This window comes from Rhizobium sp. BK312, assembly GCF_014193605.1.
Classification (GTDB): Bacteria; Pseudomonadota; Alphaproteobacteria; order Rhizobiales; family Rhizobiaceae; genus Rhizobium.
Genome location: NZ_JACHZP010000001.1, coordinates 623,818 through 680,673, shown reverse-complemented (window position 1 = coordinate 680,673; position 56,856 = coordinate 623,818). Strand labels below are relative to the sequence as shown.

General features: G+C 59.8%; 53 protein-coding genes (2 of these 53 cut by a window edge). 26 read left to right on the top strand and 27 right to left on the bottom strand.

All coding sequences use genetic code 11. From position 1 onward, the window contains the following. Positions 1–890, top strand: partial view of a DUF2333 family protein gene (locus FHT85_RS03280; RefSeq protein WP_112411584.1) — the 3' portion only. The gene continues 250 nt to the left of window position 1, outside the view; only the last 890 of its 1,140 coding nucleotides appear in the window; its start codon lies beyond the left edge, outside the window; the stop codon is at positions 888–890. Between the two features lie 136 nt (positions 891–1,026). Here FHT85_RS03280 and FHT85_RS03275 read toward each other — a convergent pair whose 3' ends face one another. Continuing rightward, positions 1,027–1,758, bottom strand: coding sequence for a helix-turn-helix transcriptional regulator (locus FHT85_RS03275; RefSeq protein WP_112411585.1), 732 nt, complete (start codon positions 1,756–1,758; stop codon positions 1,027–1,029). 565 nt (positions 1,759–2,323) lie between these two features. Here FHT85_RS03275 and FHT85_RS03270 point away from each other — a divergent pair. Then, a complete protein-coding gene (locus FHT85_RS03270; RefSeq protein WP_112411586.1) occupies positions 2,324–3,289 on the top strand; it encodes a hypothetical protein in 966 nt (321 codons plus the stop codon). Positions 3,290–3,303: 14 nt separating this feature from the next. Here the strand turns inward: FHT85_RS03270 and FHT85_RS03265 are convergent, their stop codons facing one another. Next, positions 3,304–3,819 carry a TIGR00645 family protein gene (locus FHT85_RS03265; protein WP_015340669.1) on the bottom strand — a complete coding sequence of 172 codons (516 nt, stop codon included), beginning with the start codon at positions 3,817–3,819 and terminating at the stop codon, positions 3,304–3,306. A gap of 168 nt (positions 3,820–3,987) precedes the next feature. Between FHT85_RS03265 and FHT85_RS03260 the strand changes: the two genes are divergently transcribed. After that, positions 3,988–5,670: a formate--tetrahydrofolate ligase gene (locus FHT85_RS03260; protein ID WP_112411587.1), complete on the top strand. Its 1,683-nt coding sequence runs from the start codon at positions 3,988–3,990 to the stop codon at positions 5,668–5,670. Between the two features lie 160 nt (positions 5,671–5,830). Continuing rightward, the gene (locus FHT85_RS03255; RefSeq protein WP_112411588.1) at positions 5,831–6,670 is read left to right on the top strand and encodes a methyltransferase domain-containing protein; all 840 of its coding nucleotides are present in this window, start codon (positions 5,831–5,833) and stop codon (positions 6,668–6,670) included. A gap of 51 nt (positions 6,671–6,721) precedes the next feature. On the opposite strand, the gene FHT85_RS03250 is transcribed toward FHT85_RS03255, so the two are convergent. After that, positions 6,722–7,522: an extensin family protein gene (locus tag FHT85_RS03250; protein WP_112411741.1), complete on the bottom strand. Its 801-nt coding sequence runs from the start codon at positions 7,520–7,522 to the stop codon at positions 6,722–6,724. 319 nt (positions 7,523–7,841) lie between these two features. Here FHT85_RS03250 and FHT85_RS03245 point away from each other — a divergent pair, with 319 nt between their 5' ends. Together FHT85_RS03245 and FHT85_RS03240 are read left to right on the top strand one after the other, a co-directional pair. Further along, complete coding sequence (locus tag FHT85_RS03245; RefSeq protein WP_112411589.1) at positions 7,842–10,097, top strand: TonB-dependent hemoglobin/transferrin/lactoferrin family receptor; 2,256 nt, start codon at positions 7,842–7,844, stop codon at positions 10,095–10,097. A gap of 420 nt (positions 10,098–10,517) precedes the next feature. Then, positions 10,518–12,041, top strand: a complete 1,524-nt coding sequence (locus tag FHT85_RS03240) for an ABC-F family ATP-binding cassette domain-containing protein (RefSeq protein ID WP_112411590.1) — start codon at positions 10,518–10,520, stop codon at positions 12,039–12,041. Between the two features lie 15 nt (positions 12,042–12,056). On the opposite strand, the gene FHT85_RS03235 is transcribed toward FHT85_RS03240, so the two are convergent. Beyond that, complete coding sequence (locus FHT85_RS03235) at positions 12,057–12,956, bottom strand: LysR family transcriptional regulator (protein ID WP_112411591.1); 900 nt, start codon at positions 12,954–12,956, stop codon at positions 12,057–12,059. Positions 12,957–13,079: 123 nt separating this feature from the next. Here FHT85_RS03235 and FHT85_RS03230 point away from each other — a divergent pair, with 123 nt between their 5' ends. From FHT85_RS03230 to FHT85_RS03215, 4 genes are all read left to right on the top strand, one after another. Further along, on the top strand, positions 13,080–13,445 hold the full coding sequence (locus FHT85_RS03230; protein ID WP_112411592.1) for an antibiotic biosynthesis monooxygenase: 366 nt from the start codon (positions 13,080–13,082) through the stop codon (positions 13,443–13,445). A 265-nt stretch (positions 13,446–13,710) separates the two neighbouring features. Then, entirely contained in the window at positions 13,711–15,900 is a 2,190-nt protein-coding gene (locus FHT85_RS03225; protein ID WP_112399112.1) for an anthranilate synthase, read from the top strand. Between the two features lie 127 nt (positions 15,901–16,027). Beyond that, the gene (locus FHT85_RS03220; protein WP_312861321.1) at positions 16,028–16,738 is read left to right on the top strand and encodes a TIGR02117 family protein; all 711 of its coding nucleotides are present in this window, start codon (positions 16,028–16,030) and stop codon (positions 16,736–16,738) included. 118 nt (positions 16,739–16,856) lie between these two features. Next, the gene (locus tag FHT85_RS03215) at positions 16,857–17,492 is read left to right on the top strand and encodes a VOC family protein (protein WP_112411593.1); all 636 of its coding nucleotides are present in this window, start codon (positions 16,857–16,859) and stop codon (positions 17,490–17,492) included. Positions 17,493–17,531: 39 nt separating this feature from the next. On the opposite strand, the gene bluB is transcribed toward FHT85_RS03215, so the two are convergent. Continuing rightward, complete coding sequence (bluB, locus tag FHT85_RS03210) at positions 17,532–18,272, bottom strand: 5,6-dimethylbenzimidazole synthase (RefSeq protein ID WP_246712036.1); 741 nt, start codon at positions 18,270–18,272, stop codon at positions 17,532–17,534. Positions 18,273–18,676: 404 nt separating this feature from the next. Between bluB and FHT85_RS03205 the strand changes: the two genes are divergently transcribed. After that, complete coding sequence (locus FHT85_RS03205) at positions 18,677–19,591, top strand: cation diffusion facilitator family transporter (RefSeq protein WP_112334282.1); 915 nt, start codon at positions 18,677–18,679, stop codon at positions 19,589–19,591. A gap of 1 nt (position 19,592) precedes the next feature. Continuing rightward, the gene (queF, locus tag FHT85_RS03200; RefSeq protein WP_112411594.1) at positions 19,593–20,057 is read left to right on the top strand and encodes a preQ(1) synthase; all 465 of its coding nucleotides are present in this window, start codon (positions 19,593–19,595) and stop codon (positions 20,055–20,057) included. A 59-nt stretch (positions 20,058–20,116) separates the two neighbouring features. On the opposite strand, the gene FHT85_RS03195 is transcribed toward queF, so the two are convergent. Beyond that, on the bottom strand, positions 20,117–20,923 hold the full coding sequence (locus tag FHT85_RS03195) for a DUF2076 domain-containing protein (protein WP_112334284.1): 807 nt from the start codon (positions 20,921–20,923) through the stop codon (positions 20,117–20,119). 231 nt (positions 20,924–21,154) lie between these two features. Between FHT85_RS03195 and FHT85_RS03190 the strand changes: the two genes are divergently transcribed. Continuing rightward, positions 21,155–21,742, top strand: coding sequence for an ATP-dependent Clp protease proteolytic subunit (locus FHT85_RS03190; protein ID WP_112334285.1), 588 nt, complete (start codon positions 21,155–21,157; stop codon positions 21,740–21,742). A gap of 199 nt (positions 21,743–21,941) precedes the next feature. On the opposite strand, the gene FHT85_RS03185 is transcribed toward FHT85_RS03190, so the two are convergent. From FHT85_RS03185 to FHT85_RS03175, 3 genes are read right to left on the bottom strand one after another with little or no spacing between them, the layout of a single operon-like run. Next, complete coding sequence (locus FHT85_RS03185; protein ID WP_112411595.1) at positions 21,942–22,325, bottom strand: VOC family protein; 384 nt, start codon at positions 22,323–22,325, stop codon at positions 21,942–21,944. After that, positions 22,291–23,481, bottom strand: coding sequence for an MFS transporter (locus FHT85_RS03180; protein ID WP_112411743.1), 1,191 nt, complete (start codon positions 23,479–23,481; stop codon positions 22,291–22,293). The genes FHT85_RS03185 and FHT85_RS03180 overlap by 35 nt, the downstream gene beginning before the upstream one ends. 22 nt (positions 23,482–23,503) lie before the next feature. Next, a complete protein-coding gene (locus tag FHT85_RS03175) occupies positions 23,504–24,289 on the bottom strand; it encodes a DeoR/GlpR family DNA-binding transcription regulator (protein ID WP_112411744.1) in 786 nt (261 codons plus the stop codon). Positions 24,290–24,479: 190 nt separating this feature from the next. Here FHT85_RS03175 and FHT85_RS03170 point away from each other — a divergent pair, with 190 nt between their 5' ends. Next, positions 24,480–25,664 carry a benzoate/H(+) symporter BenE family transporter gene (locus FHT85_RS03170; RefSeq protein ID WP_112334287.1) on the top strand — a complete coding sequence of 395 codons (1,185 nt, stop codon included), beginning with the start codon at positions 24,480–24,482 and terminating at the stop codon, positions 25,662–25,664. Between the two features lie 328 nt (positions 25,665–25,992). Next, positions 25,993–27,699 carry a 2-isopropylmalate synthase gene (gene leuA / locus FHT85_RS03165; protein ID WP_112399106.1) on the top strand — a complete coding sequence of 569 codons (1,707 nt, stop codon included), beginning with the start codon at positions 25,993–25,995 and terminating at the stop codon, positions 27,697–27,699. A 68-nt stretch (positions 27,700–27,767) separates the two neighbouring features. On the opposite strand, the gene FHT85_RS03160 is transcribed toward leuA, so the two are convergent. The 5 genes from FHT85_RS03160 to FHT85_RS03140 form a co-directional block, all read right to left on the bottom strand. Beyond that, positions 27,768–29,612 (bottom strand): ABC transporter ATP-binding protein, encoded by a 1,845-nt coding sequence (locus FHT85_RS03160; protein ID WP_112411596.1) that lies wholly within the window; start codon positions 29,610–29,612, stop codon positions 27,768–27,770. 272 nt (positions 29,613–29,884) lie between these two features. Beyond that, the gene (locus FHT85_RS03155) at positions 29,885–30,088 is read right to left on the bottom strand and encodes a hypothetical protein (RefSeq protein ID WP_015340649.1); all 204 of its coding nucleotides are present in this window, start codon (positions 30,086–30,088) and stop codon (positions 29,885–29,887) included. Positions 30,089–30,189: 101 nt separating this feature from the next. Then, positions 30,190–31,029 carry an anti-sigma factor gene (locus FHT85_RS03150; protein ID WP_181476083.1) on the bottom strand — a complete coding sequence of 280 codons (840 nt, stop codon included), beginning with the start codon at positions 31,027–31,029 and terminating at the stop codon, positions 30,190–30,192. Between the two features lie 3 nt (positions 31,030–31,032). Next, positions 31,033–31,545 carry an RNA polymerase sigma factor gene (locus FHT85_RS03145; RefSeq protein ID WP_112334292.1) on the bottom strand — a complete coding sequence of 171 codons (513 nt, stop codon included), beginning with the start codon at positions 31,543–31,545 and terminating at the stop codon, positions 31,033–31,035. Positions 31,546–31,932: 387 nt separating this feature from the next. Beyond that, on the bottom strand, positions 31,933–32,871 hold the full coding sequence (locus FHT85_RS03140; protein WP_112411745.1) for a metallophosphoesterase family protein: 939 nt from the start codon (positions 32,869–32,871) through the stop codon (positions 31,933–31,935). Between the two features lie 50 nt (positions 32,872–32,921). On the opposite strand from FHT85_RS03140, the gene FHT85_RS03135 reads away from it, so the two are divergent. Next, a complete protein-coding gene (locus FHT85_RS03135) occupies positions 32,922–33,413 on the top strand; it encodes an NUDIX domain-containing protein (RefSeq protein WP_112399104.1) in 492 nt (163 codons plus the stop codon). 15 nt (positions 33,414–33,428) lie between these two features. Here FHT85_RS03135 and FHT85_RS03130 read toward each other — a convergent pair whose 3' ends face one another. Further along, positions 33,429–34,418, bottom strand: coding sequence for a glutathione S-transferase family protein (locus FHT85_RS03130; RefSeq protein ID WP_112411597.1), 990 nt, complete (start codon positions 34,416–34,418; stop codon positions 33,429–33,431). A 323-nt stretch (positions 34,419–34,741) separates the two neighbouring features. On the opposite strand from FHT85_RS03130, the gene FHT85_RS03125 reads away from it, so the two are divergent. Next, positions 34,742–35,314, top strand: a complete 573-nt coding sequence (locus tag FHT85_RS03125) for a GNAT family N-acetyltransferase (RefSeq protein ID WP_112334295.1) — start codon at positions 34,742–34,744, stop codon at positions 35,312–35,314. Positions 35,315–35,348: 34 nt separating this feature from the next. Here the strand turns inward: FHT85_RS03125 and FHT85_RS03120 are convergent, their stop codons facing one another. Genes FHT85_RS03120 through FHT85_RS03100 form a run of 5 tightly spaced genes read right to left on the bottom strand, consistent with a single transcriptional unit; the run spans position 35,349 to position 42,627 of the window. Continuing rightward, positions 35,349–35,771, bottom strand: a complete 423-nt coding sequence (locus FHT85_RS03120) for a GNAT family N-acetyltransferase (RefSeq protein ID WP_112334296.1) — start codon at positions 35,769–35,771, stop codon at positions 35,349–35,351. A gap of 2 nt (positions 35,772–35,773) precedes the next feature. Beyond that, positions 35,774–37,846 (bottom strand): hypothetical protein, encoded by a 2,073-nt coding sequence (locus FHT85_RS03115; protein ID WP_112399101.1) that lies wholly within the window; start codon positions 37,844–37,846, stop codon positions 35,774–35,776. A gap of 1 nt (position 37,847) precedes the next feature. Continuing rightward, positions 37,848–40,670, bottom strand: a complete 2,823-nt coding sequence (locus tag FHT85_RS03110) for a DUF4159 domain-containing protein (RefSeq protein WP_112411598.1) — start codon at positions 40,668–40,670, stop codon at positions 37,848–37,850. Then, positions 40,667–41,587, bottom strand: coding sequence for a DUF58 domain-containing protein (locus FHT85_RS03105; protein WP_112411599.1), 921 nt, complete (start codon positions 41,585–41,587; stop codon positions 40,667–40,669). The genes FHT85_RS03110 and FHT85_RS03105 overlap by 4 nt, the downstream gene beginning before the upstream one ends. Positions 41,588–41,613: 26 nt before the next feature. Then, positions 41,614–42,627: an AAA family ATPase gene (locus tag FHT85_RS03100; protein ID WP_112334300.1), complete on the bottom strand. Its 1,014-nt coding sequence runs from the start codon at positions 42,625–42,627 to the stop codon at positions 41,614–41,616. 167 nt (positions 42,628–42,794) lie between these two features. On the opposite strand from FHT85_RS03100, the gene FHT85_RS03095 reads away from it, so the two are divergent. The 3 genes from FHT85_RS03095 to FHT85_RS03085 are packed head-to-tail and all read left to right on the top strand — an operon-like array spanning position 42,795 to position 45,303. Beyond that, positions 42,795–43,418, top strand: coding sequence for a DUF1285 domain-containing protein (locus FHT85_RS03095; protein ID WP_112334301.1), 624 nt, complete (start codon positions 42,795–42,797; stop codon positions 43,416–43,418). Then, positions 43,415–44,050 carry a CoA pyrophosphatase gene (locus FHT85_RS03090; protein ID WP_112334302.1) on the top strand — a complete coding sequence of 212 codons (636 nt, stop codon included), beginning with the start codon at positions 43,415–43,417 and terminating at the stop codon, positions 44,048–44,050. Before FHT85_RS03095 ends, FHT85_RS03090 begins: the two co-directional genes overlap by 4 nt. Further along, complete coding sequence (locus FHT85_RS03085; RefSeq protein WP_112334303.1) at positions 44,047–45,303, top strand: CCA tRNA nucleotidyltransferase; 1,257 nt, start codon at positions 44,047–44,049, stop codon at positions 45,301–45,303. The genes FHT85_RS03090 and FHT85_RS03085 overlap by 4 nt, the downstream gene beginning before the upstream one ends. 32 nt (positions 45,304–45,335) lie before the next feature. Here the strand turns inward: FHT85_RS03085 and FHT85_RS03080 are convergent, their stop codons facing one another. The 3 genes from FHT85_RS03080 to hemF all read right to left on the bottom strand — a co-directional run bounded on the left by FHT85_RS03080 (position 45,336) and on the right by hemF (position 47,022). Continuing rightward, complete coding sequence (locus FHT85_RS03080) at positions 45,336–45,521, bottom strand: DUF1059 domain-containing protein (protein ID WP_075851104.1); 186 nt, start codon at positions 45,519–45,521, stop codon at positions 45,336–45,338. A gap of 126 nt (positions 45,522–45,647) precedes the next feature. Next, positions 45,648–45,926, bottom strand: coding sequence for a hypothetical protein (locus FHT85_RS03075; RefSeq protein WP_015340633.1), 279 nt, complete (start codon positions 45,924–45,926; stop codon positions 45,648–45,650). 184 nt (positions 45,927–46,110) lie between these two features. Next, a complete protein-coding gene (hemF, locus tag FHT85_RS03070) occupies positions 46,111–47,022 on the bottom strand; it encodes an oxygen-dependent coproporphyrinogen oxidase (protein WP_112334304.1) in 912 nt (303 codons plus the stop codon). Positions 47,023–47,193: 171 nt separating this feature from the next. On the opposite strand from hemF, the gene FHT85_RS03065 reads away from it, so the two are divergent. Beyond that, a complete protein-coding gene (locus tag FHT85_RS03065) occupies positions 47,194–47,454 on the top strand; it encodes a hypothetical protein (RefSeq protein WP_041677939.1) in 261 nt (86 codons plus the stop codon). 90 nt (positions 47,455–47,544) lie between these two features. On the opposite strand, the gene FHT85_RS03060 is transcribed toward FHT85_RS03065, so the two are convergent. Together FHT85_RS03060 and FHT85_RS03055 are read right to left on the bottom strand one after the other, a co-directional pair. After that, the gene (locus FHT85_RS03060) at positions 47,545–48,699 is read right to left on the bottom strand and encodes a hypothetical protein (RefSeq protein ID WP_112334305.1); all 1,155 of its coding nucleotides are present in this window, start codon (positions 48,697–48,699) and stop codon (positions 47,545–47,547) included. Positions 48,700–48,776: 77 nt separating this feature from the next. After that, positions 48,777–49,274: a tRNA (cytidine(34)-2'-O)-methyltransferase gene (locus FHT85_RS03055; protein WP_112334306.1), complete on the bottom strand. Its 498-nt coding sequence runs from the start codon at positions 49,272–49,274 to the stop codon at positions 48,777–48,779. A gap of 393 nt (positions 49,275–49,667) precedes the next feature. On the opposite strand from FHT85_RS03055, the gene FHT85_RS03050 reads away from it, so the two are divergent. Beyond that, entirely contained in the window at positions 49,668–51,521 is a 1,854-nt protein-coding gene (locus FHT85_RS03050; RefSeq protein ID WP_112411600.1) for an ABC transporter ATP-binding protein, read from the top strand. 106 nt (positions 51,522–51,627) lie between these two features. Here the strand turns inward: FHT85_RS03050 and FHT85_RS03045 are convergent, their stop codons facing one another. Then, entirely contained in the window at positions 51,628–52,239 is a 612-nt protein-coding gene (locus FHT85_RS03045) for a LysE family translocator (RefSeq protein WP_112334308.1), read from the bottom strand. Between the two features lie 705 nt (positions 52,240–52,944). On the opposite strand from FHT85_RS03045, the gene petA reads away from it, so the two are divergent. From petA to FHT85_RS03025, 4 genes are all read left to right on the top strand, one after another. Beyond that, positions 52,945–53,523, top strand: a complete 579-nt coding sequence (gene petA / locus FHT85_RS03040) for a ubiquinol-cytochrome c reductase iron-sulfur subunit (protein WP_112334309.1) — start codon at positions 52,945–52,947, stop codon at positions 53,521–53,523. A gap of 14 nt (positions 53,524–53,537) precedes the next feature. Then, complete coding sequence (locus tag FHT85_RS03035; RefSeq protein ID WP_112334310.1) at positions 53,538–54,812, top strand: cytochrome b; 1,275 nt, start codon at positions 53,538–53,540, stop codon at positions 54,810–54,812. 22 nt (positions 54,813–54,834) lie between these two features. Then, entirely contained in the window at positions 54,835–55,701 is an 867-nt protein-coding gene (locus tag FHT85_RS03030) for a cytochrome c1 (protein ID WP_112334311.1), read from the top strand. A gap of 116 nt (positions 55,702–55,817) precedes the next feature. Next, the gene (locus FHT85_RS03025) at positions 55,818–56,360 is read left to right on the top strand and encodes an adenine phosphoribosyltransferase (protein ID WP_112334312.1); all 543 of its coding nucleotides are present in this window, start codon (positions 55,818–55,820) and stop codon (positions 56,358–56,360) included. Between the two features lie 47 nt (positions 56,361–56,407). Here FHT85_RS03025 and FHT85_RS03020 read toward each other — a convergent pair whose 3' ends face one another. Beyond that, positions 56,408–56,856, bottom strand: partial view of a MaoC family dehydratase gene (locus tag FHT85_RS03020; RefSeq protein ID WP_112334313.1) — the 3' portion only. Its footprint extends 19 nt past the window's final position; only the last 449 of its 468 coding nucleotides appear in the window; its start codon lies off the right edge, out of view; the stop codon is at positions 56,408–56,410.

Genomic DNA, 56,856 nt, shown 5'->3' with positions numbered 1-56,856 from the left:
CCGAGCGCAAATATTCCGCCGGACAGGAGCTGCCTGCGACGGATGGTCAGCAGGCGGCTGCCACAGCACCTAAAACCTGCCAAACCTCGGCTGTCGTCGACGTTGCCACCGATCTGACCGATTTCAACGTCAACCAGAATGCCTGGATTTCCTCGATGCTGCTCTACAAGCTCGGTTTCTTCGGCATTTCATGGGATGACACGCCCTTCCTCGACAACAAGGCTTCCTTCCAGCGGGGCATCAATTCGGTCGTTCGCCGCACCTCGGCGGAGTTGGTCGATACGCTCGGCCGCGTGCGCGGAACATCCGGCATCAACAGCGATCTGCAGAAGGCGCGCGGCAACCTGCAGTTCGACGAGTCGAGCTGGTATTTCGGCCTGCATCCCTTCGGACCGAAGACGCCGAGCCCAAGCTATTACCGCGCTGCAATGAGCAATCTGCGCAGCTTCAATAGCGACCTCGGGAATTGCAAGGCGATTTTCGACGGACGTGCCGATAACCTCCTGCAGTTCGTCGACCATATTGCCAACGATCTCGGCAGCACGGCGGATATATTGGCCCGGAGGGCGGGGGATCACAGCTATGGCTGGCTGGATATGCGGGCTGACGATCGTTTCTGGTTTGCCTATGGGCAGCTGTATGCGAGCTACGGTATCCTGATGGCGGCCCGCTCGGATTTCCAGCAGGTGATTGCCGAACGCAATGTCGCCACGCTCTGGGCCGATGTCACGACGCAGCTGCAGACGGCTTTGCGCATTCAACCTTTCATCATTTCCAATGGGCCTGAAGACAGCTCCTTCATGCCGAGCCATCTTGCGACCATGGGCTTCCATATTCTGCGGGTGCGTTCGAGCCTCGTGGAAATCCGCACGGTCCTGGGCGGTCGCTAAACGAAGCCCAGCGGGCGGAGACCCAGTAGGCGGACCCCGACGCTGAGCCCGGCTGCCGAGCTCAGTTTTGCGTCCGGAACTGCGTAAGAACGAGAAGATAAAGCGTTTTCGCGATTCGAAGAAAAGCGGAAAAGCTCTAGCTTATCAGCTTCAGGCGGATGGCTTTTGCGACGAGCTGGGTACGGTTGACGCAATCGAGCTTCTTGATCGCGTTCATCATATACGCGTTGACCGTATGGTCGGAGAGCGAAAGAATCTGGCCGATCTCGACCGAGGTCTTGCCTTGGGCCGTCCAGCGGACCACTTCCAGCTCGCGCGCGGAAAGCGAATGCGGCGCGGCACCACCGTTGCGCTTGAGGCAATTATAGGAATCGAGCGCCTGCAGCATGATCAAGGTGAGTTCGTTGATTTCACTCTGGCCGAGGCTGTTGCGATTGCCCATGAACCAGAAAACGAGGCGCTGGCCATCCGGAGCATTAACCGGGATTATGACGCTCATCGGACAATTGTAGCTAATCAGGAGTGCTCGAAGCTCGCTCGGCACATCGGCGTCAGGTTCGGCATCTTTTTCCAGCAGATGCCATGCGCGCGGCATCACTGAATCACGCGTGCGCAGCAGCATAGGACAGCGGCGAACCAGATGATGCCGATCGAACTCACGCACGAACTGTGCGGGCACCGTCCCCTCGATAAGCAGCGGCGTCATCATCGTATCATCGGGAACCGGGGCGTTCATCAGAGCCACATGACTGAAGCCAAAAGCCGATCCCGTCCGTTCCAGGCCCATTGCAAACGCCGCCTGCGTCCGAGCGGCAGCCAACTCGGCAGAAAGCAGCAATTGTCTCTCGGCGGTAATGATATAGGACATATGAGTTAAGGTGTCCGCGGCGTGGTATCGATATCAAATACTCGATTTATGAGTGAATGCTAGACGCAAAAATACCACACGGCCAGAAATAATTTTCATTTTCATATATTTTAATATTTAAACATACAATTCTCCCAGGCTTCGCCCAAAATGGGCGATAAGCGCCCGCGACCACTCTTTTGTTGGCCGGATCTCGACACGATCATACATTTGCCGTCATCGCCAGGCCGATCGAAGGGGTCTGACGACGCTTCCCCACTATGTCAAAATTAAGCCTAAGACCGACGTTTTGAACTGGGTTCTGCACTTTGGGCGGCGCTTCAGGAATGCCTGTTTTGTACCGTTCGCAGTTTATCGCCCACGGCATAAGCTGGCATGAGATCTCACGCTTTTGAGTTCGCCGGCAGCCAATATTTGGAAACGTACTTCTTTGCACGCGGGACTTTCCGTGAAGGTGGCCGTGAGTTTTAATCAAATGATGCATCGCCGTGTTGGTGCGCCTTGCAGAGGCCCAAAGCGGTTGCTATCGGTCTTGCCAAAGTAATCGCTTGCAGGCGTATAGCTTATGAATTTTCGCTTCTTTCCGCAGCTTGGGGCGCGCTGTTATCAAACGCTGTTGTGGTTCGTCACCGGCGTTTCGCTTTTTCTGGTTTCGCCTGCGCTGGCTGAAGCTGCCGGCGCGGTCGGTGGCGCGCCGATGCAGTTTTTGCTCGTTCACGGTGAGATGGGCCAATGCCGAGCCGATAGCACTTGCCCGGACTGGATCTCCGCCGAAGGGCAGATCATGGCGGATACGCCGCGGAAGCTGCAGAAAATCCTGAAGCAGGTTGGCAACCGTAAACTGCCCGTCGTCGTCAGTTCGCCGGGGGGCGATGTCAAGGCAGCGATGGAGATGGCTCGCATCATTCGCAAGCAAAAGCTTTCGATCGCAGTCGGCCGCACCCGCTCGCGGGCGTGCCCCTATGCCGAGCCAATCTGCTCGGCTGCTTTTGCCAAGGACGGCTCGATCACAGGTCAGCCATTTTCCGACGGCGCAATCTGCTTTTCGGCCTGCCCGCTGTTTTTTGCAGGCGGCGTTCAGCGCGTTTCCAGCCCCTTCGCGCTGCTGGGCGTTCATCAGATCACCACCACCTACAGCGAGGTGCGCGTCCAGTACCGCACCGAATATGAGATGGTGGACGGCAGGCGCAAGATCATCTCCAAGAAGGAAATCGGCCGCAAATTCGTCGGTAAATACGATACGACGAAGCTCGACAAGGCGCAGAGGACGAGGCTGGTGAGCTTCCTCGACAAAATGGGTGTGGACCGGGGACTTGTCGATCTGATGCTTGGAACCGACCCGAACGGCATTCATCTGCTTTCGCAGATGGACGCGTTGAGGCTGAAGCTGACGACAGAGCTTGCCGATGCCGACGCTCTAGTCTCGGCGCGCAACTGCAAGGAAAATCAGTCGATTTCCGATTGTGTCGCGCCGGCACCGTCGACGACCGCCGCGCCGATGACCAGCGCATCGGCAATGGCCGGCAAGTAGCCGCTGACCCGGTCTCAGCTATCCTTGGCTTTTGCTTTCGCCATGATCTTTTCCAGGAAGCCCAACAATAGCGCCGAGACGACGAAGGCCAGGTGGATGATTGTGAACCACATCAGCTTGGCGTTGTCGTATTGAGTGGCGTTCAGGAAGATCTGTAGCAGGTGGATCGAGGAAATGGCGACGATCGAAGAGGCGACCTTGATCTTGAGGCTGCCTGAATCGAGCTTGCCGATGAAGGAAACCTCGCCTCCATTTTCGGCCTCGTCGAAGCGGCTGACGAAATTCTCGTAGCCCGAAATCATTACCATAACGATCAGACTTGCCACCAGGGCGGCGTCGATAAGGCCGAGAATGGCGAGGATCATGTCGGCTTCGTCATAGGCGAAGACGTTGATCGCCACCTTGTAGAACTTATAGGCGAACGAAACGGCGTAGACGGCGAGCGAAGCGGCAAGGCCGAGATAGAAGATCACCAGGAGCCAGCGACTGGAGAGGATGATGCGCTCGACCAGCAATTCCAGGGACTTCATATCTTTATCTTTCCTTCTCGGTTTGCATTGGACGCCGAAAATAGGCACGCCTGCGTCCTTAGACAAGGCGGTGCGTTTCGACGAACGGAGTGCTTTGCCACTATTCACACCCGATAGATATTGGTTTATCCCGACAGGGAAATGACCGTACGTTCGGGGGCGAGACTTATGGCGACGACCGTGGCATCCGATATCGAGATTGCGCGCGCAGCAAAGAAGCTGCCAATTATGGAAATCGGCGCAAAGCTCGGGATTCCGGCGGAAGATCTCGCACCTTACGGCTACGACAAGGCAAAGATCGGTGCCGGGTTCATCGCATCGCAGGCCGGCAAGAAAGATGGCAAGCTGATCCTCGTCACGGCGATCAATCCGACGCCGGCGGGCGAGGGCAAGACCACGACGACGGTCGGCCTCGGCGACGGCCTGAACCGCATCGGCAAGAAGGCGGTAGTCTGCGTGCGTGAGGCCTCGCTTGGTCCGTGTTTCGGCGTGAAGGGCGGGGCCGCCGGCGGCGGTTACGCGCAGGTCATCCCGATGGAGGACATCAACCTCCATTTCACCGGCGATTTCCACGCGATCACGTCGGCCCATAATCTGCTCGCCGCGCTGATCGACAATCACATCTACTGGGGCAACGAGCAGAATATCGACCTCAGGCGCATCACGTGGCGGCGCGCCATGGACATGAACGATCGGGCGCTGCGCGATATCGTATCGTCGCTTGGCGGTGTTGCGAACGGCTTTCCGCGCGAAGGCGGTTTCGACATCACCGTTGCCTCCGAGGTGATGGCGATCCTCTGTCTGGCATCCGACCTCAAGGATCTGGAAAAGCGGCTCGGCAACATTATCATCGGCTATCGCCGCGACCGCACGCCGGTTTATGCCCGCGATCTGAAGGCCGATGGCGCCATGGCCGTGCTCCTGAAGGACGCCATGCAGCCGAACCTCGTGCAGACGCTGGAGAACAATCCGGCGCTGGTGCATGGCGGACCCTTCGCCAATATCGCCCACGGCTGCAATTCGGTAATCGCGACACGTACCGCGCTGAAGCTTGCCGATTACGTCGTGACGGAAGCCGGCTTCGGTGCCGATCTGGGTGCGGAGAAATTCTTCGACATCAAATGCCGCAAGGCAGGGCTGTCGCCGGACGCCGCCGTCATCGTCGCGACCGTGCGGGCCTTGAAGATGAATGGCGGTGTGAAGAAGGACGATCTTGGCAAGGAGAATGTCGAGGCTTTGGTGAAGGGCTGCGCCAATCTCGGTCGGCATGTCGCCAATGTCCGCAAGTTCGGCGTTCCCGTCGTCGTCGCCATCAATCATTTCGTTTCGGACACGGAGGCCGAAATCGAGGCGCTGAAGAATTATGTCGCACGGCTCGGCGCCGAGGCGATCCTTTGCCGGCACTGGGCCGAAGGTTCGGCCGGCATTACCGAGCTCGCACATAAGGTGGTGGAGCTTGCCGAATCCGGGCAGGCGAAATTCCAGCCGCTCTATCCGGACAATCTGCCGCTCCTGGAGAAAATCGAGATCGTCGCCTCGAAGATCTATCATGCCGGCGAGGTGACCGCCGACAAGGCCGTGCGTGATCAACTCAGATCGTGGGAGGATCAAGGTTACGGCCATCTGCCGGTCTGCATGGCGAAAACACAATATTCCTTCTCGACCGATCCGAATGTCCGGGGAGCGCCCGAGGGCCATATCGTGCCTATTCGCGAGGTACGGCTTTCGGCCGGGGCCGGCTTTGTCGTCGTCATCACTGGCGAGATCATGACCATGCCCGGTCTGCCGAAATCGCCGGCGGCCGAGAGGATTTTCCTCAACGATCAAGGCTACATCGAAGGATTGTTTTAAGTTCAGAATCCGATTCAACTTGTCTGTCGGGAAGTGCCGGTTCGGCGGTTGCGCCCAGGACTGTTGTCATCCGATCCCGTTACGATATCTAACGTATTGACCTTGGCGGAGGCCGAAAGAAATCGGCACGGTTCAAGCATCGTCAAGACGGAGACGGATCGTGACTGCTGATAGCCGTGCAAGTTTGGATGAGATACGGGACTTCCATGCGAAGATGATGGCGGCTGCCAGCAATTCTTCGGATGAAAGGCTGGAGCAGGCCTTTCGCCTCGTTCGCCGTGAGGCCTTCATGGGGCCAGGGCCTTGGCGGATCGTGGTCAAGGGACGCCATCTCGAAACGCCAAGCAGTGATCCGGCTTTTCTCTATCAGAATGTTTTGGTCTCCCTGGACAAATCCAAGGGCATCAATAATGGCGAGCCGTTTCTCCATGCTGCTTTCTTAGGTGCCGTCGCGCCGCAGCCCGGTGAGACGGTTATCCAGATCGGCACGGGAACTGGATATTACACGGCCATTCTGTCGACGCTGGTGGCACCGGGCGGCCATGTTCACGCCGTCGAGATTGATGAGGCATTGGCCAGCCGCACTCGCGATAATCTTGCCTCGTTCGAGAACGCCTCCGTCATCTGCGCCGATGCGACCGAGCTGGAGCTTCCGCAAGCGGATCTGATCTACGTGAGTGCGGGGGTGGTGGCGCCGCCGATATCGTGGTTGCAGGCGCTGCGCCTCGGCGGCCGGATCATCGTGCCCTGGCAGGCGAATGATAAGGTCGGGCTTGCCGTCCTGATCATACGCGCAGAGCAGGGGTTCAGCGCCCGCGCCTTGATGCCGGCCTATTTCATTCCCTGCATCGGAGCTTCCGATCCCATGCAAACCACGAAAACGCCAAGTGGAGGCGAGGCTCGCTCCATCCAGTCGGTTTGGCTCACCCAGGATCGAGCGCCGGATGAAACGGCGGTTGCGATCTATAGAGACCTGTGGTTCTCGAATGCAGGTCTCTGAATATGACGGAATTTAAAGATCAACGCCCCGTCGATTCCCCGCGACGCATTTCTAGTGGCAATAGCGAAAGCCGCCATTCCTCTCGATGACGTCGAGATGGAAATGGCTTTCGTGCGCGGCATCGCTCTCCGGATCCAGAACGGTCGTGAAATAAAGGCAGGCCGAGGCGCTGGCTGCGCGCTGGAATGCGCCTGTGAGCGTCGGATCTTCGCGGCGCGGCTCGATCGCGATGGTCTTGCCGTTTTCGAAGGTAAAGCTCGCGACATCTATGGCGTTGCCGCGGGCATGCTCGGAGATCTTGCCGGTGGAAGCATTGTTGCGCAGCCGGCAGACATAGGTCGATGCTTGGTTAATCGTGACGATCTTGCCATAGTCCAATGCCGCGGCTGACGGAATGACACTTTCCTTCATCCATTGAGCCAAGGCGAGAGCGGCTTCGCAGCGCATTTGCCCCTCGGGCTTGAATTCTATGCCCGGCAGCGGGGAGCTAAGCGCGATCGGCTTGTCGATGCCGCAGCCGTTGCCATCATCGATGCGGGCGATCTCCTTGAAGGTTGCTCCGATGGCGGTCAGCGCCTTCAGGCAGGCCTGGTGTTCGTCATCCGGTTCGGAAGCGATGGTCAGGGGTGGACGGGGAGGGCCTTGCATCTGTTGGCCGCTTGTTTGCTCCTCCGGCTGTGAAGCCGGCTTTTCCTCCGGTTGAGCCGTCGGTTTGCCCGCCGGAATGACGGGGCTGTTTGGTGATGTTGCGGGTTTTTCTGTAGGGATCGGCGCTTTGCCATCCGGCTGAACTTGTTCCTGATCCGGTTTTTGCTCAGGTATCGGGCCGGTCTGAGGGAGAGACGTGGCCATGAGAAGGACGGCGGCGGAGACTAATAAGATAATTCTAAACAGCATCAAGTAATTCAGCCAATTCTAATGATGATGCCGATAGAACGCGCGAGGCTGTGATTTCGTTGCAATTCAGCAACGTTCATCTCTTGTCTTAAAAGGTGACAATTTTATTCATGATTATGCACTCCGAATATATTGACAATAATACTCATGTTTTTTATGCGGCAGAAAGAAGGCGGGATATTTCCGCCCGTTAACAAGATAACCTAGCCAGCCCCTTGCCTGCATTCGACGCAGCAACCAGCCAGCCCGGTGAAGCAATTCGAAAGGAATGGTTATGGTTGTCCGGCGATCCCGCTCGGTTCTATTGGCATGCACCGCGTTTCTCGCTCTCGGGCTGGCGACGACATCTCTTGCGCAGACCGCAGCCCCGAATGACGAGGCGACGGGCGAGGCGGCAAAGGGTGACCGCGTCACCAATCTGAAACCGATCGTCGTGAAGGGCAAAGGCAAGGCGAACAAGGACGTGCTTGCGGATTCCCCGACCGCCAGCGAGACGACGGCCAAGGAAATCGACGAGAACCAGATCACGCGTATCGAGGATCTCGGCCGCAGCACCGAGGTCGGCGTCGGCTTCAACCGCGCTACCGGCGGTGTTAATATTCGCGGCCTCGGTGATGACCGTGTGCTAACGACGGTCGACGGCATTCAAATTCCTTTCCTTCTCGATGCTTCACGCGGCAGCGCCAATGGCGCCAATAATGGTGGTAATGGCGGCGTCAACAGCTTTGATTTCAATGCGCTTTCGAGCGTCGATATCGTGCGCGGCGCCGATTCCAGTCGTGCCGGTTCGGGCGCTCTCGGCGGTGCCTTCGTGCTGCGTACGCTGGAGCCGGAAGATCTGATTGCGCCCGGTTCTACCTGGGGCGGTGTTTTCAAGTTCGGCTATAATGGCGACGACCGCAGCATCGGCGGTTCAGCCGCGATTGCCAAGCGCATCGACAATACCGCTGTTCTCTTCCAGGGCGGCTACACGCATGGTCATGAGCTGGAGAACAACGGCGATGTCGGCGGCTATTCGACCAAGCGCACCGAGGCTAATCCGGCTGACTACAATCAGAGAAGCGGCCTGTTCAAGATCCGTCAATATACCGACATCGGCACCTTCGGCATCGCGGCCGAGCACTATAACAAGGACAAAACCACCGATCTCATGACCCTGCAGAGCCCGACCGGAAACTTCCGGCCCGGCAACTATAACGGGACAGACAATGTTGAGCGCAATCGCGTGTCGCTCGATTACAAATATGAAGCCGAGAGTGCCGATTCGCTGCTCGATACCGCCAACGCCGTTTTCTACTGGCAGAATCTTCTGCGCGAAGGCGGTGTGGAAGGCTATCGCTATACATCCGTCATCGGCGACTATTGGCGCCGTAATGAAATGGAAGATCGCAGCATCGGCTTCGCCGGCAATGCATCGAAGTCTTTCGATACCGGCAGCCTGCATCACCAAGTCACTTTTGGTCTCGATGTTGCCTTCGACAAGGTTCACCAGTACTCGGCCGGCGAGGATAGCTGCGCACTTCCTCGCTGGCGTGCTTCCTGCGCCTTCCTGCACACCAACCAGTCCGATATGCCCGATGTCGATGGCAAGCGCGTCGGCGTCTTCATCGACGACAAGATCGAATTGGGCTCCAGCAATTTCTATTTGACGCCGGGTCTTCGCTTCGACTGGTACGATTACTCGCCGAAGAACACGGCTGCCTATCGCGACAGCGCCAACTATAATGGCTTGCCCTCCGGGCAATCCGACAGCCGCTTCTCGCCGAAGCTGCGCGCCTCCTATCAGCCTCAGGACAATGTCGAGCTCTATGCGCAATGGGCGATGGCCTTCCGTGCGCCCAGTGTCAGCGAACTCTACGTCAACTACGGCGTGCCCGGCGGTTATGTCACCTACGGCAACCCCGACCTGAAGCCCGAAACCAGCAACGGCATCGAAATCGGCACCAACCTTGGTGACGACGATTTCGGCGGCCATATCGGTGCGTTCTACAACAAGTACAAGAACTTCATCGACACGCTGAATTATCGCGATCCCACAGGCACCTATCCGCTTGGGATTACCGAATACTTCAATCGCGCCAACGTCCGCATGTTCGGTGTCGAGGTCAATGCGCACAAGAAGTTCGACAACGGCATCCACATAAAGGGCTCCGTCGCCTATGTGAACGGCAAGGACTCCGATACCGGACAATGGATCAATTCCGTCGCCCCGGCCAAGGCTGCCTTCACCGTCGGCTATGCGACCGAAGTCTGGGGAACGGATCTGACCTTCATCACCGCGGCTCGCGAGGCGAAGAAGACAGGCGACACGCTGCAGACCCCCGCCTACGGTATCTTCGACCTCACAGCATGGTGGGAACCGGAGCAGGTGAAGGGCCTCAGCATTCGCGGCGGCGTCTACAACATCTTCAACAAGACCTATTACGACGCGCTCAACGCGCCGTCCTATAGCGGCACGCTAACCCAGCCAGCATCCTACTATTCCGAGCCTGGCCGAACCTTCAAGCTGACGCTGACGCAACGGTTCTAAGCGGTTACATCAATGCAGCAACCTTGGGCGATGCTTCGGCATCGCCTCTTTTTTGCCCTCATGCGTAGCGTCCCGTGGTTTGTGCAATTGAAAATCGCAACGCTTGATGCTATTCGAGCCGCACAGTCTTAAACCCGTCGAGAGAAAAGAGAGGAGGACCATATGAGCAAGATAGTCTGGCATATTCGCCAGTTCGGTCCGACTCGTGCCCTGCAGATGCGTTTGCAGGGCTGATCAGAGGCTGTTTCTCACTCATTCCTCCTGGTCTGCCCCTTGGGCGACGTGAGCCGGCGTATTTGCGCGGCCGCGTCATGACATGTTTTCGAGTATTGGCCTGCTTGGGCCTTTGGCATCGATTTAGCGCGGCAAAAGGAGCCGCCGGCGATGCCTTGAGATGCTCGATCGAGACCGGAAAAGACCATGACTCTGATCAATCTCCGCAATCTGGGCGTCACCATGAGTGCGCCGCTGTTTTCCAATCTCAACTTCACCGTCGATGCCGGTGACCGCGTCGGCATCGTCGCCGCGAATGGACGCGGGAAGACCACGCTGCTCAACTGCATCACGGGCAGGCAGGAGCCGACCATGGGCGAGATCACCCGCGCGCGAGGCTTGCGCATCGGCTACGTCGAACAGAATGTGCCGGCGGATCTTATGGATGTCTCCTTTTATGACGCCGTTCTGCGCGCTTTGCCCAAGGAGCAGGTAGAGAGCGAGAGCTGGCGCGTCGACGTCACCCTTGATTCGCTCGATGTGCCAGAGGCGATGCGGGAGAGGACGTTGGCTCAGCTCAGCGGTGGCTGGCAGCGGCTTGCCATGCTTGCCCGCGTATGGGTGACGGAGCCCGACCTGCTGCTGCTCGACGAGCCGACCAACCATCTCGATCTCGCCAAGATCGCGCTGCTGGAGGATTGGCTGAATGCCCTGCCGCGCGACGTGCCCGTCCTCATCGCCAGCCACGACCGTGCCTTCCTCGATGCCGTCTGCAGCCGAACCCTGTTCCTGCGCCAGGACCAGTCGCAAACCTATGCGCTGCCATATAGCCGGGCGCGTGCGGCACTGGACGAGGTCGATGCTTCGGATGAACGCCGCTATCAGAAAGAGATGAAGACGGCACAGCAGCTGCGTAAGCAGGCGGCCAAGCTCTACAATCTCGGTGTCAACTCCGGCAGCGATCTCTTGACCGTCAAGACGAAGCAATTGAAAGCTCGGGCCGAGAAACTGGAGGACAGCGCGAGACCGGGCTACCGCGAGCGTTCCTCCGGCTCGATCAAGCTCGCCAATCGCGGCATTCAGGCCAAAGTGCTTCTGACGCTGGAGGATGCATCGGTGACGACGCCAGACGGTACGCTGCTGTTCAAGACCGGCCAGCAGTGGATTTGCCAGGGCGATCGCATCGTGCTGCTCGGCCCGAACGGCGCGGGCAAGACGCGGTTCGTCGAGATGATCCGCAGGGCGATTGCCGATCAGGCCGTCGGCGGTACGATCAAGCCGACGCCGTCGCTTGTGCTCGGCTACAGCGATCAGGCGCTCTCCAATCTCGGCCAGAAGGACACGCCGCTCGGCATGATCACGCGCCTATTCGAGCTCGGCGAACAGCGTGCCCGCACGTTGTTGGTCGGTGTCGGCATCGGTATCGATATGCAGGGAAAAGAGATCGGCCGTCTGTCCGGCGGGCAGAAGGCGCGGCTTGCCATGCTGGCGCTGCGGCTGACCAATCCCAACTTCTACCTGCTCGATGAGCCGACAAACCATCTGGATATCGATGGGCAGGAGGCGCTGGAGGGCGAGCTGACGGCAAATGAGGCAAGCTGCCTTCTCGTCTCGCACGACCGCAGCTTCGTGCGATCTATCGGCAATCGCTTCTGGCTGATCGACCGGAAGCGACTGGTCGAGGTGGATGGTCCCGAGGAGTTCTTCGAAGCCGCCAGAGCGCAAGAGTAGACGAGGGCAGAATCTTCAGGCGGCCAACTGACCCGAAAACAGATTGGCCGCCATGAAATCCACGAAGATCCGTATTTTCGGAGAGAGATAGCGGCTTGTGGGCCACAATATGCGGAAGATGCCTGTCTTCGCGATATTGTCTTCGAGCAGTGGCAGAAGCCGGCCGTCGGCGATTTGTGCGCTGACGGCAAAGGGCGGCAGGCATGTGATGCCAAATCCGTTTTCGGCAAGATGGATGAGCGGTTCGATGGTGCTGGCGATCGTCGTCGTCGGCAAGGTGAGCCGCAACTCCTCCCCATTGCGCACCAGAGGCCACGGCTCCAGCTTGCCCGTGCTGGGATAGCGATGATGCAGGCATTTGTGCTGCAGCAGGTCCTCAGGTGCAAGCGGGGTTCCTTCCGCTTTCAGATAGTTGGGTGCGGCGACGATTTGAAAGCGGAATGTGCCGAGCTTGCGGTTCATCAGCCTCGTGTCCCTGACGTCGCCGGTCCGGATGACCGCATCGAATCCCTCCTCGATCACATCGACCAGCCGGTCGGTAAAATCCAGATCCAGCGTGATATCGGGATAGGTGCGCATGAAAGCCGATATCGCCGGCATCAGCAGCATTCCGGCCAGGGGGAGGCTGACGCGAAGATGACCGCGAGGAGCCGCGTGCGATTTCGAAAGCTCTGTCTGAGCCATATCCAGCTCAGAGATAATGCGCCGGCAGGTGTTGAGAAAGAAGCTGCCTTCTTCGGTCAGGGTCATGCTCCGGGTCGAGCGGTGAAAGAGGCGGACCCCCATCTCTTGCTCAAGGCGGGCGATCGCCTTGCCCACGGCGGAACTGGAGAGGCCAAGCCGTCGCGCGCCTGCGACGAAGCTGCCACCTTCCGCCGTCTGCACAAAGATGCCGAGCGTTCCAAGCCTGTCCATCGCCACTCCGATTGCGGAATATAATTCCGGTCTTATGAGAATACCGGATCATTTATCCGCTATCTCAACCTCGATATCCAGTGTCGGCGCGGCAATGACGCCGCTTTTCCAGAAGGAACCGCAATGAATACGAATTCCGCACATTTCATCGCCCAGCCGCAGCCGACCACCTTCATCGTCAATGTCATCCACGTTCATCCCGGCAAGCAGGAAGAAGCCTTCCGGATGATCCAGGATGTCGTTCACTATGTCGCCGAGCGGAAAGAAGGATTCCTCTGGAGCAACCTTGCCAAGAGCACGGACGGTCTGACGGTTGTGAATATCGAAGCCATCAAAGGCGCCGGCAATGTCGACGAATTCTTCTCCGATCCGGTCTTTGTCGAGAAATTCCGCAGGCTCGACGAGGTTTCGACGAGCGAATTCCATACCTACACCGTTGGCGATCTGGTTTTGCCGAAGCTCCGCCATTCCGAAAGTGGTCGCGTCTAACGAACCTTGATCGATCGCGGGCGGAAGCTGCTATCCCATACCGGAAATTTCGTTCCATCTTCCGCTTGCGCATCGCGGCATCTCACGCTAACAATTCCTGCCATGAACATGTCCTTGAACAACATCGCAGTTTGGTGGTGGGCTCGCTGAGGCGGCCTCGACCAATCGTGTTCAAAGACGACGAGTGAGCCGCCCGAGATTTCGAGGCGGCTTTTTTGTTATATTGGCCGCCTGTCATCCGGGCCTGATAACGGAGTGAGGAACAATGGTAACGATCCTTCGGGATGACGGTGCGGAAATCTACGAGACGAAGGGCGGCATCACCGTCACCCGGCAGCGCCGGCCGACGCCCTATGCGGATGCCGTGTCGTCCTATATCGACAAGCTCGACGAGCGCCGCGGTGCGGTCTTCTCATCGAACTACGAATATCCCGGCCGCTATACACGCTGGGACACCGCCATCGTCGACCCGCCGCTCGGTCTTTCCTGCAACGGGCGCGATGTCTGGATCGAAGCCTACAACGAGCGCGGCGAGGTCATCCTCGGCTTCATCGCGGAGAAGCTGAAGACAGTTTCCGAAGTGGTGCTTGGCGCCTCGATGCCCCGCCGGCTCGATCTGACCGTAAAGACGCCGGATCGCGTCTTTACCGAGGAAGAGCGCTCGAAAATGCCGACGGTCTTCACCGTGCTGCGCGCCGTGACCGATCTCTTCTACTCGCAGGCGGATGCCAGCATCGGCTTCTACGGTGCCTTCGGCTATGATCTCGCCTTCCAGTTCGACGCGATCGATCTGAAGCTCAAGCGCCCGGACGACCAGCGCGACATGGTGCTTTACCTGCCGGACGAAATCCTGGTGGTGGACAACTATTCCGCCAAGGCCTGGATCGATCGCTACGATTTCGCCAAAGGCGACGTTTCGACGGAAGGCAAGTCGGGCGAGATCGCGCCCGAGCCGTTCCGGCACACCGATGCCATTCCGCCGAAGAGCGATCATCGCGCCGGCGAATATGCCGAGCTGGTGGTCAAGGCGAAGGAGAGCTTCCGCAAGGGCGATCTTTTCGAAGTCGTGCCCGGCCAGAAGTTCATGGAGCGCTGCGAGAGCAAGCCATCGGATATTTCCAAGCGCCTGAAGGCGATCAATCCGTCTCCCTATTCTTTCTTCATCAATCTCGGCAATCAGGAATATCTCGTCGGCGCTTCGCCTGAGATGTTCGTGCGCGTTTCCGGCCGCCGCATCGAGACTTGCCCGATTTCGGGCACGATCAAGCGCGGCGACGATCCGATCGCCGATAGCGAGCAGATCCTGAAGCTCTTGAACTCCAAGAAGGACGAATCCGAGCTGACCATGTGCTCCGACGTCGACCGCAACGACAAGAGCCGTGTCTGCGAGCCAGGCTCGGTCAAGGTCATCGGCCGCCGGCAGATCGAGATGTATTCGCGCCTCATCCACACGGTTGATCATATCGAGGGCCGCCTGCGCGACGACATGGACGCCTTTGACGGTTTCCTCAGCCACGCCTGGGCCGTCACCGTCACCGGCGCGCCGAAGCTTTGGGCGATGCGCTTCATCGAGAGCCATGAAAAGAGCCCGCGCGCATGGTATGGTGGCGCGATTGGCATGGTCGGTTTCAACGGCGACATGAACACCGGCCTGACGCTGCGCACCGTGCGCATCAAGGACGGCATTGCCGAAGTGCGGGCAGGCGCAACGCTGCTCAACGACTCGATCCCCGAGGAAGAAGAAGCCGAAACCGAATTGAAGGCCTCCGCCATGCTTTCCGCCATTCGTGACGCCAAGGCCGGCAATTCCGGCAAACAGCAACGGGACGTTGCTTCCGTCGGCAAGGGTGTGAAGATCCTGCTCGTCGACCATGAAGACAGCTTCGTCCACACGCTTGCCAATTACTTCCGCCAGACGGGCGCGACGGTTTCGACCGTGCGTACGCCGGTGCCGGAAGACGTCTTCGACCGGCTCGATCCGGATCTCGTCGTGCTGTCGCCGGGTCCCGGCAATCCGAAGGATTTCGATTGCAAGGCGACGATCAAGAAGGCGAGGGCGCGTAACCTGCCGATCTTCGGCGTCTGCTTGGGCTTGCAGGCGCTAGCCGAAGCTTATGGCGGCGAGCTGCGCCATCTGGCGATCCCGATGCATGGGAAGCCCTCGCGCATCCGCGTGCTGGAGCCCGGTCTGGTCTTCTCCGGTCTTGGCCGCGAAGTGACCGTTGGTCGTTATCACTCGATCTTTGCCGATCCGTCGAGCCTGCCGCGCGACTTTATGATCACGGCCGAGAGCGAAGACGGCACGATCATGGGCATCGAGCATGTGAAGGAGCCGATCGCAGCCGTCCAGTTCCACCCGGAATCGATCATGACGCTTGGCGGCGATGCCGGCATGCGGATGATCGAGAATGTCGTGGCGCATCTGGCGCGGCGGGCGAAGACGAAGGCCGCCTGAGGCCAGCGTTTGGAGCGCAGAATTTGCTAGCCCCATGCACTCGGAAAAAGTGCATGGGGCTATTTTTATGCCTTGAAAGAACCAACAAACCGCTGAAAGAATTCAGTATTGCAGGGGCTTTCAGTCGGTGATCTTAAGAATATTCAAGGGCGTTTTCTTCGCCGTTCTTGCCGTCGTGCTCCTTGTGGGTCTAGGCATCGTCGTGCCACGGCCGCTCTGGCATGACGGGCCGGCCGTCCGCACCGAACGCTTCCAGCAAATCCTGGTGCTCAGCAACCCCATCCATACGGACATTGCTATTCCCGTCGATAGCGATCTCCTCATTCGTTTTGCCTTCCTTCGAACGACCGGGCTCGATCTCGACAATCCCAACCTGCGCTATCTCATCTTCGGCTGGGGTGGCCGGAGCTTCTATACGGAGACGCGGACATGGGCCGATTTGAAGGCTGGTCCCGTGTTGAAGAGTTTCGCGCTGGACCGTTCCGTCATTCATGCGGAGCTGGGGGGCGATATCCCGCTGGATGCATCGGCTGTGACGGTCGTCGACATCGATGCCGAAGGGCTGGAGCGACTGAAGCAGTTCATCCTTACCAGCTTTGATCGCTCCGACAATGGCCCGATACCTCTGCCTGGCAGCAATTACGGGCCAAACGATGCGTTCTTCGAAGCGCAGGGTTATTTCAACGCGCTGATGGGATGCAATACTTGGACGGCTGCCGCACTGAGGCAGGCAGGATTGACCTCCGGCCTTTGGACATCCTTGCCCTGGATGCTGCGAATGTCTCTGAGGCTGCATAATGACGATAAACGCTTTGTAGCACGCCATGCCCTGCCTTGAGGCGGTTTGACTTGCTTCAGGTTGTATCCTAGTCTTTGCGTCGTTCCTGTGGGGCACATCGGCATCGGGCCGAAAGGGCTAGGCCTGCCCGCTGATATCATTCAGCAGGAGTCTGCTCATGCCAACCCTCGATACCTACCGCAAGCAAGCTAAGCTCTTGATGCGCTGGCACCGTGAGCGCGACTATTCCATTGGCGGAAGAGTCCGAATGCTCGATCGTTTCAAGGAGCTGACGGATCGCGAGATCCTGGCGATGAAGTTCCCCCTAACGCTAGCGCAGGAGATCGTTGCGGTCGAAGCGGGCCACAGGAGCTGGGCGGAATTGAAGTCCGTCGCAGCGGATGCGCCGAAGATGCCGGCCGCATTGGCAGAACCGCCGATTTTTAAGAGTGTGGTTCCGATCCTTTTCGTGCGGGATGTGACGGCCAGCGCAGTCTTCTTCAGGGAGAAGCTTGGCTTTGCGGAGGAATTTCTGCATGGGTTGCCGCCATTCTACGGTGCCGTGTCGCGTGATGGCATCTGGATTCACTTGCGGCTCGTCTATGAACCCTATTTTGCTGCTGCTGCAGCGAAAGAGGGTGCGCTGATTCTGGCGTCGATCGAGGTCTCGAATGTCCAGGGACTGTTCGAGGAGTTCAAGGCGAAGGACGTGGAGTTTGCGCAGCTACTCACCAAGCAGGCTTGGGGAGGCACCGATTTTCACGTCCGCGACCCGGATGGCAACGTGATCTCGTTTGTTGCGTTCAGGTCGTAACGCTTTGATCTATAGAGGGTTTCTGCAGGGTTGCCACCCTCACATATCCTCGCAGTCCTGCCAGCCTTCCTCGAAGACGAGCTTGTCGAGCGGCAGGCGGTCACGCCATCCTTTCACGGCGAGTTCCGGCATGTCGTAGAGCTCGTCGACATAGCCGACACAGAGCCATGCGACGATCTTCACATGCTCGGGTATGCCGAGGATCGCCTTGATGGCATCCTCATGAAAGATGCTGACCCAGCCGACGCCGACGCCCTCGGCTCTTGCTGCTAGCCAAAGATTCTGGACAGCGCAAACGGTCGAATAGACATCGGTATCCGGATTGTGCGTGCGACCGAGCACGACGGGACCGCCGCGCTTGGTGTCGCAGGTAATACAGATGCTGAGCGGCGCTTTGCGGATGCCTTCGAGCTTCAGCCGCTGATACTGCGCGCGGCGATCGCCCTCGAACATCGCGCAGGCTTCCTCATTGGCCTGATGGAAGGCCTGCCACACGCGTTCGCGCGTCTCTGGCTGACGAATGAGGATGAAGTTCCATGGCTGCATGAAGCCGACCGACGGTGCCGAATGGGCCGCCTCGAGCAAGCGCCGGACGAGATCATCGGGAAGGGGATCGGGTCGGAACTGGTCGCGCACGTCACGCCGGGTCTCGATGGCGCGATAGACGGCGCTGCGTTCCCCCTCCGAAAATGCCCCGGCTGTGACCAGATGGTCCGACACACCCGCGGGAGCGTCGGCGATGGACGGTGTATCATCGGCAGTCTTTTCAGGAGCGGGCATGTTCAACCATGATTTTCATTAGGCGGCGGCTATCGGCCGGTATCGCCGACCCTTGCACACCAGGCTGAAGCACAGCTTAGTGCTGGATGGCAAGCCAAACTACCAGGACGATTTTCCACAGGCGAGCGCATTATCGGCTTCCAATTGTCGTGGAACGGCGGTTTGGGAAACGTCTTCCTCATGTTCCGCGAATGTATTGCCCGGATGGCGCTTCCTTCAATCCGCACATCGGCAACGAATTGTCGTGTGAAAAAGTGACTGCCTTTGACAAACGCGAAGTCCTGGCCCATATGGACCGTCAATAAGCCGCCTGCGCGAAAATCCGCGCGGGCGGTTTTGCATTTCAACGGCGCCTTTTTTGCAATTCATTCGCATAAGCACGGCGCGGGATACTGGAGAAGGGCATGAGTGCTCAAGGAAACGATACGATCAGGCGGCTCGCCCTTTGGGGCATTCCGCTGTCGCTCGGCGTCATGGGGCTGAAGATGCTGGCCTGGTGGCTGACGGGCTCCGTGGCGCTTCTGTCCGATGGACTTGAATCGCTCGTCAATGTCGTTGCCGCCTTCATCGCCTTTTTCGTCATCCGTTACGCGCAGAAGCCGGCCGATCACGATCATCCCTTTGGTCATCACAAGGCGGAATATCTTTCCGCCGTTACCGAAGGCGTGATGATTGTCGTTGCGGCGCTGATGATCGTGCAGGAAGCGGTCGGGCATCTCGGCAATCCGCAGCCGATGCAGGCGCCTTTGCTCGGCCTCGCCATCAACTTCGTCGCCGGCGTCATCAACGGTGCGTGGGCCTTGACGCTGATCCGCGCCGGAAGGACGCATCGCTCACCGGCTTTGACGGCGGACGGCCAGCACATCATGTCGGATGTCTATACCTCAATCGGCGTGCTCATCGGTCTGTTGCTGGCGCTCGGCACCGGCCAGCCGATCTTCGACCCCGTACTTGCCATTCTCGTTGCCATCAACATTCTCTACCAGGGCTGGAAGGTCATCTCCACTTCGATTGACGGATTGATGGACAAGGCCGTCCTGCCGGAAGAGGAGGAGACTATCAAGAATGCGATCGCGGGGAATGCCGAGGGCTCGCTCGGTGTGCACGATCTCAAGACGCGCAGGGCGGGGGCTGTGACCTTTGTCGATTTTCACATGGTCGTGCCCGCCGCCATGCCGGTGCGAGAGGCACATAGAATCTGCGATCGCCTTGAAGATGCCATAAGGGCGATCCATGCGGGCGCCGAAATAACCATTCATGTGGAGCCGGAGGGCGAGAAGGCCCATGGTATCCGCGTCAAAGTGATCAAGGAGACCTGAGATGCCAAAGACCGATGTGTCCGGCCTGTCGATGCTCGGCAACCAGACGGAAACGGCCAGCAATCCGGAAGAGGCCGTTCTGGAGAAGGTACCATCCGGCCATGCCGGCACGGACTACGTCGTGCGCTTCACCGCGCCCGAATTCACCTCGCTCTGCCCGATGACGGGACAGCCGGATTTCGCCCATATCGTCATCGACTACATTCCGAACGAGTGGCTGGTCGAATCGAAGTCGCTAAAGCTCTTCCTGCATTCCTTCCGCAATCATGGTGCTTTCCACGAGGATTGCTCGATCTACATCGCCAAGCGCCTGGTGGATCTGCTGCAGCCGAAGTGGCTGCGCATCGGTGCCTACTGGTATCCGCGCGGCGGCATTCCAATCGACGTCTTCTGGCAGACCGGCAAGCCGCCGGAGAGTGTGTGGCTGCCGGATCAGGGTGTGCAGCCCTATCGCGGCCGAGGCTGAATGAAAAAGCCGCCATCCGGGGATGGCGGCTTTTCTGCTAGATGCGATGAGGTTGCGGCTCAGGCGAACGAGTTGTCGTCGCCATTGTCATAGGACGAGTCATCATAATCGTCGTCCTGAGCGTCTTGAGCAGCGTCCTGTGCGTAATCGGCCGCGCTCTGATCATTCTGGTCGCTATTATCGTCATTGCCGAAATAGTTGTTGTTGATGATCGTTTCCTGCACCGGCTGTTCGGCTGCATTGGCCGCCGTTCCACCGAAAAGGCCGCTGCCGGCATTGCCGCCGAAGAGGCCGCCGCCAGTTCCGCCCAGATGCGGGCTAAAGAGGCTTGAGAGCGATTCCGCCAGCATGACGCCACCGGCGACGCCGGCAGCCGTGCCGAGCGCACCACGCAGAAAACTGCCGCCGGCCGAAGGAGCTGATGCCTGCTGGCTCCATGGGCCGGATGGTTGCGGCTGGCCAGCCCATGGGCCGGGCTGAGGCGCATTGCGGGCATAGTCGTCATAGAGGCGACCCTGCTGCTGCGGGTTGCCACCCTGTGGTGCGGCGGCGCGCTGCTGCTGGCCGCCGCCGAAGAGCGAGCCAATTCCGCCCAGGAAACCGCCGCTCTGGCCTTGCGGATGATTGTCGGCGCCCTGCTGCTCGAGCTCGTGCACGCGGGCTTCGAGCTGCTGGATGCGATCGGCCGCAGCCTTCATGCCCTGTTCCTGCATGATGACGGCCTGCGCCAGGAAATAGGGGGCATAGGGCTGGTCGCGAACCGACTGGTTGATGAAGGCCTCTGCATCGGCGTCGCGGGGCGTGCTGGCGGCACCGCGCACGCGATCGAAGAGAGAAGCAAGCAATTGACGTTCTTCTGGCGACATGATGGCCTCCTTGGCTATCCGTGCTGCAAATTCGGCGCGCGATTTTTAACCGCGCTCACCTGACGTAGGATCAAATCTCGGCTTTTCAAAGCCATTCAAGTTACATTTCGGTAATCCGCAACCATAACACCATGTTGTCAGTCGCTATTCCCGCCTTGTCTTTTTCCGGCATTGTTTTACGCATTGAGTCGCACTATGTGCGGTGAATGACGCATCATGCTGGAGAGTTGAATGAACGACGAAGACGAACAGGAAGACAAGAAGACCGAGCAGCCCTTGGGCAAGGACGCGGAGGCGAATCTTTTCAAGTCGCGTTCGATCTTCATCTATGGCGGCATCACGCAGGAACTGGCGCAGAAGGTCTGCTCGCAGCTCGTGGCGCTTTCCGCCGCCAGCGACGATGACATCCGCATCTATGTGAATTCGCCCGGCGGCCACGTCGAATCAGGCGATTCCATCCATGACATGATCAAGTTCATCAAGCCGAAGGTCTGGATGATCGGTACGGGCTGGGTCGCCTCCGCCGGAGCGCTGATCTATGTCTCCGCTCCCAGGGAGCGTCGCATTTGCCTGCCGAACACGCGCTTCCTGCTGCATCAACCGTCGGGTGGCACGCGCGGCATGGCCTCCGACATCGAGATCCAGGCACGCGAGATCATCAAGATGAACGAGCGCCTGAACAGGATCTTCTCGGAAGCCACCGGCCAGCCAATCGAAAAGATCGCCAAGGACACGGATCGCGACTACTGGCTCTCCGCCGAGGAAGCCAAGGCTTACGGTCTGGTCTCGCGCATCGTGACTTCGCAGGCAGAGATCTGATCTGACGGTTTTCCCGATTGAATTGAGCGCCCTCGCTTGCCGGAAGGCTGGCGGGGGCGTTTTGCGATGAATCAGCTTTGATCGAAAGCCCAAAGCTGGCGGCAGAAATCTCCGCCGCCAGCCTTCGCCACTCTGGAGGTTGCAACGTTTCCGGGGAGCGGCGAACTCGAAAGCTTAAGTTACAAGCGGAGTGCGCCTCCTAGATGGTGATCTCTACCGGTGTTCCCTCGGGCATGGTGATGACAGCCTCATAGAAGCCGTCGCCGGTGGTGCGCGGCGTTGATTTCAAGCAGTTATCCGTCTTGCATCGTTCAGCCAGCGCATCCACGGCAGCTTTGCTGCCGAGCGATATGGCAATGTGGTCCCAGCCGATGCGTTCACTTTGCGGGTCACAGGGAAGCCAGGGACCGGTCATCAGTTCGATCTGGGCGTTGCTTTCCGGCAGGGAAATGAAGCGGGAGACGAAGCCAGGCCGTCGCTGGCTTCGATAGGGTTCACCGACGGTTGCGCCGAAATAGGTCTCCCAGAAACTCGCGGCGGCATCGAGATCATGCGTCCATAGAGCGGTATGAGCGATCCGCATTGGTCTCTCCCTGTTCCTGTTCGTGATTGCGGGTGATGATGCCGGCGCAGAGAGGAGCGATGCAGAGCAACAGAGCGAGCATCCAGAAGGCGCCGGGCAGGCCAAGATGATCCGCCGCAAACCCGACGCCGGCGGGGCCGACGAGCACGCCGGCATATCCCGTCATGGTGATGGCCGCGACGGCTAGGCCCGGCGACATGATCTTTTGCGCGCCGCCCTTGCGGAAGAGCACCGGGACGATGTTGGAGGCGCCAAGGCCGATCAGCAGGAAACCGCCCATTGCGAGGATCGAAATCGGACTGAGAAGGAGGACGGCAAAGCCCGCGACTGCAATCACGCCGCCCCACAGCATGACCGCCCTGTCACCGACCCTTGCTGTAATGGCATCGCCGCTCAACCGTCCGATCGTCATCGCAATGGCAAACAGCATGTAACCGAGGCCGCCATGGCTTGCGTCGACCTGGTCCTGCGTCGTGAGGAGCAAGGCGCTCCAGTCTAGGATCGCGCCTTCGACGAGGAAGGTGATTGCTGCCAGCGCGGCGAGCAGCAGGACGAAGCCGCGTGGCACAACGAAAAGCGGGGCATCTTCCGCGGGGACGGTCCGCAGCAGCCGGGGCCATGCGACGATCATGGCGACGACCATCACGGCCGCGCTTAGAAGCGTGGCGGCGAGAGGGCCGGCCTTGACGGACAGGAGCAGCGTGACGAGCAGGGAACCGATGAAGCCGCCGATGCTGAACAGCGCATGGAAGCCGGACATTAGTGGCCGGTCTGCGCCTTTCTCCACTTCGACGGCGTGAATGTTCATGGCGACATCGAGCGATCCGAGGCAGGCGCCGAAGGTCGCCAGCGCAATGCCGAGGGTGAATGGCGTGCTTGCCACGGCCAATGTCGGCAAAATGAGCGCGAGGCCGAGGCCGCTTGCGATGATGATCGGCTTGCTACCATAGCGGGTGCTGAGCATGCCGGTCGCCAGCATCGCCGCCACCGAGCCCAGGCCGAGGCAAAGCAGCAGCATGCCAAGCACGCCGTCATCGACCCCGAGACGAGCCTTGGCGAAGGGGACGAGTGGAGCCCAGCAGGCGAGGGCGAAGCCCCCGACCAGAAAAGCAAGTCGTGTTGCCAGCCGGGTTTCCGGCCGATCCGTGGATTGCATGGTCATTTCTTGTCTTTCGAAATCAGGAGGATGACGTGACGTCGCTTGCTTTGACGAGCGAGAAGCCGGCGTCTGAGGCCGCCTTTTCGTCTGCGGCAGGCAAGTCATCCTCGACAACGAGCCAGTCGATATCGTCGGCGCCACCGATGCGGTGCGGTGCGCGTTCGTGAAATTTCTCCGAAGTAATCAATGCGATGCGGGCAGCGCTTCTCTTCAGTAGCGTCCGCTTGAAGATCGCATCTGCATGTTCGTACACGCTGATGCCGTTTCTTGCCGAAACGGCGCAGACGCCCAAAAAACAACGGTCGATGTTCATGGCCTCGATGGCCGCAACGGCGGACGCATCGACGCTGCCGCCGACGACGGGATCGACTGCGCCGCCGATCAGGACAAGCGGGATATCGCCGCGCTTCATGATGGCGCTGGCGATATCAATGGAATTCGTCGCGATGGTCGCTTTCAGATCCTTCGGTAGAAGATCGACTATTGCGAGATTGGTGCTGCCGCTGTCGAAAAACAGGAATTCGCCTGCCTCGATCATCGCAACGGCGGCTTTGGCCAAGGCTTTCTTGCGGCCTGATTCCTGTCCGACGCGGGTGGCCATGGGCTGCGATGGTGTCAGCAGGGGGAGCGCGCCGCCATAGACGCGGCGGCATTTACCCTCTGCGGCAAGCGCCCGCAGGTCGCGGCGCACGGCATCTTCGGACACGTTGAATTCGACAGCCAGAGATGCAGCAACGATCTGCCGGCCCTCTGCGAGCCGCGCTTCGATAACGTCCCGGCGGGACAAGGGGAGTGGATTGCTCATAATCATGCATTAACGTGCATAAACGAGAGAGTCAATTTGCATATTTGCACACGATTTGAATCATGCTTGATACAGACGGCGATCGACCGGCCTTCCCGCCGTCAGTTCGTCCAGAACTGCACTTGCACGCCCGATGCTTGTGATGCTCCATGCGGTTTCAATCGATCATCGCCTCTGAGTCTCCGCCGCCATGCTCAAAGATTTTTCCATCCAAAGCCTCTTCATGGGATGCCTTACGGCTTTCGTCGGCTTTGCCAGTTCCTTCGCCGTGGTCTTTCACGGCCTGCAGGTGGTGGGCGCCACGGATGCGCAGGCGGCCTCCGGTCTGACGGCGCTTTCCGTTGCGATGGGCCTCTGCGCGATTGTGCTCAGCATGGCGACGAGGCTTCCGATCAGCATTGCCTGGTCGACGCCGGGCGCGGCGCTGCTGGCGAGTGCAGGGGCGATCGAGGGCGGCTTCCCGGCGGCCGTCGGTGCATTTTTCGTTTGCGGCATATTGATCGTTATTGCCGGGCTTTTTCGGCCTTTCGGCCGGGCGGTCGCATCCATCCCGGCGCCGCTTGCCAATGCCATGCTGGCCGGCGTGCTGCTCGGCCTCTGTTTCGCGCCCGTCAAAGCGATTGCCTTCAATCCTGCCTTCGGCCTGCCGATCATCCTTGCCTGGATCGTCGTTGGGTCTTTCAAGCGGCTATGGGCGGTACCGGCGGCACTTGCCGCTTTCGCGCTGGTGCTGGCCTTCGGCGTGAAGATACCGGATGGTGCCTTTGCCTCGCTCGAACATTCGCTGCTGCCGACGGCCGAATTCGTGAAACCGGTCTTCACGCTTGCCGGCATCGTGTCCATAGCGCTGCCGCTATTCATCGTGACGATGGCGTCGCAGAACATTCCCGGCATCGCGGTGTTGAAGGTGCATGATTACGATCCGAAGCCAGGTCCGCTGTTTGCCGTGACCGGCGTGTTCTCGCTGCTTGCCGTTCCCTTCGGCGGTCATGCCGTCAATCTGGCGGCGATCACCGCCGCCATGTGCGCTGGACAAGATGCACATGCCGATCCCCGGCGACGATATTGGGCGGCGATTGTCGCCGGTATCGGCTATGTGATCCTCGGATTGCTGGCGAGTGCTGTGACGGCTTTCGTGGCACTGGCGCCGCCTGTTCTCATCGAGGCGGTGGCCGGCCTGGCGCTGGTCGGCGCGCTCTCCAACTCCGCCTTGAACGCGTTTCAGCAGCCGGAATCCCGTGAGGCCGCCGCTATCACGTTTCTGGTGACGGCATCGGGCGTTTCGTTCGGCGGCGTTTCCGGCGCCTTCTGGGGGCTGATCGCAGGCGGATTGATGCTGGCGCTGTCGCGCGGCGTGCAGATGCTGAAGAAGTAGGCGAGGGGTTGCTTCTTTTTGATCCGGCGGCTATAAGCGCGGCCATGAAGCTGAATGGCGCAAAGATTTCCGAACAGATTGCACGTGGGCGCGTTGCCTTGCGTGACAATACGCGCGCCCTTACCTCGCTTCTCCTCCTCGGCCTTACGCGCGGTTGCCGGGTCCTTTGAGGAGCGCCCGGCGGCCGAAAAGCCCGCTGGCCATCGCTCCTCGCGACTTACCCTAAAATCGACAGCTTACCCGCAAAGGGTCCGCATTTGTCATCGCCAAGCCGCATCCGATCGGCTAAGACGCGGGACAAAATGACGGGAAAGGAAGAGACGAGACCATGGACGCGAACAGCCATTCCCCCAAAGGCATGCCCGAAGCAGCGGTGAAATACCGCGCCTATCCGCAAATCAACATTCCCGACCGGACCTGGCCGTCCAAGGTCATCACCAAGGCGCCGATCTGGTGCTCGGTCGACCTGCGCGACGGCAATCAGGCGCTTGTCGATCCCATGGGCCATGACCGCAAGGCGCGCATGTTCCAGCTGCTGCTGGATATGGGCTTCAAGGAAATCGAGATCGGCTTCCCGTCGGCTTCGCAGACCGACTTCGACTTTGCCCGTTGGTGCATCGAGCAAGGCAATGTGCCTGCCGACGTATCGCTGCAGGTTCTGGTCCAGTGCCGCCCGGAATTGATCACCCGCACCTTCGAGGCTCTGGAAGGCGCCAATAAGCCGATCGTCCATTTCTACAATTCCACCAGCGAGTTGCAGCGCCGCGTTGTGTTCGCCAAGGATGTGCAGGGCATCAAGCAGATCGCCGTCGATGCGGCCAAGATGATCACCGACATGGCGGCCAAGGCCGGCGGCGGCTATCGCTTCGAATATTCGCCGGAGAGCTTCACCGGCACCGAGCTGGACGTGGCTTTGGAGATCTGCAACGCCGTCATCGACGTCGTGAAACCGACGCCTGATAACAAGTTGATCATCAATCTGCCGTCGACGGTCGAAATGGCGACGCCGAACATCTATGCCGACCAGATCGAGTGGATGTGCCGCAATCTCGACAACCGCGAAAACCTGATCATCTCCCTGCATCCACACAATGACCGCGGCACCGGCATCGCCGCCGCCGAGCTGGCGCTGATGGCGGGCGCCGATCGCGTCGAAGGCACCTTGTTCGGCAATGGTGAGCGCACCGGCAATGTCGACGTCGTCACCATGGCGCTGAACATGTTCACGCAAGGGGTCGATCCGGAGCTGGATTGCTCGAATATCGAGCGCATGAAGGAAGTCTTCGAATATTCAAACCAGATGGCGATTGGCGAGCGTCATCCTTACGTCGGCGAGCTGGTCTATACCGCCTTCTCCGGCTCGCATCAGGATGCGATCAACAAGGGCATGAAGGCTGCCAAGGTCGCCAACGATCCGGTGTGGGAAGTGCCCTATCTGCCGATCGACCCGCAGGATGTCGGCCGCACTTATGAGGCGATCATCCGCATCAACTCGCAGTCCGGCAAGGGCGGCATCGCTTATATCATGCAGCAGGACTACGGCTTGAACCTGCCGCGCAATCTCCAGGTGGAATATCGCGAGGAGATCCAGCGCATCACCGACGAGGAAGGCAAGGAACTGCCGTCGAAGCGCATCTACGAACATTTCATCGAGCGCTATGTGACGCAGCCGGACGCGCGGATCCGCTTCGTCGATCACCACACTTTCGCCGATCCCGAGCATAAGGGACAGCGCATCGTCGCGGCCGAGATCACAGACAATGGCGAGGTGAAGCGCATCGAAGGCAGGGGAAATGGCCCGATCGACGGCTTCATCAATGCGCTCTCGATTTATCTCGGCATTCCGATGTCGGTCGAGGATTATTCCGAGCATTCGCTCCAGCATGGCTCCAACGCTTCGGCGATCTCCTATGTCGAGGTCTCTTATGCGGGCGGCAAGCTTTTCGGCGCCGGCATCAACACCAATATCGTTGCCGCATCCCTCGAGGCGATCGTCTCGGCGGCAAACCGGGTGCTTGCAGTCAAGGCGGCCTAAGGTTCTGGCTGGCTTCCAGTTCTGGTTTGAAAGCCCCCTCGGTTTTCGAGGGGGCTTTTTATTGTGCGTCAGTCGGCCGTCGGCTCGTCGTCTTCGATGAAGCCGCCGGATTGATGCGACCACAGCGTCGCGTAGATGCCGTTCCGGGCGATCAGCTCCGCATGCGTGCCGTCCTCGACGATGCGGCCGTGATCGAGCACGACGATGCGGTCCATGCGCGCGATGGTCGACAGGCGATGCGCGATGGCGATCACGGTCTTGTCTTCCATGATGCCGTAAAGCGTATCCTGGATTTCGGCTTCGACTTCGGAATCGAGGGCGGAGGTTGCTTCATCGAGCACCAGGATCGGGGCATCCTTCAGGATAGCGCGCGCAATTGCAACGCGCTGCTTCTGACCGCCCGAGAGCTGGACGCCGCGTTCGCCGGCGTGAGCGTCGAAGCCCGTACGCCCCTCCTGATCCCGCAGCTTTGCTATGAAATCGCTGGCGGCAGCCTTCTCGGCGGCAGTCAGAATCGCATTTTCCGAAAAGTGCGGATTGCCATGGGCGATGTTATCGCGGATGGAGCGGTGAAGGAGCGATGCCTCCTGGCCGACCACGGCAATCTGCCGGCGCAGGCTATCCTGCGTCACCTGCCGAACATCCTGCCCGTCGATTTCGATAATGCCACCCTCCGGATCGAAGAAACGAAGCAGCAGATTGACCAGCGTCGATTTGCCGGTGCCGGAGCGGCCGACAAGACCGACTTTCTGGCCTGCCGCAATTCGAAGCGAAACGCCGTCGAGCCCGCCATCTCCCTTGCCGTAGTGATGCGTGATTTGCCGGAAGGCGATCTCGCCCTTGGTGACGGCAAGCGGCTCGGCGTTCGGCGCATCGGTAATCGCAAGCGGCTGCGAGACGGTCATCAGTGACTGCCGCATGGCGCCGAGATGGGCAAAGAGCGAGGAAACGGCATCCAGCATCCATTCGGCCATGCCGGTTATGCGGAAGCTCAAGGCGAGTGATGCCGCGATCAGCCCTAGCGGCGCGCCACCGGATTGCCAGAGGACGACCGCATAGCCGACAAGCGCGACGATGAGGAAACTGCCGAGGAACAGCATGCTCGAATTGACAAGCACCTCAAGCTTCTGCACCCGAACGAATGTCTCGCGGGTTTGAGCGAAACGACGACGGGCTTCCTTGTCTTCCGCCTTGGCATCGGCAAAAAGCTTAATGAGGTCGATATTGGCATAGCTGTCCACCAGCATTCCCGTCAGCTCGGCATAGGCTCCCTGATATTGCGCGGAGGCCTTCTGCAGGCGAGGGATGACATAGGCCATCAGTGCGAGATAGCAGAGAAGCCAGACGACGAGGGGCCAGATCAGGCGCGAGTCGATCGAGGCCATCAGCCAGAGCGAGCCGGCCACATAGATCGTGACGAAAGATAGCGTGTGCAGCACGGCATAGGCGGCGCCCGTTGCGGCGGTGCCAATATCTCGCACCTGGCTCGCGATACGCCCGGAAAAATCCTGGCGAAACCAGCCGACTGATTGCCGAAGAACGTGACGATGAGCCCGCCAACGGAACAGGGTCTCGGCATTTGGCCGGAACGCGATGTCATCCAGGCTTTCGCGGAGATAACCGGTAAGCGGCCTTCCGATCAGGACGAGGGCGGCTGCAGCGAGCAAGCCCAACCCTTCGGATACCCAAAAGTCTTCCCGCCGGGCGACGGCCAGATTATCCACCAGCCTGCTGGAATAGCCGATGAGCCAGATCTCGATGAGCGCGCCGATGACAGTCAGGCTGAGGCTCATCGCCATGACTGTGCGAAACGGACGAAGGTTAATTAGGAGATAGCGCCAGGCCTTGAGTGATGGCTGCGGCTCGTCATGATCCTGAAATGGATCGACAAGATCTTCGAAGCGACGAAACATGAGTGCCCTCCAAGGGCGAAGATATCAATCTGATGGTCGGGCCGATAAAGCAGCCCTTCACGGCACTGCTTTTCAGCGGTGGTTTCCTGTGCCGTGATTTTTCATCAGAGTGCTCTCCTCATTGGTCGCTGCAACCTACATAGCTTGTATCGGTGCCGATGTCAGCAGCAATTGTATCGGGGATCGTTCGACATAGATGAGCGAATACCGTCCTTTACACGGCTCGCGTCGAGGCTGTCCGAGGATATATATGTTTCAATGGTGAATTTTGCTCAGGCCTGGCCTTTGGCAAGTTCATCGCGTCGCTTCGTCAGACGCTCGAGCTCTTCTTCCTGTTCGGCTATCCGCTCGGACGCCCGCTCTTCGTCGGCGGCGCCGGAAAAGGCTGCTGCCTGCTCAATCAGTTCGCGAAGATTTTCCCTGATCGCCGCAATACGCCTGTCGATTTCAGGAATGGTCAGCAGAACGTCGGACATGTTGAAACTCCAGCAAGACTATCGGACCCCACACGATTACCGCACCCTATTATCCATCGACCGGCTGGTGGCTGCAAGCGGCAAAACGGATGGGATATCAGTCAGATCTCCGAGGATACCCGATTGGCGATCTGATCGAGCATCGCATTCGAGGAGGGGCCAACGATCGCATAGGTGGTGCCGTTGCGATGCCAGGATACGATGCTGATATCGTCCTTGATGGTTTCGCTGAAATCGTCGTCGGCGATGCCGTCCGTCTTGGTAAAGCAGATGGCGACGACATCGCCATCGAGGTTCTTGTAGATCAGCTGGCCGACAGGCTTACCGGCGGCGATGGACATGCGCGCGCCCTGGAAGACGAGACCATCAGCTGTGAGATCCGGAACGTTGAATTTGACGCCGGCGGTGCTTGCCAGCCACTTGGCGATCTCGTCCAACTGGCTTGCCTGCAACTCAACCATATGCTGCGGCTGGCGCGCATAGATGCGGTGGTAGGCGGCAATATCGTCCAGCCAGTTGCGAGTCATAAGCTGTGACGGGGTCGGCGGAGGGCTCGCCGGGACGTCAGCGGGCTGCATGCCGAAAAGATAGCCGATGCCGCCGCCGACGGCGAACAGGATAAGGGCCGCGGCCAATGATTGCTTGCCCGTCGGCGCCAGTTTCAGCGAATGCCTGGTAATACGCGGAGATGGCTCTCGGGTCTTCGGAGGCTGAGCGCTCTTGATGGAGCGAACAAGCGCCAGCGGTACCGGCTCCTTCAGAACCTCATCGAAAGCCTTGCGGCCGACATCGGAGCCGTGTTTCAGCTCATCGAAAATACGCCGGGCGTCCGCGTCGGAAGCAATGAGCTTTTCCAGCTCTTCTTTTTCTTCGCGGCTCGTCTCGCCATCCATGAAGGCGGACAAGCGGACTTCGAGCGGCGTTTTCTTCATATCTTGCAATGCTTAAAACCTTCGGGACGAGCGGCTATGACCCTGGGAGGCGAGGTAAAGGCGTGCGCTGGAGAGCCTTGATGTCACCGCCGCCAACGGGATGCCGAGAACATCGGCCGCCTGCTTGTAGCTGTGTCCTTCGACATCGACCAGCAGGAAGACACTGGCAAGTCCTTCTGGCAAAGATGTGACCAGGCGATGCGCTTCACCGGCTTCCACCGGATTTAAATGGGTTTGTGATGCCGGATCGCCCTGTTCCAGCGCATTGCCCTTGCCGGCGGGACGCAGCTTGTGACGTCGCGCTTCGTCAACCCATTGGTGCCGGGCCATGGTATAGAGCCAGCTTTCCAGCTTGCCGCCGCTGTTCCAGAGGTGGAACTTGGCTATGCCGCGCTGACAGACGTTTTGGACAAGCTCGTCCGCCTCGGCAAGATCGCCGGTCAGCGTCACAGCAAAGCGGCGAAGCTTCGGAAGAAGACCGACCAGATCGCGTCTGATATCGATGGCTGCTACCGGCGTTGGCATGATGGTTCCAGGAAGGCGTTGGAGGTTGTCAGATCGGCAATTTGCTTCCGCGATCGACGGCCTTCCCCGTAAGAAAGGTGATGTGAGCGGAATAATCGTCCTGTGCTGGTATGAACCATTTTCCTGCCGTTTCGCAAGTCTTCAAAAGCACCCGCGCGTTTGACCGTCATCCTTAATGCGCTATCCCACAATGTCCCAACCCGTACTGCACCAATGTTGGCCCAAGCTCTCCAAGGAGCAGTAAACTGGTCAGATACAGGCTCCGAAAGCTGGCATGCGTCGCTCCTCACAATGCATCCCTTATTTCGGAATTTCAGTGCTTCGATTGTAGCTCCGTATCTTAGAAAACGCTACCGAAACGATGCGCGCGACGACGCAAAAAGCGCGTCAGGTCGCCAGAATATCGAAGCCTTCGGGGTCGACGCCGCTGCCACTGTCGTTGAGGCTATAGCGTTCCGCTTTCAGTTCCCAGGCGCCGGGACGGCCGGCGATGGAGAAGAGATTATAGGCAGCGCGCGGCTTCAATCCGCCGACCCCTTGCGATGCGGAGGCGATCCCAACGACGGGAACCGAACCCATGTGTCCCCGCAGCCAGTGCAGGGTGTTGAGATGTGTATGGCCGTGCAAGACGAGTTCGGCGCCGCCGGTGGAGATGACGGCTGCGAAACGGCGAATGCCGATCATCCGCTTGTAGAAGCTAGTCGCGCCGCGAATCGGCGGGTGATGGATCATGACGACACGAAAGAGCCCGGCATCCCCGACTGCGCGCAGTATATTCACCGTCTCGCGGGCCTGGCGTGAGGAGTAGAAGCCGCTTGCGGCAAAGGGTGGGGTGGCGACGGCTGTGGAGCATCCCACAATAGCGACCTGACCGCGGATACGCAGATAAGGGAAAATGCGCTGGTCTTCCTGCCATTCGGCGGGAGCCTCGTCGCCGCGGACATAGGGATACCAGGAGCGCATGGCCTTTTCGTATGCGCCCGGCACATAGGCATCGTGGTTGCCGGGAACGACGGATGTGTGAAAGGGATCGCCGACAGTCTTCAGCCATGCGGCAGCTGTCTGGATCTCCATGCCGCTCGCTAGGTTGACGAGATCGCCGGTTACGGCCAGATGATCGACCTGTTTCGCCTTGATGTCGTCAAGAAGGAGATCAAGCGTGTCGCCAAAAAGATGCTTGCGCCGGTTCCGGTGCCAGTTCACAAATCCGGTAATGCGTTTGGAGGCGAGTTCTCTGATCGAAAGACGTGGCAGCGGACCAAGGTGAACATCGGAAATATGCGCGAGCTTGAACATGGGATGAGACATAGCCCACTCTATTGTCAAAACAAATACATCCTCGATCCGATTGCAAATCACGATGCCGGGGTTCAGGCATGAGTGAAGACAATCGACGCGACGAAAGGCAGAGTTTGGCTGTGCGTCTGTTCGGCCGCGCGTTGCATGTCTATTTCGTGCTGACCCGCAGCATGACGATCGGCGTGCGCGCCGCCTGCTTCGATGGCGAAGGGCGGATTTTTCTGGTTCGGCACTCCTATATCGCCGGGTGGCATATGCCCGGCGGCGGCGTCGAACGCCATGAGACTGTGGAGCAGGCGCTTGAAAAGGAGCTGCGCGAGGAAGGCAATCTGGTGATCTCAGGCAAGCCGCAGCTCTTTCACGTCTATTTCAACAATCACACCAGCAAACGCGACCACGTCGTCTTCTATCGCGTCGAGGTCACCCAGACCGCGCCGCGCAAACCGGATCGCGAAATCGTCGAAAGCGGCTTCTTTCCGGTCGATGCGCTGCCGCCAGGCACGACAAAGGCAACCTATCGCCGGCTTAAGGAGCTGGAAGGAGCGGAGGCTCCCTCCAGCTATTGGTAGCCTCCGAGGCTTGGGTCAGGCGACTTTTGCAAGCCGCTCGCGCCCGTGCGGGCGATCGAAATCCAGTTCCGGCCCGATCGGGACGATACCTGTCGGATTGATGGTTTTGTGGCTGCGATAATAGTGGTTCTTGATGTGGTCGAGATTGACGGTCTCCGCAACGCCGGCGACCTGATAGAGATCCCGCAGATAAGCCGAGAGGTTGGCATAATCGGCGATGCGGCGGATGTTGCATTTGAAATGCCCGACATAGACGGCATCGAAGCGGACGAGCGTCGTGAACAGTCGCCAGTCGGCCTCCGTCAGGCGATCTCCGAATAGATAGCGCTGCGTTGCCAGTCGTTGGTCCAGCATGTCGAGGGTTTCGAAGAGACGGAGCGCGTTTTCCTGATAAGCTTCCTGCGTCGTCGCAAAGCCGGCCTTATAGACGCCGTTGTTGACGGTATCGTAGACGCGCTCGTTCAATGCATCGATGTCGGCCCGCAAGTCAGTAGGATAGAAATCCGCCGTGGAGCCGGTCAGGCCGCCGAAGGCCGTGTTGAACATGCGGATGATTTCGGCAGATTCGTTGTTGACGATCGTGCCGGTCTGCTTGTCCCATAGAACGGGAACGGTCACGCGGCCGGAATAATGCGGATCGGCTTTGACGTAGACCTCCCAGAGCTTCGTTGCGCCGAAGAGATGGTCGACGGTACCGCCGTCCGTTCCTTTGAATTCCCAGCCGTTTTCAACCATCAGCGGATCGACGATCGAGACGGAGATCAGCTCCTCCAGCTTCTTCAGCTTGCGGAAGATTAGGGTCCGATGCGCCCAGGGGCAGGCAAGTGCCACATAGAGATGATAGCGGCCGGCCTCTGCCTTGAAGCCGCCGGTGCCTGTGGGGCCGGCGCTGCCATCGGCGGTCACCCAGTTTCGAAACTGCGAGGCGGCGCGCTTGAAATGGCCTTTCGTCTCCTTGGTATCGTACCAGACGTCATGCCAAACGCCGTCCACCAACATGCCCATTGCTTCATCCTTTCGGGAAACTGCCGAACTCTATCTCCAGAGATACGGCATGCACGCCGGATTTCGAGACGGCAAATGATGAACACTGCGTCATAGGTGCCGTCAAGGTCGAGAAAAGACACGATGTCGACCGATCTTGCATGAATGAACAACTGGATGCATTTTGCATTGGACGCGCCGAATATTTCCTGCTATCCGGCTTTTCACGGTTTAAGGACCCTTGTCATGAAAGTAACCAGAAGCCTGCGACGACGCCGATGATCTTGAACGCTCCGTGAGCGCTTTCGGGAACAATATCGTCCGTCTACTGGTTGTCTGGGCTAATGTACAAGCACGATCTGGTCTACCTCACTGAGGATGCGTCGCACGACGCTGCAATCGAACTCATCAACGAAGAAGCTTTCGGTCCTGGACGGTTTACCCGTGCCGCTGCTCGCATTCGCGAGCAAGGGCCGCATGACCATTCGCTGTCCTTCATCTGCGCCGATGATGGCGAAACGATCGCCTCCGTGCGGATGACGCCGGTGCTGGCCGGATCGGTCAAGGGACATCTCCTCGGTCCGCTCGCCGTACGTCCGTCGCACAAGAACAAGGGGATCGGCCGCGAGCTTGTGCGGATCGCGGTGGCCGCTGCTCAGCGCAAGGGATCGGAAGCCGTCATCCTGATCGGTGATCCGCCCTATTATTGCCCGCTCGGTTTCGAAAAGGTTGCCTACAACGCACTGACCTTCCCGGGGCCTGTCGATCCCAACCGGGTGCTGGTGGTGCCGATCGCCGCAGACACGCATGCGCGGCTGCAAGGCTCGATCGCATGGCGCGATGATTCCACTGCAGCTGTGGAAGACGATGACGACGATCTGGACGATGTCGTGCAGCTCACGGCGATTGCCGTCTAAGGCGTCATCATCGAAAGATTGCCCCGCTCGAATCTCAGCGGGGCGACAATTTCTTCTGCAGAAAGAACCGGCTGCGACCGGCCGGGAAATCCGGCAATTCGCCGAAGACGGCATAACCCTGCCGCTGATAGGCTTTCAGCGCCTGTGGATTGAAGGTATCGATCCACGCGCCGAAACAGCCACGCGCGCTTGCTTCCGCTTCCGCCGCGTCCAGAAGCTTTCCGGCCATGCCCTGGCCGCGCAGGCTTTCCGGCACGAAAAGCCATTGCGTGAACAGCCACCCCCAGGCGGTATAGCCGGATATGCCGCCGATGGTCTTGCCCGTATCGTCGCGGATCAGAACAGCCAGGGATTGCCGAGCGGATGGCCCGACGTCCGCGGTGTTGAACGCCGTCAATCCTTCGCTGATAGCCGCAAGGTCGCTTTCCGATGGCGTATCGGTCACGTCGATCTTCATGGTCACCGTCCTTCGCGCCACCACGTGGCGGAGAAAGCAAAGAGGAGGGCGGCGAGACCGGCAAAGCCTGCAAACAAGGGCAGGGTATTGATCCCCTTCAGCACGGTTTCGTCGGTCATGCGGATGGTCAGGCGCTGACCGTCGGCGACGCGAACGGCGCCGCGAACCGGCAGAACCTGCGGCACCGTCACGCCGCCATTTGCACCGGCAACGCGGGTAACGAGACCCTTGGTCTTCTGTGCGAGCGGTTTCAGTGTTTCGGTGGTCGAGATCATGGCCTTGAATTCCGGAGCGTCGATGGCGCCGATATGGACCAGCGTCGACAGATTGCCGCTGGCGATCTGGTAGAGGCCGATCTCGCCCATATGCTTCTCCGCCTGATAGAGACCTGGCTGCGTCTGCTTCAGCGGCAGGGTGTCCGTCTTGCCCGATGGCGTTTTGATCGTGGCGGGACCGGGATCGTTGCCGATCGTCTGGCGCGTTACCTGCAGCGTGCGCCCGGCGGCATTGGCGGTCAGGGCTTCTTCTTCCAGCGACGGCTCCTTCAGCAGCCAATGGGCAATGCGACGGTAGAGCGACACATGCGGGCCGCCGCCTTCGAAACCGCGCGCCCACAGCCAGCCTTCGTCGGAGAGCAGCATGGCGACACGACCCTGGCCGACGCGGTTCAGCACCAACAGGGGACTGCTATCGGCGCCGACCATCACCGTCTGGCCTTGCGGCCTCTCCACATCCACGCTGCGGAACCAGCGGCCCCAATGCGGTGGCTCGGTTTCGGAGCCGTCCAGCCCCCGCGTGACGGGGTGTTTCTTGCCCTGGTCCGACAGGCGCGGATAGAAAGCTTTCTCGATCATCTGGCCCGTCGGCTCGGCCGGCAGGACCGAGGCAAGCGGCGTCAGAGCGATCGAGCTGCCGCCGGCATGTTCGGGGCCGGCCGCGACAAGCAAGGCGCCGCCATTTTCGACATATTGAGCCATGTAATCATAATAGATCGTCGGCAGGACGTTCTGACGGTCCTGATAGCGGTCAAAGATGATCAGGTCGAAAGAATTGATCTTATCGACGAAGAGCTCGCGTGTGGGAAAGGCGATCAGCGACAGCTCATTGATCGGCGTGCCGTCCTGCTTGTCCGGCGGACGCAGGATGGTGAAATGCACGAGATCGACCGATGCGTCCGATTTCAAAAGGTTGCGCCAGGCACGTTCGCCGGCATGCGGTTCACCCGAAACGAGGAGAACGCGCATGTTCTGACGGATGCCTTCGATCACTTGGACCGTCTGATTGTTGATGCCGGTGACTTCGCCAGGCACTTCGGCGACTGCAAATTCGAGGACATTGTTGCCGGCGCGCGGCACCTTGAAGCTGAAGGGTGTATCCTGGCCGGGCGTGGCCTGCAGTGTGGCAATCTCGTCGCCATTCATCTTGACTGTGACTGCTGCGGTACCGCCAGGGCTCTTGCCGTCGTCAACGACGCGAAAGACCAGCTGCTGTTCATCATTGACGATGCCGAAGCGCGGGGCGCGCACGATCTCTATGCGGCGATCGAATTCGTCCGGCTTGCCTGTGATCAGCCCGTGGACGGGCGCGTCGAAGCCGAGCTGCTGATTGACACCGGGGATATCATGGATCTGGCCATCGCTCAGAAAGATGGCACCGCCGATACGGGCCGGTGGCACGTCCGCGATCGACGAGGATAACGCAGAGAAAAGCCGTGTCGACGGTGATTCCGATTCCGCCGGATCGCGGAATTCCACAATGCGCGGCTCAATGCGGGGAAATTGGGCCAGCCGATCCTTGAGCATCGCCAGGGCTTCGTCCGTCATTTTGGTACGTTCCGGCGTCTGCTGGCTGAGGCTGCGGTCAACGACGACGGGAACGATCGTCGATAGCTGATCCCTATCTTCCTGCATCAGCACCGGGTTGGCGAGTGCCGCAAGCAGAGCGATGCCCGCCAGAGCGCGAATCCAGCCGCCCCGCAGGCGCCTGTAGATTGCGAGCGCCGCGATGGCGAGCGTCAGCACCGCCAAAGCGGCAAGCACGGGCCAGGGAAGGAAGGGGGCAAAGCCGATATTCATATTATTGCCCCAAGCGCTGCAGGATATCGGGAACGTGGACCTGATCGGACTTATAATTTCCGGTCAGCATGTACATCATGATGTTGACGCCCGTGCGGTAGGCATATTCGCGCTGGGTCTCGTCCGGAGGCACGGTCGGCAGCAGCGGCGAGCCATTGTCGGCCACGGCCCAGGCGCCGGCAAAATCATTGCCGGTGATCATGATCGGAGTCACCCCGTCGGAGGTCGCGACCGCATTCGCATCGCGACGCGAATCCTGGCGTGCCTCCACCCAGAGCGGGCTGTCTGCATAGCGCCCGGGGAAGCTCGACAGCAGATAGAAGGACTTGGTCAGCACATGGCCCGCAGGCACCGGCTCCAGGGGAGGGATGTCGAGATTGGCGAGGATTTGCTGCAGCCGCTGACCGTTCAGGCTTGGCGACGAGGTGTCGCCCATCGTATCGATGGCGTCGCGGGTGTCGAAGAGCACGGTGCCGCCATTGCGCATATAGGCGTCGATGCGATTGATGGCGTCATTAGACGGCATGGGTGCGGTTGCAGAAATCGGCCAATAGATCAGCGGATAAAAGGCGAGTTCATCCTTTGCAAGATCCACACCGACCGGCGGGCCGGGTTCGAGCGTCGTGCGATAGGTGAGATAGTCGGAGAGTCCCGCAAGCCCGCGCTCCGAAATGTGATCGACGTCGGTTTCTCCTGTCACGACGTAGGCAAGGTGTGTCTTGTCCAGCCGCGAGAAGATGGTGTCGTCGCCCGGTTTGGAATCGTCGGCCAGGACGCTTACCGGATGTAAGAAAATGGCGAGCGAGACGGCCAGCAGCAGCATTGCCGCACCACCCGCGATCGTCTTTGCCGATCTGCCCAGGCGCGGAAAGGCGCCGTTCATAAACAGCACGATGATGCTGTCCGCCAGTAGGAGGAGGAAGGCGAGGGTGAAGAGGATCGGCTTTGCCGACCAGGCCTCGCCGCCGATCAGGCCCTCGCGTGCGACCGCACCAGCTGCCGAGGCATCCAGCGGCTTGAGCGCTGTGCCGCTCGGCAGGGTATTGAGCGCGCTGAAGCCCTCTTCGGAACCATAGAGGCCGGGCGGGTTGTCGAAGCTTGCGACTGCGGCTCCCTTGTTGTTTGGTTCCAGCGGGCGGGCACTGCCGATCTCGCTGGTCAACACGCCCTTGGCGGTCAAGAGCCGGTAGGGCGGCATCGCTTCGCTTGCCTTGGCAGCTCCTTGTCCCGACGCGACGCCACCGGCGCGCGAGAGCTGGACGATACGGCGCAGCATCTCGACGAAATCGCCTGATATCGGCAGATCGGACCATTGCGGCTCGGCACTGACGTGGAAGAGCACGATGCGGCCTGCCTGCATCTGCTTTTCCGTGACGAGCGGCGTGCCATCGGCAAGGCTTGCCCAGGTGCGCTCAGCCAGATCCGGTGTCGGCTCGGCCAGGACCTGCCGCTTGATCAGGACATTGTTCGGCTTCGGCATGCCAGCGAAGGGACCGAACGACGGAAAATCGGCAAGCGGCTGCGGTTCGGCCCAGGAAAGGGCGCCGCCGAACGTGCGCTCGCCCTGCCGCAATGTGACCGGGACCAAAGGATCGTCGGCGGGTGCCGCGGCAAGGCGCGGGCCGGCAAAGCGGACAAGCGTACCGCCATTCTCGATCCACTTCTGCAGCGGCGCATAGGTTTCCTGCGGCAGGCGGCCGACATCGGCCATGATGATGACGGAGGGATTGCCCGCGAGCAGTTGCGGGATCGACTTCGCCAGATCGGCGCTGTTGGGCTGAGTCAGATCGGCATAGGGCTGAAGCGCGCGCTGGATATAATAGAGTGGCGACAGGATCGGCTGGAATTCGTCGGCGGCCTGACCCGAGAGGAGCGCCACGCGGCGGCGGCGAAAACCGTCGTCCAATAGGTATACGCTGCCGGCGCTGGCCTGACGGTCGATGCTGATGCGGGCGAAATCATTGCGCATTTCGAAGGGCGCGGCGATAGAGCCGGTCGCAACCGTCTGGCCGCCCGCGAAATCAAGCGAACCGGCGGCGATCGGCCGTCCCTGATTGTCCTGTGCCGTCAGCCCGAGGCGCATCGGGCCGCTACCGTCCAGCCGTGTTGCCGTGACGGTCATGTTGCTGGCGGTATTGGCTGCGCCGGTGAGTGCCATGATATCGTGGCCATCGCCCTCGATGAGCCGCAGCTCGCTTGGCTGCAGCGCAGCAAGGCGGCTGACGATATCGTCCTTGTCCTTGCTCTCGACACCGTCGGAGATGAACGCGATGGTGCCGGCCTTGCTGCCGTTCAGCGCCGCCTTGACGGCATCGGCGGTGCGTTGCCGATCCGGCACCAGCGGTCTTGGGTTCATCGCATGCAGCTTGTCGCGGGCCGATGTCGCCGCGCCCGGCGTCGCGTCGTTGCCCTGTTCGGCGGTGAAGGCGATCGAAACGGGAATGCCCTTGGCGTCGGCATCGTCGATCAGAGCGTCGGCCGTGCGCACGCGGCGTTCCCAGTCGGAGACGCTCGCCCAGCTATTGTCGATCATCAGCACCAGCGGGCCGCCGCTCGAGAGCGTATTGGTGCGCGGATTGAACATGGGATTGGCGATGGCGAGAATGACGAGGGCGGCAAGCAGCATGCGCAGCAGCGTCAGCCACCAAGGGCTGCGGGCCGGCGTCTCCTCGCGCTTGAGGATGCTCGCCAGAATGCGCAGCGGCGGGAACACTTCGGTGCGCGGCTGCGGCGGCGTCAAGCGCAGCAGCCACCAGATCGCGGGAAGCAGAATGAGCGCTGCCAAGATGGCCGGCGAAGCGAATGCAAAGGAGAGGCCGCTCAAGGCTGGCCTCCTGACGCGACCCTCGCGGGCATGCCTGAGAGATACATATGAACGGCGACCAGGGCTTCGGAAGCCAGCCGGTCCGTGCGGTGGCTGACGAAGGTCCAGCCGAGATGACGCAGCGACTGGCCGAGATTTTCGCGCCGCGCGAGATAGGCGCGCTGATAATCGTCACGCAGGTTTTCCGCGCGGCCGGCGATCAGCTTCGAGCCCGTTTCTGGGTCGCTGAACTCGGTGCGCCCGCTATAGGGGAAGAGTTCTTCGGCGGGGTCGGCAACCTCGATCACATGGCCGCGCAAGCCACGGCGGGCCAAGGGGCCGATCCTGCCCATGACGCTATCGGCATCGTCGAGAAAGTCGCCGATCAGCACGATATCGCTCCAGCCGCGGATCATCGCCGTCTGCGGCAGGCCGCCCTCGAGCGGCGTGTGCATCAGCGCCGCGGCCAGGCGCTCGGCAGCATTGCGGGTCGAAACCGGTTCCATGATGCCGGGGCAGCCGATGCGCTCACCGGAGCGGGACAGAATTTCCGCCAGCGCCAGCATGAGGACGAGCGCGCGACCCTCCTTGGACACATGGCCGTAGGTCGATTTATACATCATGGATGGCGAGAGATCGGCCCAGAGCCAGATCGTGTGGGCGGCTTCCCATTCATGATCGCGGATATAGGTATGATCGTCGCGGGCCGAGCGCCGCCAGTCGATGCGCGACAGGCTTTCACCTTCCGTATAGGGGCGGAACTGCCAGAAATTCTCGCCGATGCCGCGCTTGCGCCGACCGTGCCATCCGGCAATGACCGTGTTGGCGATGCGCTTGGCTTCGACGAGGCAATCCGGCACGAGGGCGGCACGGCTGCGGGCTCGGGAGAGGGCATCATTGCCTGAGGTGGGTCTGACGGTCTGTCCGATGGATGCCACGCGCTATACTCTCCTCGACACCCGGGTTACGACTTGGACTGCTTGACCAGCCCTGAAATGACATCGCGCACGGACATGCCTTCGGCGCGGGCTGCAAAAGTCAGCGCCATGCGATGTTCCAATACTGGCTCGGCAAGTGCATGAATGTCGTCGATCGACGGGGCAAGCCGGCCTTCGTAAAGGGCGCGGGCACGGGCGCAGAGCATCATCGCCTGGCCGGCACGCGGGCCTGGACCCCAGGCGACATGCTTGTCTGTGGAGGCATTGCCCTGGCCCGGGCGGGCAGAGCGCACGAGTGACAGGATCGCATCGACAACGCCATCGCTGACGGGCATCTGGCGGATGAGCTGCTGGATTTCCAGCAAGCGTTCGGCGTCGATGACAGCCTGCGGCGTCACTTCGCTCAAGCCTGTGGTTTCGAGCAGGATGCGGCGCTCGTCGGCAAGTTCGGGATAATCGACATCGACCTGCAGCAGGAAACGGTCGAGCTGGGCTTCCGGCAGCGGATAGGTGCCTTCCTGCTCCAGCGGGTTCTGTGTTGCGAGAACGTGGAAGGGAGCGGGTAGGTCATAACGCTGGCCGGCGATGGTGACGTGATATTCCTGCATGGACTGCAGAAGGGCGGACTGTGTGCGCGGTGAGGCGCGGTTGATTTCGTCGGCCATCAGCAATTGCGCGAAAACCGGACCCTTGACGAACCGGAAAGAGCGGCGGCCGGTTTCATCCTGGTCCATGACTTCGGAGCCAAGAATATCGGAGGGCATCAGGTCCGGCGTGAACTGCACACGGTTGGAGGCAAGGCCGAGGACTGCGCCGAGCGTGGTCACGAGCTTCGTCTTGGCAAGACCCGGCACGCCGACCAGCAGGGCATGACCGCCGGCAAGCACGGCCAGAAGCGTGTTTTCCACGACGCTTTCCTGGCCGAAGATGACCTTCGACACCTCTTCGCGGACGCGGGCGATATCGCCCAGTGCCTTTTCGGCTGAGGCGATGATGGCCTGCTCATCGAGGCTCGTTTCGGTCGATTTGATCATGCCCATTTGCGTCTCCAATGGCAGAAAAACGGTGCGCGTGATTCGCAGACGTTACACATTTGCCTCATAATCAATACAACTTATCGCCAGCAAGATAGCTGACAAGCACGTTTCAAATGACTATCTCGTGAGAACTGTCATATTCCTGACTAACGACCAACCGGGACAGAAGAATGGCAACCGAGGAAATCAGGACAACGGGCGATGCCGCAAGCCTCGCGGCGCTGATTTCGCGCGCGGCAGGCGATAGCGGCGGCTCCAAGAAGGGGCTGCCGCCAGTCGATCGCTGGAATCCGCCATTCTGCGGCGATATCGACATGGAGATCCGCGCTGACGGCACCTGGTTCTATCTTGGCACACCGATCGGCCGCGCGCCGCTGGTGCGGCTGTTTTCCACAGTTCTGCGCAAGGACGAGGATGGAAAGACCTATCTCGTCACGCCTGTGGAAAAGGTGGGCATTCGCGTCGTCGACGCGCCGTTCGTGGCCGTCGAGATGAGCGTGACGGAGCGTGAGGGCAGACGGGTGCTGACCTTCCGCACGAATGTTGGCGATGTCGTCGAGGCTGGCAGAGATCATCCGATCCGCTTCGTCATACGCGGCGAGAACGACGAGCTGAAGCCTTATCTGCATGTCCGCGGGCGGCTCGAGGCTCTGGTGACGCGTGCGGTCATGTACGATCTCATCGAGCTTGGTGAACCCGTCGTGATTGCCGGACGAGAGATCTTCTGCGTGCGTTCCGGCAGCTCCATCTTTCCGGTCATGCCGGTTGCCGAATTGGATGCGCTTACTCGATGAATGAATTCCCTCTTTATTCTGCGGACGAGTTCCGCCGTCGCGCCCTTCATCAGAGTGGTGGGCCGGTGGAGCTTGCCTGGCGCGATCACGGCGATCATCTCCTCAATCCCGAGACCATATCGCAGGTGGCGGACCTGAAGCTCAAGGATGCCGCGGTGCTTGTGCCCGTCGTCGACAGCGGCGACGATGCCAGGGTCATTTTTACGCTCCGGACATCGACGCTCCGCAAGCATTCCGGCCAGATCGCCTTTCCGGGCGGGGCCATCGATCCGGAAGACGCGTCGCCGGAGATGGCGGCGATGCGCGAAGCGGGGGAGGAAATCGGGCTTGCCGACATCTTCATCGAGCCGGTGGCGCGGCTGCCGCATTATCTGGCGGCGACCGGCTTTCGCATCACACCCATTCTTGCCGTGGTAAAACCCGGTTTTCATCTGACCCTCAATCCAACCGAGGTGGAGGATGCCTTCGAGGTGCCGCTCTCCTTCCTGATGGACCCCCACCATCACGTGACCGACACGATGCTCTGGCAGGGGACTGAACGCCATTTCTATCGCATGCCCTATGGGCAGCGCATGATCTGGGGCATTACTGCGGGTATCGTCCGCACACTTTATGAAAGGCTCTATAGATGACGTCCGTTGCCGATGAGGCCTGGTTTCGCGATGAGGCATTGCAGCGGGTGCTAGCGCTGCTCGATGCCGATGGCGGCGAGGGGCGTGTGGTCGGTGGTGCCGTCCGCAACAGCTTGATGGGGCTGCCCGTCGCCGATATCGATATAGCAACGACGCTGTTGCCTGAAACCGTCGTCGAAAGGGCCGAGGGCGCCGGAATCAAGGCGGTGCCGACCGGCATCGCGCATGGCACGGTCACCTTGGTCATCGATGGAAAGCCGTTCGAAATCACCACGTTGCGACGCGACGTTGAAACCGACGGGCGCCGTGCCGTAGTGGCCTTCAGCCGGGATTGGCAGGCTGATGCCGAGCGGCGGGACCTGACGATCAATGCGCTTTATGCATCTGCCGATGGCGAGGTCATGGATCTCGTCGGAGGGCTGGCCGATCTGGAGCGCCGCAATATCCGCTTCATCGGCGATGCCGCGACGCGGATTGCCGAGGATCATTTGCGCATCCTGCGCTTCTTCCGCTTTTTCGCCTATTACGGCACCGGCCGCCCCGATGCGGAGGGCTTGCGCGCCTGTGCTGCTGCAAAATCAAAGATTTCGACGCTCTCAGCCGAGCGTGTCTGGTCGGAAATGAAGAAGCTGCTGGCGGCTCCTGACCCGGGCAGGGCGCTGCTCTGGATGCGCCAGATCGGCATTTTGACCGAAGTGCTGCCGGAAACCGAGAAATGGGGGATCGACGCCATTCCCGGACTGATCGCCGCCGAACAGGCTCTCGGTTGGCCGGCGGAGGCTCTGCTTCGCCTTGCTGCCATCGCACCGCCCGATGCGGCAAGGCTTGCCAAGCTTGCCGAGCGGCTGCGCCTCTCGAAAGCGGAAGGCGCCTATCTGCAGGCTTGGGCGAATGCGCCGATCGTCAAGGACGACATCTCGGAAGTGGCCTTCGATCGCCTGCTTTATCGCCATGATCAAACCGGCGTTGCGGTTCGCCTGAAGCTCGCGCTGGCCGTTGCCCGCAGCAAGGCGGAGGGCGATTTCGAGGAAATGGCGCGCGTGGCGCGGCTTGGGAAATTGCTGGAACGAACGGCAAACTGGAAGAAGCCTGCTTTCCCGCTTAATGGCGCGGATGCGCTTGCCGCGGGCGTCGGTGCCGGGCCGCGCGTGGGCGAGCTTCTCGGCAAACTCGAGCAGGAGTGGCTTGACGCGAATTTTGCGATGAACCGGGCGAGCCTTCTCGCCCGACTCAAGGATTTGGCCAATGCCTGATAATGAGGCCTGATTAGCGGCAGGCCCGCCAATCAGGCCGCGTTGGCCTCGTCGCGAATCCGGGCCTTGATATTGTCGACCATGTTTTCGCGGATGATGGTTTCGCCATGCGCTTCGCGCATGTGCTCGACCGCGCGGCGCACCACCTCGGCGTCATCCTTGGCGCGGGTGTGCCAGGCGCAGCCGGGCACGAGCGTACCACATTCGAACAGTCGCATATCTTCCTCCTCATCTTTCAACGGATTCTCGCCCTACAAAGGACCTGAAGGCCTAAACGCAACGAACGAGAAAAGGTTTCTGCCGTTCGGCAAGCCTTCCGCTTGCCGGTGGCGGCCTTCCGGACATTAATCCGGCATTGCCCAGGATTTGAAGCAATCCGAGGATTGATATCGTGTGATAGGCGCCTGCTTGGCCGAACGATCGGCCGCGAAGCGGGCGATATCGCTTGGAGATTTGCCCGCCAGCTGCATCCTCACCTGCTCCAGGAAGCAGGAGAGCGGTAGATCGGATCCACTGCGGGTCCGCATATCCTCTGCCAGTCGGATGATGAACTCCGGACTATCGACGGTGCGCGATAGTTTCTGTTCCTTCGAAGCTTCCGTGACTTGTTTCTCTGCTGCCATTACAACCTCCTCCGATTGAACGAGCATTAGGTCACTTAGGCACTCCTCCCGCTGATTTCAGGGCGTTGTCCGATCATTTAATGTTGAACATCCAAGCGCATCGCGATCTTTCAATCGTTTGTTGCGCTTGAAGTTTCCCGCATGCCGCGATCGCAAAATTGCCGCCCAGCTTACGCGACACGCCTCAAGGCCAACGCACCACCGGCGGCAGAGACGATAGGATCGACTCGACGTTACCGCCTGTCTTCAACCCGAATATTGTACCCCTATCGTAGAGCAAATTGAACTCCACATAACGTCCGCGGCGAATTAATTGCTCGTCGCGGTCTTCTTCCGTCCATGTTTCGTTGAAATTGGATCGGACGATGCGCGGATAGACCATCGCGAAGGCGCGGCCGACGTCGCGCGTGAAGGCGAAATCCGCGTTCCAGCCACCGGCTTCCTCTGTCGAATGCAGCCAGTCGAAGAAGATGCCGCCGATGCCGCGCGGCTCGTTGCGGTGCTTCAGGAAGAAATATTCGTCGCACCAGCTCTTGTATCGTTGATAGTCGGCGATGGCATGACGATCGCAGACGATCTGCATGGCGCGATGGAAGAGGGCGCTGTCCGGATCTTCCTGGGTGCGGCGGCGATCGAGCACTGGCGTCAGGTCGGCGCCGCCGCCGAACCATTGGCTCGTCGTCACCACCATGCGGGTGTTCATATGCACGGCCGGCACATTCGGATTGACGGGGTGGGCGATCAGCGAGAGCCCCGAGGCCCAAAAGCGAGGATCTTCCTCGGCGCCAGGAATCTGGCTGCGAAAGTCGGGAGAGAATTCGCCATAGACTGTCGAGGTGTGGACGCCGACCTTTTCGAAGACGCGGCCCTCCATCATCGACATGCGGCCACCGCCGCCCTGGCCCTTGTCGCGCTGCCAGTCCTTGGCGATGAAGCGGCCCGGTTCCTGGTCGGAAAGAGGGCCGGTCAGCTCGCTTTCCAGCAGCTCGAACTCCGCGCAGATCGTGTCGCGCAGGCCTTCGAACCAGTGTCGCGCTGCCTCCTTCTTTTCTTCAATATCCTCGGGTAATCCCTTGGGAAGATTGGGTCGTTCCATTCACGCTCTCCGACGATGCGAGCAGCCGGCGGCCCGCGATTCGCACCGTATGTATCGTGATTTGGAATATCAGCAAGATTGCGGCGCAGCCAGTGCAGCAACGCCGCAGGAGAATCGACTCGCAAATTTCACACTGCGGTATTATGTTCCCTCTCTCAAAGGCGAGGTTTTATCATGAAGATACCCGGACCGCCGCCCCTGGATGGGTTGAGAAACAGAATATTCCGTTACCGGCAGGACCATCCCGCCGGTGGAAAGAGCGAATTCGTTCGCGAGACCTTTTGTCTCAGTCGCCCGGAAGCGCGCGAAAAGGCGCGCGAATGGTTCAACGAATTCCCCAAGGCTGCCTATTGGACCGAAGTCGAAAGCTGGCGCCAGGTCGACGGCGATCGCATCGAGTTCACCATGCGGCGTCTGCCATCGGCGGATTGAACTGGACGAAACAGCCGCCTGCCACGACGGGCGAAGAGGCCGAAGCATATTTCAGCATGCTTGCGGCACATCATTGGCTTGCGGCATTGCTCAATGCGGCTTGGCTAACTGCGCATCATCAGGCGCGCCGAATCCAGTCGGCTGGGCTGCTGCCGCGATGCTGACAGGGAAGGCTTTCTTGACCGCTTCTCTTGTTGCCTTTTGCCTTCCATCCGGAACGGCAGGCAAGGGAGCCTCCGTGTTCGGCATTGCTGGTTTGGATATCGCGCCGAGCGTCTCGTCCTGGTGTTCCGCTGTTTTGGGGCTCCCGACGATTGGCGATGCCGCAAGGATTTCCCGGAGTGTGGTTGTTACAGGCAGATGCCCGCCCAAGTCGGTGTTCGTGTGATGCCACGCTTGCGCAACGCGCCGATCGGCATGAATGAATGCTCGGGAGTTGATCTCGCCGAACCAGTCCCATTCCCCCATGACGTCGACGACATCCGTGAAAACAGGCGGCATAGCGATGCGTGCGCCGATCGTCACGATCTTTGCATGCCGCGCCAGCTCGATGATCCGTGCTTCCCCCTGTTTACAGAGGTTATGGAGTGCAGCTGACAGCACGAGGTTTCCCTTGGAGTGGCCGGTCAGCAGACGGAAGGAGAGGCGGGGGTCGGCTAGAAGCGCCTGCGCGGTTCTGGTGTCCAGGCTGGTGCGAGCTGCAGTTCCATCGCACTGCGCTCCAACCTTGGGCCGGCCGGCAAGATCATCCAGGCTTTCAAGCAGCGGCCGCAGCCCCCTCAAATGACCGAAGAAAAGCGACCCGCCGAAGGCTTCGGTGATGGCATCGGCTATGCCGTAGCCTGAGACGACGACCGCGACCGGTGCGTCGATCGCATCGGCCACATTGCGGGCAAAGGCGGCCGCACCGAGCGCGGAACCGCCGATGCCGGCGACTGCGAGCGCCCGGGCATTACCGCCGCCGCGCAAGACGAATTCATCGATGGTTTCGCAGAGGGTGAGCGCCCCAAGACCGCTTGGCGGCACGATCAGGATCGCGCCTTCGGCGGCGAGCGAGTCACTGATGTAGAAAGCTTCTTCGGGTGTAATGACCTTGACGTCGTAGTACAGCGCATCGAGAGCGAGGTTGCGCTGGCGAAGGCCTTCAAGCGCAAGGTTGCGCAAAGGGGAGTGCTGGAGCCGTTCGGGGAGGCTCAATGTACGTGCGAACTGCGTAAGGGAAAGCGTGAATGCCGTCTGGAACATGGGTCACCTCGTCAAGGCTGCCTGAGTTAGAGCATTCCAGAGCGAAGCTTCTCACACTTTATCCGGCGTGCCAACGTCTATTCCGGTGCGACATTCAGGCTCGGTGCTGAGGACGACGGCCATTGTGTTTGCCGCAGTGCTTCACCTGAAATCATGGCGGCGGACATGGCGACATTGATCGAGCGCTGACCCTCGACCATGGGGATCAGGATGCGGCCATCGGCTCTGTCATGCACGTGGTCCGGCACCCCGGCGCTTTCGCGGCCGAACAAGAGGATATCGTCTTCGCGGTAAGCAAAATCCGTATAGCGCCGTGCCGCTTTCGTCGAGGCGAGAACCAGCCGACGTCCGCTTTCCCGTCTCCATGCCTCGAAGCGCTCCCAATTGACGTGTCTAGTCAGGGTGACGGCGGCAAGATAATCCATGCCGGCGCGCTTCAGATTGCGGTCGGATATGTCGAAGCCGGCCGGCTCGATAATGTCGACGCCGAGGCCGAGGCAGGCGGCAAGCCGCAGGATCGTGCCAGTGTTGCCGGGAATATCGGGTTGGTAGAGGGCGATGCGGAGCTTGGTCATATGTTGCAACTAGCGAAATCGCCTGGATTTGTCCCAGATTTTTCGCGTGTCCTTCATTTCTGTGATGTCTCCCATCAGCAGAATTGAAGGATTTAGCCCATTTTTCAGGCATATTTCGCTTTTCAAACAGAAAAAGTCGCGCTAAAAGACGCGTGCTCTACAACTTGCGAAAGAAGGAGGCTCAGATGGATATCTTGTTTATGATGCTGCGCCTCGGTGCCGTGAACCCACGGATTTGAAGAGCGCTACTAGGCGCATATTCGCAAGTATCCCCCTTCTTTAAGTCATTACGCGGCCACTATGGCCTCGTCGTTTTACCGCCCGGCCACCATATGAATCTGCGATCTTTCAGCGCAGTGGGTGGTCGAAGGGTCGAGTCTTTGGAGCATTTCCATGTTTAGCTGGTTCGAACGCCGACTAAATCCATTTCCAAGCGAGGTGCCGGATACGCCGCCGCGTGGCCTCTTCGCCTTCTGCTGGCATTATTCCAAGCCGGCCCTGCCGTGGCTGATCGTCATGAGCATTCTCACCATGTCGATCGCGATCGGCGAGGTCGCGTTGTTCCAGTTCCTCGGCGATATCGTCGATTGGCTGACACATGCGGATAAGGCGACTTTCCTGCAGACGGAATGGCACAAGCTGTTCTGGATGGGGGCGATGGTGCTGATCGGCTTGCCGGCTGCGGCGATCCTCGACAGCTTCATCATGCACCAGGTGCTGCTCGGCAACTATCCGATGATCGCGCGTTGGCAGATGCACCGCTTCCTGCTGCGCCATAGCATGACCTTTTTCGCGAACGAGTTCGCTGGCCGCGTCGCCACCAAGGTGATGCAGACCTCGCTTGCCGTGCGCGAAACGGTCATGAAGATCCTCGATGTCTTCGTCTACGTCGTCACCTATTTCCTGTCTATGATCCTCGTCATCGCGGCGGCCGACTGGCGGCTGATGATTCCGATCCTGGTCTGGCTTGGCGTCTATGTCGCCATCGTCGCCTATTTCGTGCCGGTGCTGCGCAAGATCGCCGCGCGGCAGGCCGACGCGCGCTCGATGATGACGGGCCGCGTGGTCGACAGCTACACCAACATCGCCACGGTGAAGCTGTTCTCGCATGCGGGCCGCGAAGAGACATATGCCAGGGCCGGTATGGAGGAATTCCTCAATACCGTGCACAAGCAGATGCGCAAGGTGACGCTGTTCCACGCCTCGGTCTATTTCAACAACTGCGCGGCGCTGTTCATCGTCTCGGCTCTGTCGATCTGGTTCTGGCTCAGCGGCTCGATCTCGGTCGGCTCCATCGCCATCGCCATCGGCCTTGCGATGCGCGTCAACGGCATGTCGCAATGGGTGATGTGGGAAGTTTCGGCGCTCTTCGAAAACATCGGCACCGTCTATGACGGCATGGAGATGATGACGAAGCCGCACGATATCGTCGACAAGCCCGCGGCATCGCCGATCGTGGCCAAGCAGGGCGCGATCCGCTTCGACCACATTCGCTTCCATTACGGCAAGGCGAAGGGTGTCATGGAGGATCTGACCCTCGATATCCGCGCGGGCGAAAAGGTCGGCCTTGTCGGCCGTTCCGGCGCCGGCAAGACGACGCTGATGAACCTGCTGCTGCGCTTCTACGATCTGGAGGGCGGCCGCATTACCATCGACGGCCACGATATCGCGGGTGTCACGCAGGACAGCCTTCGCTCGATGATCGGTGTGGTGACGCAGGACACCTCGCTGCTGCACCGTTCGATCCGCGACAACATCGCCTACGGCCGTCCGGACGCGACCGATGAGGACATCATCCAGGCGGCCAAGCGCGCCAATGCCTGGGACTTCATCGAAGGTCTGGTGGATATGCATGGCCGCACCGGGCTCGACGCTCAGGTCGGCGAGCGGGGTGTGAAATTGTCAGGCGGCCAGCGGCAGCGTATCGCCATCGCCCGCGTCTTCCTGAAGGACGCGCCGATCCTGGTGCTCGACGAGGCAACATCGGCGCTCGATTCCGAAGTGGAAGCGGCGATCCAGGAAAACCTCTTCGCGCTGATGCATGGCAAGACGGTGATCGCCATCGCCCACCGCCTGTCGACGCTGACCGAGATGGACCGCCTCGTCGTTCTCGACAAGGGCCGGATCATCGAGATGGGCACACATCAGGCGCTGGTCCAGCAGGGCGGCATCTATGCCGAACTCTGGAGCCGCCAGTCCGGCGGTTTCCTCGCCGACCATGAAGAGGTCGAGACGGCGGCACAATAATGAGACGGACCACTGGGGCGCCAAGGTGCCCCAGTTGTGTTTCCTGAGGGACTATTTTTCAGAAATCCAAAACGCAACAAAGAAATCTGGAAGACGATGCTGCGGATTAGCGGCTCGCCAGAGCAAGCTGCGCTGCGAGCAATCCGAATGCGGTCGCGAAGCTTCGGCGCATCCACGACTGAACAGTCGGATTTGAGACGATATGGCGGCGCAGGTAGGCCGCGAACACGCCATAGGCTGCGAAGATGATGAAGGTGAGCGCCATGAAGACTAGGCTGAGCTTCAGCATCAGCATGATCGGGCTTGTCTGATCCGGCGTCACGAATTGAGGCAGGAAGGCGAAGAAAAAGATCGACAATTTGGGATTAAGCAAATTGATCAGGATTGCCGAGCCAATCACCTGTCGCGTGCTCTTGTCGGTCGGTGCGCCGTCAATGCGCAAAATACCCTTTTCCAAAAACATCGACCAAGCCATGTAGAGCAGATAGGCCACCCCGAGCCATTTGAGCGCTTGAAACGCCACGGCGCTGGTGTGCAGGAGTGCGGCGAGGCCGCTTATCGCCGCAAGCAAATGCGGGATGATGCCAAGCGTGCAGCCGAATGCGGCGACCACACTCGCCCTCGTGCCGCCAGACAATCCGGCGGCAAGCGTGTAGATCGTGCCGGTGCCGGGAGAGGCGACGATGATGAGGGTCGTGATCAGAAACTCGATGTTCATGCGACACGATTTCGCGCGGTGAAATATCCGTCTGGTAGGCTTGTCGCGGGCAAGGTGTCGAGCGACCACAGATGCTGTCGATACATGGCGTCGGCTTGTGTAGTGTGCATGACTCTCACTCGATAATCGCTTGCGGCAATATCGAGGCATCGCGTTTTCCGGTCTTGAATGAAATTGCAGTTCAACCGGCATTTCGCGCTCGACGCTCAATGCGTCGCTCACGACCGTTGGCAACTTGACCGGTCGATCCCGCTCCGTTTTACAGTTCTTGTAGGGTTGCAGGGAATATGGCGTTCACTGATGAATCGCGCACGAAATTCGGTCTGCGTTCAGGTGAGAAAGGAGAGGTTGAGATCGGAGTTTCGAGGAATTTTCATTATTTTTGTCGCTGTGCGGTATTGTGCTGATCGCTTATTTTGCGTCGCGCCAGAGAAAAATGCTGCGGAATTCCCTAGTTTTTCATGTGCTTAACTTCTCTCCGCGGAGAAGGGGATGATCGAGCTCCGGCCTTGCGACGCATTAACGCAGTTTTGCCGCGACATTGTGCCCTGACCCCTTGCCAAGACTGGACATAATTTGCGATCAAGCTTAGAACGCAGCGGGTTACGGAGGAATCTATGGCGGAATTATGGTCGCATTGATTCGCCGTTAGTGAGAGGGGTACCGCGGTTTTTGCCGTGGTTTGCGGGAAGAGGATGTGCAGCTTTGAGCGAGCATAGTACGACAGTTGAGTCCACCGGCGAGCCTACTCGCCGCGATTTCCTTTATTTGACGACAGGTATGGCCGGTGCGGTGGGTGCAGTTGCCGTCGCATGGCCGTTTATCGACCAGATGCGGCCCGACGCATCGACACTCGCTCTTGCATCCATCGAAGTCGATGTGTCGAGCCTTGAGCCCGGCATGTCCCTGACGGTGAAATGGCGCGGTAAGCCCGTCTTCATCCGTAACCGCACGCAGAAAGAAATCGAGGATGCCAAGGGCACGCAGCTTTCGGACCTGAAAGATCCGGTCGCTCGCAACGCCAATCTTCCGTCCGATGCACAGGCAACCGACGTTGCCCGTTCGGCCGGCGAGGGCAAGGAAAACTGGCTCGTCATGATCGGCGTCTGCACCCATCTCGGCTGCATCCCGCTCGGTCAGGCAGGGGAATATGGCGGGTGGTTCTGTCCCTGCCATGGTTCGGTCTACGACACCGCCGGCCGCATACGCCACGGGCCTGCGCCGATGAATCTTGCGATTCCGCAATATGCGTTCACGTCGGAAAAGAAGATCAAGGTCGGTTGAGGGGGAGCTGAATCATGAGTGGTCATTCGTCTTACGAGCCATCCACAGGGCTCGAAAAATGGGTCGACGCGCGGCTTCCGCTGCCGCGCATGGTCTATGATAGTTTCATCGCCTATCCGGTCCCGCGCAACCTGAACTACGCTTACACCTTCGGCGCCATGCTTGCCGTGATGCTGGTCCTGCAGATCCTGACCGGCGTTGTGCTGGCCATGCACTATGCGGCCAATACGACGATCGCCTTCAATTCGGTCGAAAAGATCGTCCGCGACGTCAATCACGGCTGGCTATTGCGCTATATGCACGCCAACGGCGCATCTTTCTTCTTCGTGGCCGTCTACCTGCACATTGCCCGCGGCCTCTACTACGGCTCCTACAAGGCGCCGCGCGAAATCCTCTGGATTCTCGGCGTGATCATCTACCTCCTGATGATGGCAACCGCCTTCATGGGCTACGTTCTGCCTTGGGGCCAGATGTCCTTCTGGGGTGCGACCGTCATCACCGGCTTCTTCTCGGCCTTTCCATGGGTCGGCGACTGGATCCAGACCTTCCTGCTCGGCGGCTTCGCCGTCGATGATCCGACGCTCAACCGCTTCTTCTCGCTGCACTATCTGCTGCCATTCATGATTGCAGGTGTCGTCATCCTGCATATCTGGGCGCTGCATGTGACCGGCCAGACGAACCCGACCGGCGTCGAAGTCAAGCTGAAGACCGACACTGTTGCCTTCACGCCCTACGCGACGTTAAAGGATGCGCTTGGCGTCTCCATCTTCCTGCTGGTCTTCGCCTATTTCGTATTCTACCTGCCAAACTTCCTTGGTCATGCCGATAACTACATCCCGGCCAACCCGCTGAAGACGCCGGCTCACATCGTTCCGGAATGGTACTTCCTGCCGTTCTACGCGATGCTGCGCTCGATCACCTTCAACATTGGCCCGATCGACTCCAAGCTCGGCGGCGTTCTGACGATGTTCGGCGCCATCATCGTGCTGTTCTTCCTGCCCTGGCTCGATACGTCGAAGATCCGCTCAGCTGTTTATCGCCCGTGGTACAAGCTGTTCTTCTGGCTGTTCATAGCCGATGCCATCCTGCTCGGCTGGCTGGGCTCGCAGCCCGCGGAAGGCATCTACACCACGGCTGCGCAGTTTGCGACGCTGTTCTACTTCCTCTTCTTCCTTGTCATCATGCCGGTTCTCGGCATTGTCGAGACACCGAGGCGCATTCCAAATTCGATTACGGAAGCGGTTCTTGAGAAACAAGGCGGTAAAGTTGCCGCTTCGGTTCAAGCATAACCGGCGATAGAGGAAGAAAACGATGAAAAAACTTGTTGTCGGTCTTCTATCCCTGACGCTCATCGGAGGCCTTTCGACCGCCGCCGTGATCGCTGCGGAAACGAAGCCTGCTGCAGAAGCAGAGACGCCGCACTATCCGCTGAAGGAGCCGCGCGAGCAGCATTGGACCTTCTCCGGCCCATTCGGCTATTATGACAAGGCTCAGCTTCAGCGCGGCCTCAAGGTCTATACGGAAGTCTGTTCGGCCTGCCATTCGATGAAGCTGGTGGCTTACCGCACGCTGGAAGACCTCGGCTATACGGAAGCACAGGTGAAGGCCTTTGCCGCCAATTACGAAGTGCAGGACGGCCCGAACCCTCAGGGTGAGATGTTCACCCGCAAGGCGCTTCCGTCTGACCATTTCAACTCGCCGTTCCCGAATGACGAGGCTGCCGCTGCCTCCAACAACGGCGCCGTGCCGCCCGACATGTCGCTGCTTGCCAAGGCACGCGAAATCGAGCGCGGCTTCCCGCAATTCATCTTCGATATCTTCACGCAGTATCAGGAAGGTGGACCGGACTATATCTACTCGCTGCTGACCGGCTATGAAGAGCCGCCGGCCGGTTTTAAGGTGCCGCAAAACTCGCACTACAATCCGTATTTCGATGCGGCCGCGACCTTTGCGATGCCGAAGCCGCTTTCGGATGGTCAGGTGACCTACGACGACGGTTCGCCGCAGACGGTGGATCAATACGCTCGCGACGTATCTGCCTTCCTGATGTGGACATCCGAGCCGCATCTGGAAGATCGCAAGCACCTCGGATTCATGGTCATGGTGTTCCTGCTGATCTTCTCAATCTTGATTTATCTCACCAAGCGTTCCGTCTATGCCAAGGCCGGCGCTCACTGAGCATCGCACAATGATCGAGAAAAGGCGGCCCGGCGAGGCCGCCTTTTTTGTTGGTATAGCGCCCTGGTATTGATAGGGTGCAGCCGGCCCTATCACAGCCTGAGAGACTATATTTGATGAACACTATTGCTTCGGAGCTTGCCGCCAGCATCCGCTCCATTCCGGATTACCCCAAGCCCGGCATCATCTTTCGCGACATCACGACGATGCTTGGCGATGCCAGAGCATTCCGCCGTGCCGTCGATGCGCTGGTACAGCCTTACGCCGGCACGAAGATCGACAAGGTTGCCGGTATGGAAGCACGCGGCTTCATTCTCGGGGGCGCGGTGGCGCACCAGCTGTCGTCCGGCTTCGTGCCGATCCGCAAGAAGGGCAAGCTGCCGCACGATATCGTCCGCATCGCTTACAGCCTGGAATATGGTGTCGACGAAATGGAGATGCACCGTGATGCGGTCAATCCGGGTGAGAGGGTCATTCTCGTCGACGATCTGATCGCGACGGGCGGCACCGCCGTCGGCGCGACGAAGCTTCTGCGCCAGATCGGTGCCGAAGTGGTTGCCGCCTGCTTTGTCATCGACCTGCCTGATCTTGGCGGCCGCAGGAAGCTCGAGGAGCTTGACGTGCCGGTACATACGCTGGTGGAATTCGCCGGCCACTAAATGGCCGAAAGGACTGTTGGGGCCGCTCCGAACGGCCCCGCAGCTCGCTATTCAAAAGCCAGAACGCCGCTTTCGAAGCGCAGGGCCGGAGCGCCGTCCTGGTTCACTCCATCGCAGGCGAGCGTATAGAGCGTCCAGCCAGCGCGCGAGGCCAATGGGCGGCTGTCAAGGATCGTGACGCCATAGCTGATCGTATCACCGGCGAAGACGGGCCGCAGCCATTGCAGGTTTTTGAAGCCAGGCGAGGGGCCGAGGATGGGCGGCGTCTTGCCTTCGGCAATCAACCGGGCCTGTTCGGACTTCCAAAAATCGACGAAGCTGCGCATCCACATAGAGCAGCTATGCCAGCCGGAAGCGCAGAGACCGCCGAACAGGGAGTGCTTGGCCGCTTCCGCATCCATATGGAAGATCTGTGGATCGAAGCGCGAGGCAAAGTGCACGATGCCTTCCGGCGTAAACGTATGGCTGCCGATGTCGATGCGTTCGCCGACAGCGT

What these genes read in the sequence shown, in the direction of transcription:
- FHT85_RS03240 (WP_112411590.1), top strand. Translation starts at nt 10,518, where the DNA reads ATGACTCTGATCAATCTCCGCAATCTGGGCGTCACCATGAGTGCGCCG.
- FHT85_RS03215 (WP_112411593.1), top strand. Translation starts at nt 16,857, where the DNA reads ATGCCAACCCTCGATACCTACCGCAAGCAAGCTAAGCTCTTGATGCGC.
- FHT85_RS03095 (WP_112334301.1), top strand. Translation starts at nt 42,795, where the DNA reads ATGGCAACCGAGGAAATCAGGACAACGGGCGATGCCGCAAGCCTCGCG.
- FHT85_RS03180 (WP_112411743.1), bottom strand. Translation starts at nt 23,481, where the DNA reads ATGCAATCCACGGATCGGCCGGAAACCCGGCTGGCAACACGACTTGCT.
- FHT85_RS03075 (WP_015340633.1), bottom strand. Translation starts at nt 45,926, where the DNA reads ATGGCAGCAGAGAAACAAGTCACGGAAGCTTCGAAGGAACAGAAACTA.
- FHT85_RS03050 (WP_112411600.1), top strand. Translation starts at nt 49,668, where the DNA reads ATGTTTAGCTGGTTCGAACGCCGACTAAATCCATTTCCAAGCGAGGTG.
- FHT85_RS03080 (WP_075851104.1), bottom strand. Translation starts at nt 45,521, where the DNA reads ATGCGACTGTTCGAATGTGGTACGCTCGTGCCCGGCTGCGCCTGGCAC.
- FHT85_RS03275 (WP_112411585.1), bottom strand. Translation starts at nt 1,758, where the DNA reads ATGTCCTATATCATTACCGCCGAGAGACAATTGCTGCTTTCTGCCGAG.
- FHT85_RS03205 (WP_112334282.1), top strand. Translation starts at nt 18,677, where the DNA reads ATGAGTGCTCAAGGAAACGATACGATCAGGCGGCTCGCCCTTTGGGGC.
- FHT85_RS03235 (WP_112411591.1), bottom strand. Translation starts at nt 12,956, where the DNA reads ATGGACAGGCTTGGAACGCTCGGCATCTTTGTGCAGACGGCGGAAGGT.
- FHT85_RS03120 (WP_112334296.1), bottom strand. Translation starts at nt 35,771, where the DNA reads ATGAAGATCGACGTGACCGATACGCCATCGGAAAGCGACCTTGCGGCT.
- FHT85_RS03085 (WP_112334303.1), top strand. Translation starts at nt 44,047, where the DNA reads ATGACGTCCGTTGCCGATGAGGCCTGGTTTCGCGATGAGGCATTGCAG.
- FHT85_RS03265 (WP_015340669.1), bottom strand. Translation starts at nt 3,819, where the DNA reads ATGAAGTCCCTGGAATTGCTGGTCGAGCGCATCATCCTCTCCAGTCGC.
- FHT85_RS03245 (WP_112411589.1), top strand. Translation starts at nt 7,842, where the DNA reads ATGGTTGTCCGGCGATCCCGCTCGGTTCTATTGGCATGCACCGCGTTT.
- FHT85_RS03260 (WP_112411587.1), top strand. Translation starts at nt 3,988, where the DNA reads ATGGCGACGACCGTGGCATCCGATATCGAGATTGCGCGCGCAGCAAAG.
- FHT85_RS03135 (WP_112399104.1), top strand. Translation starts at nt 32,922, where the DNA reads ATGAGTGAAGACAATCGACGCGACGAAAGGCAGAGTTTGGCTGTGCGT.
- FHT85_RS03100 (WP_112334300.1), bottom strand. Translation starts at nt 42,627, where the DNA reads ATGGGCATGATCAAATCGACCGAAACGAGCCTCGATGAGCAGGCCATC.
- FHT85_RS03090 (WP_112334302.1), top strand. Translation starts at nt 43,415, where the DNA reads ATGAATGAATTCCCTCTTTATTCTGCGGACGAGTTCCGCCGTCGCGCC.
- FHT85_RS03145 (WP_112334292.1), bottom strand. Translation starts at nt 31,545, where the DNA reads ATGCCAACGCCGGTAGCAGCCATCGATATCAGACGCGATCTGGTCGGT.
- FHT85_RS03250 (WP_112411741.1), bottom strand. Translation starts at nt 7,522, where the DNA reads ATGGCCACGTCTCTCCCTCAGACCGGCCCGATACCTGAGCAAAAACCG.
- FHT85_RS03125 (WP_112334295.1), top strand. Translation starts at nt 34,742, where the DNA reads ATGTACAAGCACGATCTGGTCTACCTCACTGAGGATGCGTCGCACGAC.
- bluB (WP_246712036.1), bottom strand. Translation starts at nt 18,272, where the DNA reads ATGCCCGCTCCTGAAAAGACTGCCGATGATACACCGTCCATCGCCGAC.
- FHT85_RS03030 (WP_112334311.1), top strand. Translation starts at nt 54,835, where the DNA reads ATGAAAAAACTTGTTGTCGGTCTTCTATCCCTGACGCTCATCGGAGGC.
- FHT85_RS03115 (WP_112399101.1), bottom strand. Translation starts at nt 37,846, where the DNA reads ATGAATATCGGCTTTGCCCCCTTCCTTCCCTGGCCCGTGCTTGCCGCT.
- FHT85_RS03160 (WP_112411596.1), bottom strand. Translation starts at nt 29,612, where the DNA reads ATGTTTCGTCGCTTCGAAGATCTTGTCGATCCATTTCAGGATCATGAC.
- FHT85_RS03155 (WP_015340649.1), bottom strand. Translation starts at nt 30,088, where the DNA reads ATGTCCGACGTTCTGCTGACCATTCCTGAAATCGACAGGCGTATTGCG.
- FHT85_RS03055 (WP_112334306.1), bottom strand. Translation starts at nt 49,274, where the DNA reads ATGACCAAGCTCCGCATCGCCCTCTACCAACCCGATATTCCCGGCAAC.
- FHT85_RS03045 (WP_112334308.1), bottom strand. Translation starts at nt 52,239, where the DNA reads ATGAACATCGAGTTTCTGATCACGACCCTCATCATCGTCGCCTCTCCC.
- FHT85_RS03060 (WP_112334305.1), bottom strand. Translation starts at nt 48,699, where the DNA reads ATGTTCCAGACGGCATTCACGCTTTCCCTTACGCAGTTCGCACGTACA.
- leuA (WP_112399106.1), top strand. Translation starts at nt 25,993, where the DNA reads ATGGACGCGAACAGCCATTCCCCCAAAGGCATGCCCGAAGCAGCGGTG.
- FHT85_RS03130 (WP_112411597.1), bottom strand. Translation starts at nt 34,418, where the DNA reads ATGGGCATGTTGGTGGACGGCGTTTGGCATGACGTCTGGTACGATACC.
- FHT85_RS03270 (WP_112411586.1), top strand. Translation starts at nt 2,324, where the DNA reads ATGAATTTTCGCTTCTTTCCGCAGCTTGGGGCGCGCTGTTATCAAACG.
- FHT85_RS03170 (WP_112334287.1), top strand. Translation starts at nt 24,480, where the DNA reads ATGCTCAAAGATTTTTCCATCCAAAGCCTCTTCATGGGATGCCTTACG.
- FHT85_RS03025 (WP_112334312.1), top strand. Translation starts at nt 55,818, where the DNA reads ATGAACACTATTGCTTCGGAGCTTGCCGCCAGCATCCGCTCCATTCCG.
- FHT85_RS03035 (WP_112334310.1), top strand. Translation starts at nt 53,538, where the DNA reads ATGAGTGGTCATTCGTCTTACGAGCCATCCACAGGGCTCGAAAAATGG.
- FHT85_RS03190 (WP_112334285.1), top strand. Translation starts at nt 21,155, where the DNA reads ATGAACGACGAAGACGAACAGGAAGACAAGAAGACCGAGCAGCCCTTG.
- FHT85_RS03225 (WP_112399112.1), top strand. Translation starts at nt 13,711, where the DNA reads ATGGTAACGATCCTTCGGGATGACGGTGCGGAAATCTACGAGACGAAG.
- FHT85_RS03185 (WP_112411595.1), bottom strand. Translation starts at nt 22,325, where the DNA reads ATGCGGATCGCTCATACCGCTCTATGGACGCATGATCTCGATGCCGCC.
- hemF (WP_112334304.1), bottom strand. Translation starts at nt 47,022, where the DNA reads ATGGAACGACCCAATCTTCCCAAGGGATTACCCGAGGATATTGAAGAA.
- FHT85_RS03195 (WP_112334284.1), bottom strand. Translation starts at nt 20,923, where the DNA reads ATGTCGCCAGAAGAACGTCAATTGCTTGCTTCTCTCTTCGATCGCGTG.
- FHT85_RS03175 (WP_112411744.1), bottom strand. Translation starts at nt 24,289, where the DNA reads ATGAGCAATCCACTCCCCTTGTCCCGCCGGGACGTTATCGAAGCGCGG.
- queF (WP_112411594.1), top strand. Translation starts at nt 19,593, where the DNA reads ATGCCAAAGACCGATGTGTCCGGCCTGTCGATGCTCGGCAACCAGACG.
- FHT85_RS03230 (WP_112411592.1), top strand. Translation starts at nt 13,080, where the DNA reads ATGAATACGAATTCCGCACATTTCATCGCCCAGCCGCAGCCGACCACC.